We start from the raw sequence: 41,781 nt of genomic DNA, 5'->3' as shown, positions 1-41,781 counted from the left end.
GGGAGGCCCGTGGCGGCGCCGCCACGGGCCTCCCGGCCGCCCCGTGCGTACGTGGGCGCGGGGCGCACGCGTTCTGCGACGATCCACCGGTCGATCGTCGCGTGGACTGACGGACCATGCGCACGTACCCGATGCGTGTGCAACGAACGACACCCCACGAGTCCATCGACTCGTGGGGTGTCGCAGAACGGGTGTGGCGCGTGCGACGCGCCCGGGCGTCAGGCGGCGTCGAGTGGTTCGCGCACGGCCTCGCGACCGGCGCTGGCGCGCGTGGCGAGCACGACCGCCGTGGTGGCTCCGACGAGCAGCCCGGCGAGCACCATGTGCGTGCCCACCAGCCCGACGGGCAGGCCGGTGCGGGCCTGGGTCAGACCGACGGCGATCTGCAGGAACTCGACGACGAGCAGCAACAGCGCCCACTTGCTCGAGATCCGGAGCCGGACGGCGCCGACGACGAGCACGAGGGTGAGCGCGAACAGGGCGTACGCGGGCCAGGCGTGCACGTGCTCCATCACCGCGGGGTCGAAGCCCGTGCGGTGCAGCATGCCGCCGTCGACGGCCTCGTCGGCACCGGCGTGCGGGCCGCTGCCGGTCGTCAGGATGCCGACGAGCACGGTGACCACGACGGCGGCGACCGTGCCGCGGACGACGCCGGTGTACCAGCCGGGAACGAGGCGGTGGCTGGTGCGCGGGCCGTGCATCGTCCGGTAGACCAGGGCCGCGGTGACCGAGGTCAGGGCGGCGGACACGACGAAGTGCAGCCCGACGACGAACGGGTTGAGGTTCGTGAGCACGCTGAGCCCGCCGATGACGGCCTGGACCGGGATCGCGACGCCCTGAGCGAACGCGAGCCAGAACAGTTCGGGGCGCGTGCGGAGCATCCGGACGACCGCCAGGAACATCGCGATCGCCACGATGACGAGCACGAAGGTGAGCAGTCGGTTGCCGAACTCGATGATCCCGTGGATGCCCATCTCGGGCGTGGAGACGAGCGAATCGGCCGTGCACTTGGGCCAGGTGGGGCATCCGAGGCCCGACGCGGTCAGGCGGACGAGGCCGCCGGTGCCGATCAACACGACCTCGACCACGAACGAGGCCCACGCCAGCGCGATGACCCGGCGGTCGACGACCCGGGGGAGCGACCACCACCGTGCGGTCCGGAGATCCTGGTCGACGGGGGGTCCGACGCGAGTCACGAGGGTGGTGCCTTCCTGTTGTTCCGTGCAGTGAACCTGTAGGATTCGAGGGTTCAGCAGCAGTCAAGTCTAGGCAGGCGCCGGCTCCGAATGGGCCGAGATCGCCGATCGATCCAGGGACTGCGTGGAACCATTGTCGTTGCGAGGGAGCAGCACCGTGTCCGCCTGTCGGCGGTCTGCGGTGGAATGGCGTCCAGACGCCACGGGTTCACACCTGAAGACGCTGCCCCGCGAGAAGGAAACGAGGAGACCATGTCCGACGTGCTCATCGACCGTCCCGAGCTCGAAGGGCTCGGGCAATACGAGTTCGGCTGGTCCGACTCCGACTCGGCCGGAGCCTCGGCCCGCCGTGGGGTCTCGGACGAGGTCGTCACCGACATCTCGAACCTCAAGCACGAGCCCGAGTGGATGCTCAAGAACCGGCTCAAGGGCCTGCAGCTCTTCGGCCGCAAGCCGATGCCGACGTGGGGTGCCGACCTGACGGGCATCGACTTCGACAACATCAAGTACTTCGTGCGCTCGACCGAGAAGCAGGCGCAGTCGTGGGAGGACCTCCCCGAGGACATCCGCGCGACCTACGAGAAGCTCGGCATCCCCGAGGCCGAGCGCCAGCGCCTCGTCGCCGGTGTCGCCGCGCAGTACGAGTCCGAGGTCGTGTACCACCAGATCCGCGAGGACCTGGAGCAGCAGGGTGTCATCTTCATGGACACCGACACCGCACTCCGCGAGCACCCCGAGCTCTTCCAGGAGTACTTCGGCACCGTGATCCCGGCCGGCGACAACAAGTTCGCCGCGCTGAACACGGCCGTGTGGTCCGGCGGCTCGTTCGTCTACGTCCCCAAGGGCGTCCACGTCGAGATCCCGCTCCAGGCCTACTTCCGGATCAACACCGAGAACATGGGTCAGTTCGAGCGGACGCTGATCATCGCGGACGAGGACTCCTACGTCCACTACATCGAGGGCTGCACCGCCCCGATCTACAAGTCGGACTCGCTGCACTCGGCCGTCGTCGAGATCATCGTGAAGAAGAACGCCCGCGTTCGGTACACGACGATCCAGAACTGGTCGAACAACGTCTACAACCTCGTGACCAAGCGTGCGATCGCGCACGAGGGCGCCACGATGGAGTGGATCGACGGCAACATCGGCTCCAAGGTGACGATGAAGTACCCGTCGATCTACCTCGCCGGTGAGCACGCCAAGGGCGAGACCCTGTCCGTCGCGTTCGCCGGCCCCGGCCAGCACCAGGACGCCGGCGCGAAGATGATCCACATGGCGCCGTACACGACGTCGTCGATCGTCTCGAAGTCGATCGCCCGTGGCGGCGGTCGTGCGGGCTACCGCGGCGAGGTCCGGGTCGACCCGGCGGCGCACCACGCAGCGAACACCGTGCGGTGTGACGCGCTGCTCGTCGACACGATCAGCCGGAGCGACACGTACCCGGCGATCGACATCCGCGTCGACGACGTCCAGCTCGGGCACGAGGCCACGGTCTCGCGCGTGAGCGAGGAGCAGCTCTTCTACCTGATGTCCCGCGGCATGGCCGAGGACGAAGCGATGGCGATGATCGTCCGTGGCTTCATCGAGCCGATCGCCCGCGAGCTCCCGATGGAGTACGCGCTCGAACTCAACAAGCTCATCGAGATGAGCATGGAAGGATCCGTCGGCTAGATGTCCAGCACCACCCCTCCCCACATCGACCAGCCGATCGAGCCCGCGGCACCCGCCCAGGGTGCCGAACAGCACGGCGCCGGAGCCCACTCCGACGGCGGCTGGGACGCCCCGGACAAGAAGATCCCGGTCCAGACCCGCTCCGAGCGGTTCCAGTCCGGCGACCTCGAGGCGTTCCCGACCGTCACCGGCCGCGAGGTGAACTGGAAGTTCGCGCCCCTGGCGAAGCTCCAGCCGCTCCTCGACGGTGGTCTCGACGGATCCGCATACCGGTTCCTCGCCCGCCAGTCCGACGGTGCCGACGTCGAGTGGGGTCGCAGCGACGACCCCCGCGTCGGGACCGCCGGTCTGCCCGAGGACCGTGCAGCGGCCGCTGCGTGGACCGCGCGCGACGCCGTCCTCGCCGTCACCGTCAAGGCAACCGAGGCGCACGAGTTCATCACCATCACGCGTTCCGACTTCGGCACGCAGCCCCGAGCGGCGCACACGGTCATCACGGCCGAGCCGCACGCCCAGGGCATCGTCGTGCTCGACAACCGCGGCAGCGCACTGCTCAGCGAGAACATCGAGATCGTCGTGCAGGACGGCGCACGCCTGACCGTCGTCAGCCTGCAGGACTGGGACGACGACGCGGTGCACGTCTCGACGCACTTCGCCGAGGTCGGCCGCGACGCCTTCCTGAAGCACGTCGTGGTCTCGCTCGGCGGCGACGTCATCCGGGTCAACCCCTCGACGCACCTCGGTGCGCAGGGCGCCGACACCGAGATGTACGGCGTGTACTTCGCCGACGCCGGTCAGTACATCGAGCAGCAGGTCTACGTGAACCACGACGCGCCGAACACGCGCGGTCGGGTCAACTACAAGGGCGCGCTGCAGGGCAAGGGCGCGCACACCGTGTGGATCGGTGACGTGCTCATCGGTCGCGCCGGTGACGGCACCGACTCGTACGAGCAGAACCGCAACCTCGTGCTGACCGACGGCACCCGTGCCGACAGCATCCCGAACCTCGAGATCGAGACGGGCAACATCGAGGGCGCCGGCCACGCGAGTGCGACCGGTCGCTTCGACGACGAGCAGCTGTTCTACCTGCAGGCCCGCGGCATCCCCGAGGAAGAAGCGCGTCGTCTCGTCGTGCTCGGCTTCCTGGTCGAGGTCATCCAGAAGATCGGTGCGCCCGAGCTCGAGGAACGACTCATCGCCGCGGTCGAGCAGGAGCTCGCCGAGGGCCGCTCGGTGATCGTCGCGCCGGCGGAGGCCGACGCCTGATGCCCACGAAGGTCTGCGCGGAGTCCGAGATCGCGGTGGACAGCCCCATGCGCGCCGTCGTCGACGGCACCGCGGTGGCCATCGTGAAGGACTCGTCCGGCACCGTGCACGCCATCGGTGACACCTGCACCCACGGGGACATCTCGCTGGCCGAGGGGTTCATCGAGGGCGACACGCTCGAGTGCTGGGCCCACGGCTCCCGCTTCTCGCTCGCCACGGGGAAGCCGCAGAACTTCCCGGCGTACGAGCCCGTCCCGGTGTTCCGGGTCGAGGTGCGCGAGGGCGACGTCTACGTCGACGTGCACGACCCCGTCCCCGTCGACTGACACCGCCTCCCGGCCCCCACACTTTCCGCGGCCCGTCCGCGACACGACAGAAAACCGAAGGAACCCACGCAATGTCCACTCTGGAAATCCGCGACCTCCAGGTCTCGATCGACACCGATCAGGGCACCAAGGAGATCCTCAAGGGTGTCGACCTCACGATCAACGAGGGCGAGATCCACGCGATCATGGGGCCGAACGGCTCCGGCAAGTCCACGCTGGCGTACACGATCGCCGGGCACCCCCGGTACAACGTCGTCGGTGGCTCGATCACCCTCGACGGCGAGGACGTCCTCGCGATGAGCGTCGACGAGCGCGCCCGTGCCGGCATGTTCCTGGCGATGCAGTACCCGGTCGAGATCCCCGGCGTGACGGTGTCGAACTTCCTCCGCACCGCCAAGACGGCGATCGACGGCGAGGCCCCGGCCCTGCGCGGCTGGATCAAGGAGCTCCGCCAGTCGATGGCCGACCTCAAGATGGACTCGTCGTTCGCCGAGCGCAACGTCAACGAGGGCTTCTCCGGTGGCGAGAAGAAGCGTCACGAGATCATGCAGCTCGAGCTCCTCAAGCCCCGCTTCGCCGTGCTCGACGAGACCGACTCCGGCCTCGACGTCGACGCGCTGAAGATCGTGTCCGAGGGCGTGAACCGCGCCAAGGCCGCGACCGGCCTGGGCGTGCTGCTCATCACGCACTACACGCGCATCCTCCGCTACATCAAGCCGGACTTCGTGCACGTGTTCGTCGCGGGCAAGGTCGCCGAGCAGGGTGGCCCGGAGCTCGCCGACCGCCTCGAGAACGAGGGCTACGACCGCTACGTGCAGGCCGCGGCGGCGTCCGCCGCAGAGGCGCAGGCCTGATGATCGCGGCACTCGCCCCGGAGAAGTTCGACGAGGTCGTCGAGGGCCTGAAGGAGGTCCAGGACCCGGAGCTCGGCGTCAACATCGTCGACCTCGGCCTGATCTACGACCTGGCCTGGGACGACGAGGCCTCGGCGCTCGTGATCAGCATGACGCTGACGAGTGCCGGCTGCCCGCTGACCGACGTCATCGAGGGTGACACCGCGAACGCCCTCGACGGCATCGTGGACGCCTTCCGCATCAACTGGGTCTGGATGCCGCCGTGGGGTCCGGAGCGGATCACCGACGACGGGCGCGAGATGATGCGCGCGCTCGGGTTCGCGATCTAGTCGCGACCACACCGCAGACGGGAGGCCCGGTGCCAGCTGGCACCGGGCCTCCCGTCTGTCCGTGGTCGCGACACGCGCGGGGCGCGCCGCCGATCGGTCGCGACCGCCCGCTCACGTTCGTCGAGTGGTCACGTTCTGTCGGCCGACCGAGCTCCGGGCGACGGAAGGTGACCACTCGACGTCCGGCTGGCGGGGAGTCGTGACCGCACTGGCAGCCCGTCACCCCGCCGCCTGCGGACGCAGAACGGCCCCGCACCGATCGGTGCGGGGCCGTTGTCGTGCGCAGCGTCAGCGGCGGCCGAGCGCCTTCCACGCGAGCGGCACGATGCCCGCGGCGATGAGCGCCTTCGCGATCCCACCGACGATGAACGGGTACAGGCCGGCGGCGAGCACCGACTGCAGGTCGTTCGGTGCGCCGAGCTGCCCGAGCACGACCGCCAGGTACGGCAGGCCGGTCACGAACGGGATGGCACTCGCGAGCAGCATCGCGACGGCTGCGCGCCCGAAGTGCCGGTCCCAGTTGCGGCGGGCCAGCCAACCGACGACGCCCGCGGCGGGGATGAACCCGATGACGTAGCCGAAGCTCGGCACGGCCAGGGCCTGCAGGCCGCCGGTCATGTCGGCGAAGAACGGCGCACCCGCGAGGCCGGCGACGGCGTAGACGAGCAGCGAGAGCATGCCGCGGCGGGCACCCAGGGTCGCGCCGACGAGGACGACGGCGAGCGTCTGCCCGGTGATCGGGACCGGCCACATCGGGACCTCGAGCTGTGCCATCGCAGCGGTGAACAGGGCTCCGCCGGCGACGAGGGCGGCGTTCGTGGCCAGCCCGTGCGTCCGCAGACGGTCGGCGAGGACTGCGCGGGGAGCGAACCCGGTGGCGTTCGTCATGGATTCTCCTAGAATGGACTGCTGGTCCCGTTCGGAACCATCGGTCCCGTCAGCGTAGCGGTGCACCTCACGCACACGTCGTTGTGCAAACCCACCAACTGATTGGACGTCCACTGTGCTTGCCGTGCACGAACTCGAGATCCGCGTCGGAGCTCGTCTCCTCATGGAAGACGTGTCCTTCCGTGTCGAGAAGGGCGAGAAGATCGGACTCGTCGGCCGCAACGGCGCGGGGAAGACGACGATGACCAAGGCCCTCGCGGGCGAGACGCAGCCGAACGGCGGCACGATCGATCGCGGTGGTGAGATCGGCTACCTGCCGCAGGACCCCCGCTCCGGCGACCCGGAGGAGACCGCGCGCAAGCGCATCCTCGACGCCCGCGGGCTCGGTGAGCTCGTGGAGGGCATCCGCCTCGCCACGCTCGACATGGCGAGCGAGGACACCGCCGTCGCCGAGAAGGCGATGCGCCGGTACAGCCGGCTCGACGACCAGTTCAACGCGCTCGGCGGCTACGCGGCCGAGGCCGAGGCGGCGTCGATCGCATCGAACCTCAAGCTGCCGGACCGCATCCTCGACCAGCAGCTCAAGACCCTGTCCGGTGGTCAGCGTCGTCGCATCGAGCTCGCGCGCATCCTGTTCTCGGATGCCGAGACGATGATCCTCGACGAGCCCACGAACCACCTCGACGCCGACTCGGTCGTGTGGCTCCGCGAGCACCTGAAGACCTACCCCGGCGGCGTCATCATCATCTCCCACGACGTCGAGCTCGTGGAAGAGGTCGTCAACCGCGTGTTCTACCTCGACGCCAACCGCCAGACCATCGACATCTACAACATGGGCTGGAAGCTCTACCAGCGGCAGCGCGTCGCCGACGAGGAGCGTCGCCGCAAGGAGCGCGCCGGCGCCGAGAAGAAGGCCGCGACGTTGAAGGACCAGGCCGCTCGGTTCGGTGCGAAGGCCTCGAAGGCCGCCGCGGCGCACCAGATGGTCGCGCGTGCCGACAAGCTGCTCGCTGGTCTCGAGGACGAGCGCGTCGCCGACCGGGTCGCCAAGATCCGCTTCCCCACGCCGGCCCCGTGCGGCCGCACGCCGCTCATGGCCGAAGGGCTGTCGAAGTCCTACGGGTCGCTCGAGATCTTCGCAGGTGTCGACCTGGCGATCGACCGCGGTTCGCGCGTCGTCATCCTCGGGTTCAACGGTGCCGGCAAGACGACGCTGCTCCGGATCCTGGCGGGCGCCGACCTGCCCGACACCGGTGAGATCCAGCCCGGCCACGGTCTGCGCATCGGGTACTACGCGCAGGAGCACGAGAACATCGACATCAACCGCACCGTGATCGAGAACATGGTGTCGGCGTCGACCGACCTCAACGAGACCGAGGCCCGTCGCGTGCTCGGTTCGTTCCTGTTCACCGGGGACGACGGCTACAAGAAGGCCGGGGTCCTGTCCGGTGGTGAGAAGACGCGTCTGTCGCTCGCGATGATCGTCGTCTCGGGCGCGAACGTGCTGCTGCTCGACGAACCGACGAACAACCTGGACCCGGCGTCGCGCGAGGAGATCCTCAACGCCCTCGCCGGGTTCGAGGGCGCCGTCGTCCTGGTGTCGCACGACGCCGGTGCCGTCGAGGCGCTCAACCCCGAGCGCGTGCTGCTCCTGCCGGACGGTACCGAGGACCACTGGAACAAGGACTACGCGGAGCTCATCGAGCTCGCCTGACGCCGGTCGGCCGGCAGGGCAGCCGGGCGGCCAGGCGGAGCCTGTCCGCACGGTGCCGGGTTCGCCGTCCGGTGCGGCGTTGTGGGCTGGGTGCGCGCTTGCAGTGGGGCACGGTGCGCGGAAGCGCGCACGGGGTCACGAGGTGCGCACGGTGCGCCGACGCGCGCACACAAGCGCGCGCGTCAGCGGCGGGACGCGATCAGGTCGTCCTCGATCTCGGCGTCGGTCTTCGGCTTGGCGTCCTTGCGGCGCTGCCGCTCCTGGGCGCGCTCGCGTTCCTCCGGGTCGTCCTGGTTGAGGTTCCGGTACTCCTGCACCATCACGTACGCCAGGAACCCGAAGCCGCCGGCCGCGAACAGGAACCACTGGATGAAGTAGCTCAGGTGCAGGCCGGTGTCGGCGGTGGGACGCTCCCAGCCGAGCGGGCGTGCCTCGGTCGGGGCGGGGGACTCGGAGGCGAGCTCGCCGTACGCACCCGTCCAGATCGGGGTGTCGACCTTCTTCGCGACGTCGGCCAGTGTCACCGACTGCACCTGGTCCGTGTGCGCGGGGTCGGTACGGCCGGGGATCCGGGGCTCGCTCTGCTGCAGCCGGACGATCGCCGTGACCTCGCCCGACGGGGGAGCGGGCACGTGGTCGGGGGCGTCCTGCGCGTTGCCGGTGGGGACCCAGCCGCGGTCGACGATGAACGCCCGGCCGTCGTCGGTGACCAGGGGGGTGAGGACCTCGAAGCCGGGCTGGCCGTTGTGCACGCGGTTGCGGACGAGCAGCTGCGCGTCGATGTCGTAGCGGCCGGTCACGGAGACGCGGAGCCACTCCTGCTCGTCCTGCCAACTCGACGCCGTCGGCAGCGCCTGGTCGAGGGGGACCGGGGTGTGGTCGTAGTTCTGGGCGACCTGCTCGTTCTGGCGCACCGCTTCGTTGCGGCGGTCCCACTGCCACATGCCGAACAGGGCGCAGACGATCGCGAAGGCCACGGCGATCGCGAAGTACCCGAGCCAGCGGCGACTGCGGACGAAGTGCCAACCGACGAAGGGCTCGTCCGGGTCCTGGGTGGGGCGTTCGCCGTCCGGCACGGAGCGACGGGCGTGGTCGGCGGCGCGCTGCAGCTTGGCAGCGTGCTTCCGGCCGTACCGGGAGTGCGGGTCGAAGTCGTCGGTCATCGACCGGTGCCGGTGGAGCGCACCCCGACGTCGTTCTTCGGCGACGAGGCCGGATCGCGTTCGTCGTCGAGCCGGTCGACGTCCTCGTGCATGCCGGTGACGCGCACCGGGAAGGTGCGGGACCGCAGGTAGTCGGCGAGGAAGTCGCGGTGCTCCTCGCACGCGGCCCAGATCTTCACGCGGTCGGCGGAGTGGATCCGGGGGTTGCGCCAGTTCACCCGCCACGCTGCCGTGTTGGAGCAGCCGGCTCGGGAGCAGACGGGGGTCGAGCCCGGTTCGGTGTGCAGGTCGAAGGTCGCGCCCATCAGCGGGGTCCCCACATCTTCGAGCGGTCGCCGTTGCGCTGCCACTCGTCCTGCGCGTGCTGGGCCTGCTGCCGGAGGCGGTCCTGCTCGTCGCGGTAGGCCTGGGCCCGGTCCTCTTCCTGCTGCTCGCGGAGGCCGGGGTCGACCGCGTCGTAGAGCTGCATCCCACCCGCGGGCGAGATCATGTCGCTCTCGGTCCGGCTGCCGGCGTTCGCGACGATCACGGCGACCCAGGGGATCACGGCGGCGAGGACGATCGGCACGACGGCGATCCAGGAGTGCCAGATGGAGTAGACGAGCACGGCCACGACGAAGAGGACGACGCGGATCGCCATCTGCCACACGTAGCGGGACAGGCGGTGCGCCCGGTCCAGCTCCGGCGAATCCGGGAGCGTGGTGATGCTGGTGTGCGTGCTCTTCATACAGATGGTCTCCGTCTACCCGTGGTCCAGCCTAAGCCTCCGGGGCCGATCGTGGGTGCGCCGCGCGCGAACGGGCTGCGGTGCTGGCTCCGCTACGCTCGTCCGGGCGTGTCCGCCGACCCGTCGGCACGACACGACCGCACACCACCACCGAACGGAGCGACCATGAGCACCCCCCGTACCGTCCTGATCACCGGCGGCAACCGCGGCATCGGCCACGCCCTCGCCGAGCGTTTCGTCGCCGCCGGGCACCGCGTCGCGGTCACGTCGCGCAGCGGACAGGGCGGACCCGAAGGGGCCCTCACCGTGCAGGCCGACATCACCGACACGGCCTCGGTGGACGCCGCCTTCACGCAGGTCGAGGCCGAGCTCGGACCGATCGAGGTGCTCGTGGCCAACGCCGGCATCACGAACGACCAGCTGCTGCTCCGCATGTCCGAGGACGACTTCACGAGCGTCGTCGACACCAACCTGACCGGCACGTTCCGGGTCGTGAAGCGCGCCACCAAGGGCATGATGAAGGCGAAGTTCGGCCGCATCGTGCTCATGTCGAGCGTCGTCGGCGCCTACGGCCAGATCGGCCAGGTCAACTACGCGTCGTCGAAGGCCGCCCTGGTCGGCATGGCCCGGTCGATCACCCGTGAGCTCGGCTCGCGCGGCATCACCGCCAACGTCGTCGCGCCCGGGTTCATCCAGACCGACATGACGGCCGCGCTGTCCGACGAGCTGCAGGCCGAGTTCAAGAAGGCGATCCCGGCGGCCCGCTACGGCACGGTCGACGACGTCGCCGACGCCACGCTGTTCCTGGCGAGCGACGGGGCCGGCTACGTCTCCGGCGCGATCATCCCGGTCGACGGCGGCCTCGGCATGGGCCACTAGCCAGCCCGCCCGGCGCCCCCGGCTCGGCCTGCCAGGCCCGAGTCTCGGGCTGAGCGACACTGCTCGGGCCGCGCGGGCCGAGCAGTGTCGCCGTGCGCGAGGCTCGGCTGCGAGGAGCGGCGGAGCGTCAGCCGCGCAGGCCGAGCGTCGCGAGCACAGCGGACAGGTCGCGGTCCACGACGGCGACGTCCGCCTGCTCCCGCACGCGCGGCTTCGCGTCGAACGCCACCGACAGGGCGGCGACGCGCATCATCTCGAGGTCGTTCGCCCCGTCGCCGATCGCGACGGTGCGGACCGCGTCCACGCCGTCGGCCTCGGCCCACTCGCGCAGGGCGACGGCCTTGGCGTGCGCGTCCACGACGTCGCCGAGCACACGTCCGGTCAGCACGCCGTCGGCCACCTCGAGTCGGTTCGCCCGGCAGTGGTCGAGACCGAGCTGCTCGGCGAACGGGTCGAGGACCTCGTGGAAGCCGCCGGACACGACACCGACGGTCCCACCGGCGGCGTGCACGCCGCGGACGAGTTGGTCGGCACCCCGCGTCACGCGGACCGCCTGCTGTGCGCGTCGGAAGACGTCGACCGGGAGGCCCGCAAGGGTCGCGACACGCTCCCGGAGGCTCTCGGCGAAGTCGATCTCCCCGCGCATGGCGCGCTCCGTGATCGCCGCGACCTGTGGCCGGGTCCCGGCGGTGTCAGCGAGGAGTTCGATCACCTCGTCCTCGAGGAGGGTGGAATCGGCATCGAGGACGACGAGGAAGCGGGGCACGGACCAACGGTACCGACAGACGGAGGCACGGCCCGCGTCCGTGACGCGAGCCGTGCCTCCTGTCCGTCCGTTCGTCGGTGTCGACGCGACCGGCCGACGCTACGCGTCGACGCGGACGCCCTTGCCGACCACGGTGATGCCCGACTCGGTCACGGTGAAGCCGCGGGCCTCGTCGGCCTCACGGTCGATGCCGACCTGCGCTCCTGGCGCGATGACGACGTCCTTGTCCAGGATCGCCCGGTTCACGACCGAACCGGCGCCGATCGTCGCCCGCTCGAAGACGATCGAGTCGAGGACCTTCGCGCCGGAGTCGATCCCGCACCACGGGCCGATCATGCTGCGTTCGACCTGTGCGCCCGACACCAGGCAGCCGAGCGACACGAGCGAGTCGACCGTCGAACCGGTGTTGCCGTTGGCGTCCCGCACGAACTTCGCCGGCGGCAGGTTCGTCTGCTGGTTGAAGATCGGCCAGTCCTGGTTGTACAGGTTGAAGACCGGCACCGGGGCGATGAGGTCCATGTGCGCGTCGAAGAACGAGTCGATCGTCCCCACGTCGCGCCAGTAGTACTTGTCACGGTCGGTGGACCCGGGGACCTCGTTGCGCTGCAGGTCGTAGACCCCGGCGTCGCCGCGGTCCACGAAGTCGGGGACGATGTCGCCGCCCATGTCGTGCGCGGACGACTCGACCTGGCCGTCGCGGAGCACCGCGTCGACGAGGGCGTCCGCGTTGAACACGTAGTTGCCCATCGAGGCGAGGACCTCGCCGGGGGAGTCAGCGAGCCCGACCGGGTTCTTCGGCTTCTCGAGGAAGGCGTCGATCTTCGTCGGGTCGTCGGCGTCCACCTGGATGACGCCGAACTGGTCGGCGAGCTCGATGGGCTGACGGATCGCCGCGACGGTGGCGCTGCGACCCGAGGCGATGTGCGCCTCGACCATCTGGTGGAAGTCCATCCGGTACACGTGATCGGCGCCGACCACGACGACGATGTCGGGACGCTCGTCGCGGAGCAGGTTGAGCGACTGCAGGATCGCGTCGGCCGAACCGGCGAACCAGCGCTTGCCGAGTCGCTGCTGCGCGGGGACCGACGCCACGTAGGACCCGAGCAGGCCCTCCATGCGCCAGGTCTCGGCGACGTGCCGGTCGAGACTGTGCGACTTGTACTGGGTGAGGACGACGATCTTCTGCAGACCGGAGTTCACCAGGTTCGACAGCGCGAAGTCGATGAGACGGAAGTTCCCGCCGAACGGGACTGCGGGCTTCGCCCGGTCGGCCGTGAGTGGCATGAGCCGTTTCCCCTCGCCGCCAGCGAGCACGATGCCGAAGACCTTCTTTGGTGCCATGCCGCTCACAGTAGGCGTCAGCACTGGGAACCGGTTACGTTGATCCAGTGCGAGTCGATCTGCTGACCAGGGAGTATCCGCCGGAGGTCTACGGCGGTGCGGGTGTCCACGTGTCCGAACTCACCGCTGCGCTGCGGTCGGGGACGGACACCGACGTCCGTGTCCGGGCGTTCGGGGCCTTCCGCGACGAAGCCGACGTCTGGGGGTACCGCACGCCGGCCGGCCTCGAGCAGGCGAACGGCGCGCTGCAGGCGCTCGGTACCGACGTGGCCATCGCCGCCGACGTCGAGGGCGCCGACCTCGTGCACTCGCACACCTGGTACGCGAACTCGGCGGGCCGGATCGCGCAGTTGACCTACGGGATCCCCCACGTCGTCACGGCGCACAGCCTCGAGCCGCTCCGCCCGTGGAAGGCCGAGCAGCTCGGCGGCGGCTACCGCCTGTCGAGCTGGATGGAGCGCGAGGCGTTCGAGAACGCCGACGGCGTCATCGCGGTGTCGAAGGCCATGCGCGCCGACATCCTGCGCTCGTACCCGTCGATCGACCCGGCGAAGGTGCACGTCGTCTACAACGGCATCGACATCGACGCCTGGAAGCCGCAGGTCGACGAGGACGCCGTCCGCGCCCTCGGCATCGACCCGTCGCGCCCCAGCGTCGTCTTCGTCGGTCGCATCACCCGGCAGAAGGGCCTGCCCTACCTGCTCCGTGCCGTGGCGTCGCTCCCCGAGGACGTCCAGATCGTGCTGTGCGCCGGTGCCCCGGACACCCCGGAGATCCTCGCCGAGGTCACCGGGCTGGTCGAGGGCCTGCGCGAGCAGCGCGAGGGCGTCGTCTGGATCGACCGGATGCTCGCGCACGAGGAGATCGTGAACGTGCTGTCCTCGGGCACCGTGTTCGTGTGCCCGTCGATCTACGAACCGCTCGGCATCGTGAACCTCGAGGCCATGGCGTGCGGCATCCCCGTCGTCGGCACCGGCACCGGGGGCATCCCCGAGGTCGTCGCGGACGGCTTCACCGGTCGCATCGTGCCGATCGACCAGGCGCAGGACGGCACGGGCACCCCGACCGACCCCGACAAGTACGTGGCGGACCTGGCCGCGACCCTCAACGAGGTACTCGCCGACGAGGGGCTCGCGAAGCTCATGGGCCGCGCCGGACGCCTGCGCGTCGAGTCCGAGTTCACCTGGGACGCGATCGCCACGAGGACACGGCAGGTCTACGACGAGGTGCTCGGCCGGAACCCGTAGGCTGGTCGCATGCCCTCGGTCGTGCGCTTGTCAGACGTCTCCGTGGTCCGCAACGGGGCCACCATCCTCGACTCGATCTCGTGGGGGGTGCAGGACGACGAACGCTGGGTCGTGCTCGGCGCGAACGGCGCCGGCAAGACCACGCTGCTGCAGGTCGCCGGTGCCCAGACGTTCCCGACCTCGGGTGACGTCGAGGTGCTCGGCACCGAGCTGGGCGGCGCCGACCTGTTCGAGCTCCGCCCGCGCATCGGCTTCGCGTCGACCGCCCTGGCCCGTCGCATCCCGGTGACCGAGAAGGTCATCGACGTCGTGCTGACGGCCGCGTACTCGGTCACGGGTCGCTGGAACGAGGAGTACGAGGAGCTCGACGTCCGCCGTGCCCAGCGCGTGCTCGAGGAGTGGGGCCTGGGGTCGTTCACCGACCGCACCTTCGGCGAGCTGAGCGACGGCGAGCAGAAGCGCGTCCAGATCGCCCGTGCCGTCATGACCGACCCGGAGATCCTGTTCCTGGACGAACCGGCCGCCTCGCTCGACCTCGGTGCCCGTGAGAGCCTCGTCCGCACCCTCGGCGGCTACGCCCAGAGCGCCGACTCGCCGGCCATCGTGATCGTCACCCACCACGTCGAGGAGATCCCCGCCGGGTTCACCCACGCGCTGGTGCTCGCCGACGGCCACGTGCAGGCCGCCGGGCCCATCGACGAGGTCCTGACCGACCAGACCCTGACCGAAGCGTTCGGCATCGCGCTGTCCGTCACGAAGGACGCCGGTCGGTACACGGCGCGCGCGTCCTAGCGCTGCGATCGCGCCGTCCGTCTGGTAACGTTGACGGCTGGCGCAAGCCGATGACTTCCCGCGCATCTCGCGCAATCCCACCACCGCTACCGCTATCGAGGAAACTCCATGAAGACCGACACCCACCCCGAGTACCGCGCCATCGTCTTCCGTGACCTGGCCTCCGGTGAGACCTTCCTGACGCGTTCGACCGCGAACAGCGACAAGACGATCGAGCTCGACGGTGCCACCTACCCGGTGATCGACGTCGAGATCTCGTCCGCTTCGCACCCGTTCTACACGGGCAAGCAGCGCATCCTCGACTCGGCCGGTCGCGTCGAGAAGTTCAACCAGCGCTTCAAGGGCTTCTCCAAGTAGTCCTTCGGCAACAGCAGAACGGGCGGTCCTCCTTCGGGAGGACCGCCCGTTCTGCGTCGTGCGGCCGGTGCGCGGGTCAGGCGCCGTTGCGGTGCGGCCAGCGACCGTCGGCGGTGAAGGACGGGTCGCGCTTCTTGCGCATGTACTCCTGGAACGAGGTCGCCTGCTCGGCGCACCACCCGACCTGCTTGCGGTGGAGTTCCTCTGCCGAGATGCCGAGCTCGTCCTGGTACTTGGCGGCGATGGCCTGGGCGACCCGACCTGCGGCGATGGCGTCGGCGCCGGCGTCGTGTGCGTCGTCGAGGGTGACGCCGTACAGCTCGGACGCCGCCTCGAGCGTGCGCTTGCCCTTCCGGAAGGTGTCGAGGGCCTTGTCGATCACGAGCGGATCGACGACGTTGCCGATGACGGGGGAGGCGAACCCGTGCCGCTTTGCCTCGCGGTCGAGGACCGTCAGGTCGTACGGGGCGTTGTAGATCACCAGCGGGATGCCGCGGGCGAACACCGCCTCGATCGCGGCGATGATCTCGGCGACGACCTCGGCCGCGGGACGCCCTTCGGCCTGGGCACGCTCGGTGGTGTAGCCGTGCACGGCCGCGGCGCCCTCGGGGATCGCGATGCCCGGGTCGGCGATCCACGCACCCTCGGCGATGGAGGCACCCGTCATGTCGATGAGGCCGACGTGCGCCGTGACGATCCGCGCCGTCTCGACGTCGACACCGGTGGTCTCGAGGTCGAAGACGCCGAGGGCGTGCCACCAGGGGCGTCCGGAGAGGTCCTGCGCCGGGGCGGGCGTGTCGAGCTGTGCTGTCGGATCCAGCTGTGCTGTGGGGAACGTCACGCGGTCAGGCTAACGGGACGCACCGACACGACCGGTGCTACCCGACCGGCGCGCCGACGTGCAGCCAGTAGAACGACTGCGTCCCGAGGGTCAGCGTGACGGTGCCGTCCTCGTCGAACGCGGGGAACGAACCGCCGCCGAACAGGTCGTAGAGCGGCCGACCGGCGAACTCGGGAGCCGACACGGTGACCGACGTCGGGTTCGTGGCGAACGAGAACACGCACAGCACGTCCTCCGCCGACGGCCCGAACTGCTGGCCGGATCCCTCCCACGAGCGCACGAACGCGAGCACCGACTCGTTCGAGGTCTCCTGCACGTGCAGGGCCCCGAGCCCGAACACCGGGTGGGCCTTCCGCACGTGGATGACGTTGCGCACCCAGTGCAGCAGGGAGCGGGACTGGGCGAGCTGCGCCTCGACGTTGACCTGCGCGTAGTTGTACACGAGCGACTGCACCACGGGCAGGTAGAGCTTGCCCGGATCTGCCGTGGAGAACCCGGCGTTGCGGTCGGGGGTCCACTGCATCGGCGTGCGGGACGAGTCGCGGTCGGGCAGCCAGATGTTGTCGCCCATCCCGATCTCGTCGCCGTAGTACAGGAACGGCGAGCCCGGCAGCGAGAACAGCAGCGCGTGGATGAGTTCGAGTTCGGCACGCGAGTTGTCGAGCAGGGGAGCGAGCCGGCGCCGGATGCCGATGTTCGAGCGCATCCGGGGGTCGTAGCCGTACCAGCCGTACATGGCCTGCCGGTACTCCTCGCTGACCATCTCGAGCGTGAGCTCGTCGTGGTTGCGGAGGAACACGCCCCAGGCCGCAGCGGACGGCACGTCGAGCGTCTCCGACAGGATCGCCGACAGCTCCTTGGCGTGCTGGGCACGGAGCGAGTAGAAGATGCGGGGCATCACCGGGAAGTCGAACGCCATGTGGCACTCGGGCTCCTCGTCGGTGCCGAAGAAGGCGGCGGTCTCGCGCGGCCACTGGTTCGCCTCGGCGAGCAGGACACGGCCGGGGTACTCGTCGTCCACCATCGCGCGCATCTTCTTGATGAACTCATGGGTCTCCGGTTCGCCCTCGCCGTTGCCCTCTTCGGACTCGAACAGGTACGGGATCGCGTCGAGCCGCAGACCGTCGACACCGAGGTCGAGCCAGTGCCGCACGACGTCGTACACGGCCTCGACCACGGCGGGGTTCTCGAAGTTCAGGTCGGGCTGGTGCGAGAAGAACCGGTGGAAGAAGAACTGCCGCCGGACCGGGTCGAACGTCCAGTTCGACTCCTCGGTGTCGACGAAGATCACCCGGATGTTCGGGTACTCCTCGTCGGTGTCCCGCCAGACGTAGAAGTCACCGAAGGGGCCGTCGGGGTCCTCGCGGGACTGCTGGAACCACTCGTGCTGGTCGCTGGTGTGGTTGATCACCATGTCGATGACGATGCGCATGTTGCGCTCGTGCGACTTCGTGACGAGCTCGCGGAAGTCGTCGAGCGTGCCGAACTCCGGCAGGATCGCCTTGTAGTCGGCGATGTCGTACCCGCCGTCGCGCATCGGCGACTGGAAGAACGGCGGCAGCCACAGGGCGTCGACGCCGAGCCACTGCAGGTAGTCGAGCTTGCCGATCACGCCCTGCAGGTCACCGATCCCGTCGCCGTTCGAATCGACGAACGAGCGGATCATGCACTCGTAGAAGACCGAGCGCTTGTACCACTGCGGGTCGAGCGTCAGGCCGGGCAGCTGGATCGGGGCTGTGAAGGTCACCGTGCTCCTCGTCGTCATCGACGGGCCCGTCGACGGCCCGCCCCGGACACGATAGGCGCGCGATGCTGCGGGTGTCCGGGGTTTCGTGCGGTTGTCTTCGTAGACTGGCACCGATGCAACCGCCCGTGCTCTCCCCGTACCAGTCGCTCATGGCCGCCACTCCGGTGGTCCACCGGTCCGTGCAGGTCGACGGCCGAACCACGCACTACTGGGAGTACGGGCCGTCCGACGCGACGCAGACCGTCCTGGCGGTGCACGGGTTCCGCGGCGACCACCACGGCCTCGAGACGATCGCCGCGCACCTGCAGGACGTCCGCGTGATCGTGCCCGACCTGCCCGGCTTCGGCGTGTCCGACCCGTTGCCGGTGTCGGACATCGAGTCGTACGTCGGCTGGCTGCGCGCGTTCCACGAGGCGCTCGGGCTCGGCCGCGACGCCGTCGTCCTCGGCCACTCGTTCGGGTCGATCGTGGTGTCCGCCACCGTGGCCGCCGGGCTCGACACCCGGCTGCTCGTCCTCGTGAACCCGATCGCCGCGCCGGCGCTGCAGGGGCCCCGTGCGGTGGGCACCGGGATCGCGATCGGCTACTACAAGGCCGGCGCGGTGCTGCCGAAGCCGATCGGGCTCGGGATCCTGCGGAACGCCGCCATCGTGCGGGTGATGAGCATCGCGATGCTCAAGTCGCACGACCGCGGGATGCGCCGCTGGGTGCACGACCAGCACGACCGGTACTTCTCGGCCTTCGCGAACCGCACGAGCGTGCTCGAGGCGTTCCGGACCTCGGTCACCCACGACGTGTCCGAATACGCGGACCGCATCGACGTGCCGGTGCTGATGATCGCCGCGGAGCACGACGACATCACGGCCGTCCCCGAGCAGCGCGCCCTGGCCGCCCGCCTCCGCGATGCCGAACTCGTGGTCATCCCCGGGGTCGGGCACCTGGTGCACTACGAGACACCGGCACCGGCCGCTGCGGCGGTGCTGCGCCGGATGGCGGACACGGCCGCGCGCCCTGGACGGGGCCGCGGCACCAAGGCAGGCCGATCGTCGGGCGCGGGACGGGCCTCCCGGACGAGCGCGACGAAGGCCAGCGCGACCGAGGAGGCCGACGCGTGACGCGCCTGTGGATCGGCATCGACTGCCGCTACGTCCGGATCGGCCGCCACGACGGCATCAGCCGGTTCACCGCCGGGGTCGCCTGGAACCTGCCCGACCGGCACGACGCCGTGCTGCTCGTCCACGACGAGCGCCAGCTCGAGTCCCTGCCGCGCGACCTGCCGTGGGAGCTGCTGCCGGCGCCCACCGACGCGGGGGAGCCGCTCGTCGCCCGGCGGGTGAACCGGCTCGGCCTCGACGCCGTGTTCTCGCCGATGCAGACGATGGGTTCGCGGGGGCGCGACTACGCACTCGTGCTCACCCTGCACGACCTGATCTACTACCGGAACCGGACGCCTCCGCGCGAGTTCTCGTGGCCGCTCCGGCTCGGGTGGCGCGCGTTCCACCTGTCGTGGGTGCCGCAGCGCGTCCTGCTGAACGGTGCCGACGCGGTGGTCACGGTGTCCGCGACCACCGCGGGGCTCATCGCCGAGCACCGGCTGACGAAGCGTCCGGTGACGGTGGCGTACAACGCTGCCGACCCGGCGACTCCGCGTGCGGCGGGTGCGCCGCGGAAGCGCTCGCTCGTCTACATGGGCTCGTTCATGCCGTACAAGAACGTGGAGACGCTGGCGGCCGCGCTACCCCTCCTCGGAGCGGACTGGACCCTGCACTGCATGTCGCGGGTGTCCGACGCCGACCGCGCACGGATCGAGGGGCTCGCGCCGGCTGGCTCGATCGTGTTCCACGACGGTTCGACCGACGAGGAGTACCTGTCGGTGCTCCGATCCGCGACGGCCCTGGCGACGGCATCGTACGACGAGGGTTTCGGCATCCCGCTGGTCGAGGCGATGGGCGTCGGGACCCCGGTCGTGGTGAGCGACATCCCGATCTTCCGCGAGATCGGGGGCGATGCGGCCGAGTACTTCGACCCGGCGTCGCCGTCGGCGGTGGCGGCTGCGGTGCGGCGGCTCGAGGAGCGGTGGGACGAGGCCTCGGCGCAGTCGGTCGAGCGGGCCGCGCGGTTCCGGTGGCAGGACTCGGCGGAGCAGGTCGTGCGGGCGGTCGAGCGGGCCGTGGCCGACCGGCGCGCGCGGTAGCGGGGGCGCGGGGGCGGGGCGCGGGGGCGGAGCGCGCGCACGCGGTTTGCGACAGACCACGCGTCGATCGACTCGTGGATTGACGCAGAACGCGCACGGGTCGTGCTACTTCGCCGCGACCACCTCGACGCTCGCCCCGGGGAACACTTTGTGCGTCTCCTCGGTCACCCGCGCCACGATCGGCGGGACGGCGGCCCCTCGCCCCGGGGTCTCGACGACGATCGACTGGTCGGCGGCGCGGTCCGACGGGGTGCCACCGCGTTCCCACGAGCAGCGGACGGCCGTGACCCCGCCGATGTGGTCGAGCGTGTCCGCCAGCACCAGGCGCTTCGCGCTCACCGTGCGCGAGTCGGAGACGCCCACCTCGAGGGCGCCGAGGTCGGCGATCGCGACGACCCGGACGCCGTTGCCACCGGCCGAGTCGGTCGCGCGGCTCAGCGTCTCGACCAGGTCGGTGCGCGCGGCAGGGTCGAGCGACGGGTCGGCCGTGATCGTCGCGGTGGCGTCGTAGCTCGCGAAGCCGGTCTTCTCGGCCGGGTGGTGGCGGACCTCGGTCACGCCCGGCACGTCGGCGAGCCGGTCGTCGAGGCGGTCGAGTGCCAGGTCCGGCCGGGGGAACACGCCGCCGATGCCGGTCTGCACGCTGCCGATGATGGTTCCGAGCACGAGGGCGATCACCCCGGCGACCACGACGGTGCTGCCGCCGATGACGAGCCAGGTGCGTGCCCGTTGCCCCATCGTGCGGGTCTGCACGCTGGCGGTCTCGAGGCCGAAGGCACGGTCGAGGTCGTCGTCCTGCTGGTCAGTGGCTTGCCAGCCACCCGGGTCGGTTCCGTCGGTCACCATGTCGCCCCCTGGTTCGGGTGCGTCGGAGCCTAGTCGCAGGACGGCCGCGCCGCCCGCGCACTGTGGTGCGGGAGCCGCTCGGCGCCCCGTCCGCGCAGGGCGCTCCTCAGCCCCGGCGTTCCAGCGGGTTCTGGTAGTCGAACGCGTACCGCCCGGGCCCGTCCGAGACGTCGTCGATCGGGTCGTCGAAGCGGACGAGCTCCGCGTGGAAGCGTTCGGGGTCCCAGCGGAACGAGTGGATCGAGCCGTTGCGGATCGGGGTGGCGTGCCGGTCGGCGGTGCCGGGCGCCGCCTCGTTGACCACGCTCCGGATCACCGCGCCGTGGGTGGCGACGACCACGACCCCGCCGTCGAAGCGCACCGCGATCTCACCGAGCGTCTCCGTGATGCGGGCGAGCAGCGCGGACCGGGATTCGCGGCCAGGGATGTCGTCGTGCGGGTACTCCGCCGTGACCTCGGTGTCGGTGAGCCCCTCGGCTTCGCCGTAGGAGCGTTCGGCCAGCCCGGCGTACGTCACGGGTGCCGCGAGCCCGAGCCGGTCGGCGATGATCGCCCCGGTCTCGGCGGCGCGGGACAGCGGCGAGGCGACGACGGCGTCGAACTGTCGGCGGGTGAGGAGTTCGGCGGCCTCGGTGGCCTGTCGCCGTCCGGTGTCGTTGAGCGGGATGTCGGTGGAACCCTGGATGCGGCGCTGCGCGTTCCAGTCGGTCTCACCGTGCCGGACCAGGTACAGGAGCGTCGTCACCCGTCGATCATCCCAGACGCCGCGGGACCGAGCCGCTCGGCCAGGTGTACCAGCGTCTCGGTCGTCCCGCCATCGAGCTTCACGGCGGCACGGCGGTCGCTGCGGGTCGCACCGCGGTTCACGATGACCACCGGGTTCTTGCGGCGGGCAGCGTGGTCGACGAGCCGCACGCCGGAGTTCACCGTCAGCGACGACCCCACCACGAGCAGCGCCTCGGCGTCGGCGACGATCGACACCGCCTCGTGGAACTTCTCGGTGGGCACGAACTCGCCGAAGAAGACGACGTCGGGCTTGAGCATCCCGCCGCACACCGAGCAGTCCGGCACCACGAAGCGCTCGACGTCGGTGATCTCGACGTCGCCGTCGGGTTGGAGCTGCACCGAACCGGGCTCGTCGATCCACGGGTTGGCATGGTCGATGGTCGTGGCGAGGTCGGCGCGGGAGAACACCTGCCCGCACGTCAGGCAGAGGGCGCGGTCCATCGACCCGTGGATCTCGACCACGCGGCGGGACCCGGCGCGCAGGTGCAGGCCGTCGACGTTCTGCGTGATGACGCCGGTGACGACACCGGCGTCCTCGAGGGCGGCGAGCGCCCGGTGCCCCTCGTTCGGTCGGGCCGCGGCGAAGCTCCGCCAGCCGAGGTGCGAGCCGGCCCAGTACCGCTGCCGTTTGGCGGCGTCGGCGCGGAACTCCTGGAAGGTCATCGGCTTGCGCACGACCCGCCCGGCGCCGCGGTAGTCGGGGATGCCGGAGTCGGTGCTCAGGCCGGCGCCGGAGAGCACGGCAACGCGCTTGCCGGCGAGCACCTCGAGCACGCGGTCGAGGTCCGCCGCGGTCGGCAGACCGGTCGGCTGACCGGTCGGCGCCCCGGTGGGCGGTCCGGTCGTCGACGCAGCATCATCCAGCACCCTGTTCACGGTACCCTCAACAGCCGACCGTCCCGGTCGCTTCCCAGCCGCCACGCCAGCCGCGACACCGGCCGGCACGCCAGCCGCGACACCGGCCGGCACGCCAGCCGCGACACCGGCCGGCACGCCAGCCGCGACACCGGCCAGCACGCAAGCCACGACACCGACCGGCGCCCACGAACGACCCCGAAACGAGCCCCGTGCACCCCGTCCGCATCGACTCCCTCGACGACCCCCGCCTCGACGACTTCGCCCGTCTGACCGACGTGGCACTCCGCCGGGTGAGCGAACCGGAGGGCGGCCTGTACATCGCCGAGTCGAACACGGTCATCGAGCGCGCGGTCCGTGCCGGGCACACCCCGCGGAGCATCCTGGTGCAGGAGAAGTGGCTCGACAGCGTGCTGCCCCTGGTCGCCGACCACGATGGTCCGGTCTTCGTGGGCCCGGACGCCCTGCTGGAGGAGCTCACCGGTTTCCGCATGCACCGTGGCGCGATCGCCGCCGTGCAGCGCCCCGAGCTGCCGACGGTCGCCGACGTGGTGCGGGACGCGAAGCTCGTCGTCGTGCTCGAGGACATCGTCGACCACACGAACGTCGGTGCCGTCTTCCGCAGCGTCGCCGGCCTGGGCGCGGACGCGGTCCTCGTGAGCCCGCGCTGCGCCGACCCGCTGTACCGCCGGAGCGTCCGGGTGAGCATGGGCACGGTCCTGCAGATCCCGTGGACCCGCATCGGCGAGTGGCCGGCGGCGGGCGAGGAACTGCGCGCGCAGGGCTTCCACCTCGCCGCGATGGCGCTCACCGACGAGTCGGTCGACCTCGCCGAGTTCACCCGGGACGTCCCCGGCAAGGTCGCGCTCGTCATGGGCACCGAGGGGCAGGGGCTGACGCCCGCCGCGATCGCGTCGGCCGACACCACGGTGCGGATCCCGATGGCGCACGGTGTCGACTCGCTGAACATCGCCGCGGCGAGCGCCGTCGGGCTGTGGGCGGTCACCCAGGCCCAGCGGCTCGCCTCCTAGCCACGCCACGGGCGGACCGGGAGGCCCGGCTCGCCTCAGCGCTGCAGCATCCGTCCGGCGCGGATCACCAGGGCACGGTCGGTGCCTGGTTCGCCGACCAGGCACACGCCGACGGGGGCTCCGTCGACGGTGAGTGCCGGTGCGCTGACCGCCGGTGTGCCGCCGACGCTCGCGAGGCTCGTCATCGCCGTCGTCGCGGTCCGGGTGCGTTCGAGTGCCGCCGTGTCGGCGGCGAGGAGCGGTGCCGGCCCGGGGACCGTCGGGAACAGCAGGGTCCGGCCGGCGAGGGCCGTGCGGATCGTCGCCCGGACGTCGTCGAGTCGTGCGACGGCGTCGGCGGTGGCTGCGGGGTCGTTCGCCCGGGCGGCGGCGAACCGGTCGCCGACGACGGTGCTCAGGGCGCCGGGGTGGGCGTCGATCCAGGCACCGTGGGCGGCGACGGCCTCGGCGGCCTGCACGAGGCGCAGCAGTTCGCGCAGGTCGTCGAGGGGCGGGATCCCGAGGTCGGCGAGCTGCACGGTGCCGATCGGTCGGCCGTGCCCTGCGACGAACGCGGTGAAGGCCTCGGCGACGGCCGGCTCGACGAGGTCCAGGAGCTCGGCGGGGACGAGGAGCTCCGGCTCCGCAGGAGCGTCCGGATCCGACGGCACCGTGGCGTCGAGCGCCGCGAGCAGGACGTCGGCGCTCCGGGTGAGCCACCCCACCGTGTCGAACGACGGTGCGAGGGGGAGCAGCCCTTTGCGGGAGACCGTGCCGTGGGTCGTCCGGAGGCCCCAGAGTCCCTGGTACGAGGCGGGGACCCGCACCGATCCCGCGGTGTCCGTGCCGATCCCGATCTCGGCCGTGCCGAGACGGACGGCCGATGCGGATCCGCTGGACGAGCCTCCTGGCAGTCGGGTCGGGACCGCCCCGTTGGGTGGGGTGCCGTGGTGTTCGTTGCGTCCCGTCAGGTTGTAGGCGAACTCGTCGGTGCGCGCGATGCCGCGGACCGCGGCGCCGGCGTCGAGGAGCGCCGCGACGGCCGCTGCCGGCGTCGCCTGGACGGGGGACTCGCGCAGGTACGTCGGGTTGCCGCCGCCGACGGGCTGGCCGGGGACGGCGTACAGGTCCTTCACCGCGACGGTGAGCCCGTCGAGCGGTCCGGACGCGGTGGGGGCGACGAGCGGGTCGCCGACGGCGCGCCAGACGGTGGTGTCGAAGGCCTTCGGGCGGCCGGTGACGTGGGCTGCCTCGATGCGCCAGCGCGGCGCGGCGTCGCCGTGGTCGCTGTCGCTGTCGCGTCGCCACAGCTGCGTCTGGAGGCCCTGCCCGCCCGCCGCGAACTCGGACACCGACACGACGAGGGCGAGTCCCTCGGCCAGGGGGCGGACCTCGACGCGCGACAGCGACCGGGCCAGGACACCACCCCGTGCACCGCGGAACGCGCTGATCGCGTCGTGCCCGACGAGCAGGCCGCGGTCGTCACCGCGCATCGTGCCGGGGGCGTCGACGAACGCGGCGTCGAGCGCGTCGAGGTCGTTCGCGGCGAGGGCGGCCTCGTACGCGTCGAGCGCGTCGAGCAAGCCCTCCGGTGCCGCGGTGCTCGTCTCGTGCGTGCTCGTCTCGTGCGGGCTCATCGTGCGGGCTCCTCGAAGTCGGCCTTGCGGATGCGGGCGTGCGCGCCGGTGACCAGGTCGACCACCTGCGAGATGTTGAAGTCCGTCGCCGCCGACAGGTAGGCGTACGCCAGGTGCGGCTCCATGCCCCAGCGGGCACCGAGGATCGCGACCGCGTGCCGGACACAGGCGCGGACGGCCTCGTCGAGGTCCGGGTCCATGCCCGTCGGCACGAGGAACTCGTGGGTCTCGACGAGCGGCCAGACCAGGTCGCCGAACTGCTGCGCGGCCTCGGCGGCGGGTGTCACGTCGAACCGGACGGTCGCGCGGAGCGACGCCTCCATCGCGGTGAGCGCGACCTCGCCGTCCCCCTGCGCGAAGTGCGGGTCACCGACGTACGCGAGCGCGCCGGGGACCAGGACCGGCAGGTGCAGCTGCGCGCCGACCTGCAGCAGGTTCACGTCGACGTTGCCGCCGTGCCGGCCCGGCGGCACCGAGTGCAGCCGCTCGCCGGGGGTGGCGACGCCCATGATCCCGAGGAAGGGGGCGAGCGGGAAGTGCGCGAAGCGGTCGCGGGCGCCGGTCAGGGGGATGCGGCCCCGCTGACCCACGGCCGTGTCGACCACGTCGGCGAAGACGCTGACCGTGGTGCCGTCGACCGGGTACTCGCCGTGCAGGGCGCCGCGGCCGTGCCGGTTCGACACGACGCCGTAGTGCACCCGTGGCAGTGTCTCGAGCACCGTCATGGTCAGGACGTCGCCCGGCTCGGCGCCCGCGATGGCGATCGGACCGGAGACGACGTGCGGGCCGTCGGTGGCAGGGTCCCGGTGGCCGCTCCTGGCGATCGCGACGGCGTCGTCCAGGACGTGCTCCCCGGCGACGCCGTGCGACGCGAAGTACGCGCGGGGGTCACTGCCCTGGTCGGGCAGGATCCCCTCGTGGCTGACGGTGTCGATCGTGACGTCCTCACCGGACGCGATCGTGATGACCGGGCGGTCGTCGGCGTTCGGCAGCCGACCCCACAGGACCGTGTCCGGGTCGACGGGCAGGTAGCGGTCGGACCGGATCGGGCCGGCGCCGGGCTGCAGGGTCGGGATCGCGGGGGTGTGTGTGGTCATCATCGGTCGGCCTTCCGTTCGACGAGGTGGGCGACGTCGGCGAGGTGGGCGGTCATCGCGTCACGGGCGCCGTCCTCGTCGTGCCGTCGGATGCAGTCGAGGATCCGTTCGTGCCAGAAGAACGACGAGCGGCGACCTTCGCTGGTGCTGTGCGACCGGGCACGGACGTCCTGCACCCACCCGCTGCTGAGCTCGCACAGGGACACCAGCAACGGGTTGCCGGAGGTGCGCGCGACCTGCACGTGGAAGGCGACGTCCTGTGCCAGCGACTCCTCGGGACTGAGTCCCGCGTGCGTGGCGGCGAGGATGCGTTCGAGGGCGAGCAGGTCCGCTTCGCCGGCACGGACGGCGGCGAGACCGGCGACCCGGGGTTCGACCACCGTGCGGAACTCGGCGACGTGCTCGGCCCGCCGTGCCAGGTCGTCGCCGTGCGCTGCGCCCGTCTGCTGTTCGAGCAGGGCGGTCGCCTCCTCGGAGCGCGGCAGCACGACGGTGCCACGGCCGGGTGTCCGGGAGACGAGTCTGCGGCGCTCGAGCTCCTGCATGGCCTCACGCACCGTGGTGCGGGACACGGCGAGGTCCTCGGCCAGGGTCCGTTCCGGCGGGAGCTTGTCGCCGGGTGCCAGGTCCTCGAGCACCAGGCGGGCCAGGTGCGCGGCGGTCGCGGCGCTCAGGGTGCGGCCTCTCTGCATGGACAGGAGCCTACGGTCATTGGTCCGCTTGGTTCATTGGTACGACCAACTTTTACACGCTCGTCACACGTGGCGTCCGAGTCGGAAACACGGCGGGCGAAGGGTGGTCACGTCCGATCCATCCGATCCGAGGAAGACCCCACCATGGACCTGATCCTGCGCACGGCCCGCCTGACCGACGGCCGCCTGGTCGACGTCCACGTCGCCGACGGCACGATCGTCCGGGTCGCCGAAGCGGGCACAGAGGTCGCCGAAGCGGGCACGGAGGTCGAGCCGACCGAGGCGGCGGGCGTCGTGGACTGTGCCGGTCGCGTCGTGATCCCGGGGCTCATCGAAGCGCACCTGCACGTCGACAAGGCACTGCTCGACCGTGAACGACCGAACCCCGACGGCACCCTCGCCGGCGCGATCGCGGTGACGGGGGAGCTCAAACGCGGCTTCACCCACGACTCCGTCCGCGACCGCGCCCGGACCCTGCTCGACCAGGCGATCGCCAACGGCACCACACTCGTCCGGGCGCACCCCGACGTCGACCCCGTCGTCGGACTGACCGGCGTCGAGGTGCTCCTCGCCCTGCGCGACGAGTACCGCGACGCCCTGGACCTGCAGATCGTCGCGTTCCCGCAGGAGGGGATCGCGAAGGCGCCGGGCACGCTCGCCCTGCTCCGCCAGGCGCTCGCCGCCGGGGCCGACGTGATCGGTGGCTGCACCTACAACGAGGCGACCCTGGCCGCATGCCACGAGCACGTCGAGACCGTCCTCGACCTCGTCGAGGAGTTCGACGTGCCGGCCGACCTGCACGCCGACTTCGCCGACGACACGTCCGACCCGCGGTTCGCCCTCGCCGGGCACATCGCCGACCGTGTCGCCGCTCGCGGGCTGCGCGACCGGGTCGCCCTCGGACACGTGACCTCGCTCGCCAGTCTGCCCCCGGTCTCGCGCAGCGCCGTGCTCGCGAAACTCGCAGCAGCGGGTGTCGCGGTGGTGCCGCTGCCCGCCACGGACCTGCACCTCGGCGGTCGCTCGGACGACCGAGACGTCCGCCGAGGGGTCGTCCCGGTGCGCGAGCTCTGGGACGCCGGCGTCACGAGCGCCTACTCGTCGAACAACGTCCGCAACGCGTTCACGCCGTTCGGCAACGCGGACCTGCTCGACATCGGGTTGCTGCTCGCGCAGGTGGGACACCTGTCCGGCCCGGCCGACCTCGGGCGTGTGCTCGAGATGGCCACGTCGTCCGCAGCCCGCGTCGTCGGGGTCGCCGACACCCACGGCATCCGGCCCGGAGCCGCCGCCGACCTCGTCGTCCTGTCGACGACCGACCCCGCGGGCGTCCTGCTCGACCGCCCCGACCGGAACCTCGTGTTCAAGCGCGGCCGCGTCGTCGCGGAGACCACCAGGACCACCCGACTCACCACCGGGTCCACCACTCGATCGAAGGAGCTCACCCATGCGTGAACGGATCCCGCACGAGATCGTCGCCTCGGTCCTCGCCGGCACCACGGCGTTCATCGGCGGCAACGCGCTGCACCTGCCCACCTGGGCGATCTTCATCAGCTGGGCGGGGATGTTCCTGCTCGGGACGAAGCCCACGCTCCGGAACGCCACCCGGCTCTGGGCGGCGATGCCGATCGGGTCCGCCTTCGGCCTCGTGATCGTGCTGCTCGACCAGCGGTTCGGCACGGTGCTCGGCGAGGGGCAGGCCGCGCAGAACACCGTGCTCGCGCTGCTGATCCTGGTCGTCAACTGCGCGCTGATGTACACGGGTCGGACGCGGCTGTTCGGGCTCGTGCCCGGCATGTTCCTCGGGTTCGCGTCCTTCTTCGCCACGTGCTTCGGCGGCTTCGGGTTCGATCCGGGCAACGCGTGGGCGGCATGGGCGTCGGTCGTCGTGATGAACGCGCTCGGTCCGGTGTTCGCGTACCTGTCCCGGCGGCTGACGTTCGCGCGGCCGACCCAGCCCGGCGCGACGACGGACACGCCCACGACGACCCCCGCCGTCGAGCAGCCGGTCGCAGCCAGGGTCTAGGCACCGACCGGTACGCTCGGTTCCCGTGTCACGAGTCGTCCGTCGCCCCCGCTCCGCCGTCCGGAGGCCCGCGACGATCTCCGTCGTCGCGGTCCTGGTGCTCGTCGCCGGCTACCTCGTGGCCGCCGCGGTCGTGCCGTTCGGTCCGGCGAGCGCCGCGACCACCACGTACTCGGCCCCGACGTCGAGCGTGCCGGCGCTGAGCTTCCCGGGCTACGGCGCCACCGCGGTCGAGGCCACCGACTTCCCGGAGAGCCTGCGCACCAGCGGTGACACGAAGCCCCGGTCCATCGCGAGCATCACCAAGATCGTCACGGCGCTCGTGGTCCTCGACGAGAAGCCGATGGCGGCGGGGGAGTCCGGGCCCGCGATCACCTTCACGCCGAAGATGGAGTCGCTCTACGCCAAGTACGCGGCGATGAACGGTGAGGTCGCGCCGATGCCCGCCGGCCTGAAGCTCACCGAGCACCAGGCGTTCCAGGTGATGCTCATGAAGTCGGCGAACAACTACGCCGGCGCCCTCGCCATCTGGGCGTTCGGGTCGATCGCCGAGTACGAGCAGGCGGCGACGAAGTGGCTCGAGGAGCACGACCTCGACGACACCACGATCCACGAGCCGACCGGTCTCGACCCGCAGAACACCTCGACCGCGACCGACCTGGTCGACCTCGGGCAGCTCGCGCTCGCGAACCCGGTGGTCAAGGAGATCGTCGGCACCAAGGACGTCACGATCCCGACGGTCGGTGAGATCGAGAACTCGAACAAGCTGCTCGGCCTGGACGGCATCGAGGGCATCAAGACCGGCACCCTCGACGAGGCCGGCGCCTGCCTGCTGTTCGCGGCGACCTACGAGCGCGGCGGCCGCGACGTCACCGTCATCGGCGTGATGCTCGGCGGGGTCGACCACGACTCGCTCGACGTCGACGTGCAACGGCTGCTCCGGTCCGTCGCGGACAACTTCCAGGTCGTGCCCCTGACCCACGCCGGCCAGACCTTCGGCACGTTCTCCACCCCCTGGCAGGACGAGGCCGACGCCGTCACCGCGAAGGCGGCCGAGGTCCTGGTCTGGGGCAAGACGAAGGTCCGGGCGAAGGCGCACCTCGACGAGGTCACCCTCGGGACGAAGGGCGAGCGGGTCGGGAAGGTCCGCTTCACGGTCACGAACCACGACCCGGTGTCGGTGCCGCTCGTGCTCGAGCGGACGATCGACGACCCCGGCGTCTGGTGGCGCTGGACGAACCCGTTCCAGGGCTGACGGCGCTCGCGCGCTGACGCGCACCACCCGGAGTCCGTACTGTCGGACGGGTGACGACGACGAAGACGTTCCCCCGGACCACCCCCTCCGCCCTCGACATCGACGCCCGCGGTGTGCTCGCGTTCGTCGACGCCCTCGAGTCGACCCCCGGTGTCGAGCCGCACAGCCTGATGCTGCTCCGCCACGGCCAGGTCGTCGCCGAGGGGTGGTGGCAGCCGTACGCAGCCGACCGGGTGCACCTGCTCTACTCGCTCAGCAAGAGCTTCACCGCAGCGGCGGTCGGCATCGCGGTGCGCGAGGGACTGATCGACCTCGACGCGACCGCGCTGTCGTACTTCCCCGAACTCGACGACGAGATCACGGACGAACGCAGCCGTCGCATCCGGGTCCGGCACCTGCTCGCGATGGCGAGCGGGCACCGCGAGGACGCCATCGACCGGGCCCGTGAGGCCGACCGCATGGACGTCGTGCGTGGCTTCCTGCTCCTGCCGCCGGACGAGGAGCCCGGCTCGCTCTTCACCTACAACCAGCCGTGCACGTACACGCTCGCCGCGATCGTCCGGCGGGTCAGCGGCGGTTCGCTGGTCGACTACCTGCGTCCCCGTCTGCTCGACCCGCTCGGCATCGACGACCTCGCCTGGCGCCGCGACGAGTCCGGCGGCGAGCTCGGCTTCAGCGGCTGCTACACCACGACGTCGGCGGTCGCCGCGCTCGGGCAGCTGTACCTGCAGCGCGGCGTCTGGGAGGGCGAGCGGATCCTCGACGAGGACTGGGTCGCGGCCGCCACGCGCAAGCAGATCGACAACCTCGACGAGGAGAACCCGGACTGGTCGCAGGGCTACGGCTTCCAGTTCTGGATGGCCCGCCACGGCTTCCGCGGCGACGGCGCCTACGGCCAGTTCTGCGTCGTCCTGCCGGAGCACGACGTCGTCCTCGCGATCACCGGACAGAGCCTCGACATGCAGGCGGTCCTCGACGCGGCCTGGCAACACCTGCTGCCCGCCGTCGACCGTCCGTCCGACACGGGTTCGGACACCGCCCTGGAGGCCCGGCTCGCCTCCCTGGGGCTGCCCGCGGTGAGTGGCGCCGCGGTCCTCGAGCACGTGGCCGGTCGTGCACTCCGCGTGCTGCCCGGTGCGGCGCTCGACGCCGTGGGCTTCGACCGCGGGGCCCATGGGATCCGGCTGACCGTGTCGGCCGACGGAGCGTCGGCGTCGGTGCCGGTCGGCGAGGGGGAGTGGGCCGTCGAGGGTGCCCTCGCAGCGAGCGCCGCGACCCAGCCGGACGGCGCCGTGCTCGTCGGGCTCCGTTTCGTGGAGACGCCGCACCTGCTGTGGCTCCGTGTCGACCTCGCTGCCGGCACGGTCGGCACGACGTGGGAGACCGAACCGCTGCACGACGGCGCGCTGACGCTGCACCGGCCCGCCGACTGACCTGCGCCGACCACAGGGTGCACGACCCGGTTCGCGCCCCCGTGCCGTCATCGCGCCCTGGGGAGTCGGGGCGCGATGACCGTGGTGGGGCGCGGTCGGGGAGGTGTCCGGACTCGGATGGCCCTCGTTCCGCTACGGGGTGTCGGACTTGTGCTCGACGACGTCCTGCAGCTCGGGGCGCTTGGCGGAGACACCGTCGCCCGACGAGGTGTGCTTGATGCGGCGGACGACCCACGGCACCAGGTACTCCTTCGCCCAGCCGAGGTCCTCGGCGCGGGCCTCGCGCCACGGCCGCGCCTCGAGCGGTTCGGGGTTGAACGGTTCCAGACCGTGCGGCACGCCGAGGGCGTCGAGCACCGCGGCGGCGATCGTGGCGTGCCCCGTGGGGGAGTGGTGCAGCCGGTCCGGTGCCCACATGCGCGGGTCGCGGAGCACCCGGAGCGCCCACATGTCCGCCACCAGTGCGCCGTGCTTCAGGGCGATCGCGTGCAGGTTCTCGTTGTAGATCGCCGTCTTGCCGCGCACCATGCCGAGCACCGGCGTCATGCCGACGTCGGGCCCGGTGAACAGCACCACGGTGGCGCCGTCGCTCCGCAGCCTGGACACCATGGCGTCCACCCGCTCGGCGAGTTCGTCCGGATCGGAGCCCGGCCGGATGATGTCGTTGCCCCCGGCGGACACCGTGACCAGGTCCGGACGGAGCGCGAGCGCCGGTTCCACCTGCTCGTCGATGATCTGCTGCAGCAGCCGCCCGCGGATCGCCAGGTTGGCGTACGCGAAGTCGTCGGACCCGTGGGCGAGCACCTCGGCGACCCGGTCCGCCCAGCCCCGGTTGCCCCCGGGGACGGTGGGGTCGGGGTCGCCGATCCCCTCGGTGAACGAGTCACCGATCGCGACGTACCTGGACCACGGATGACGATCTGACACGCTCCGGACCATAGTCTCGTGCCATGACGAAGGCCAACACGGGCGCAGCCGCCGGCGCGGACGCCGGCACGGACGCAGCCACCTGGACCGTGCCGGACGGCCTGCTCGACCGCATCGCCGAACGCGCCCCCGGGTACGACGCCGCGAACGCGTTCTGCGCCGAGGACCTCGAGGAACTCCGCGCCGCGGGCTACCTGCGCATCGGGGTGCCGGTGGCGCAGGGTGGCTCCGGTCTCGGCCTCCGCGCCACGGTCGGTGTCCAGCGGACCCTCGCCCAGGCCGCGCCGGCGACGGCACTCGGCCTCGGGATGCACCAGGTGTGGGTGCAGGCGGCGCGCGCCGTGACTGCACGAGGTGCGTCGTTCCTCCAGGCCGTCACCGACCACGCGTCGGACGACCACCTGCTGGCGTTCGGGGTGAGCGAACCCGGCAACGACGCCGTCCTGTTCGACTCGTCGACGACGGCGGAGCCGGACGGCGACGGCGGCTACCGCTTCACCGGCACCAAGGTCTTCACCTCGCTCGCACCGGCATGGGACGTCCTGAGCGTGTTCGGCAAGGACACCTCCGGCCCGGAACCGCGGCTGGTGCACGGCTTCGTGCTCCGGTCCGACGGCGACGTCGAGCACCTGGACGACTGGGACACCCTCGGCATGCGGGCCACGCAGAGCCGCACGACGAAGCTGCACGGCGTGCACGTCCCCGCCGACCGCATCGTCCGGTCGCTGCCGGTCGGGCCGAACCAGGACCCGCTCGTGTTCGGGGTCTTCGCGGCGTTCGAGCTGCTCATCGCCTCGGTGTACGTCGGGATCGCCGAACGTGCGATCACGCTGGCGGTGTCCGCCGTCGGACGTCGCATCGCGGCTGACGGCTCGCTCCGGTCGCAGGACCCGGACGTCCGGCGTGCGATCGCGGACCTGCGCGGTACCGTCGACGCGATCACCCTGCAGGTCGACGCGCTCGCCCGATCGGTGGACGAACAGGACGACCTCGGTGCCCGGTGGTTCCCGCTGCTCGTCGGCACGAAGGCGCGGGCGGTGGACACCGCGCAGCACGTTGTGGACGAGGCGATGCGTATCGTCGGGGGCTCGGCGTTCCGGTCCTCGAGCGAACTCGCCCGCCTGGCGCGCGACGTCCGGGCCGGCCAGTACCACCCGTCGTCGCGGGACTCGGCGGCGCGGACGCTCGCGGCGTCGGTGCTCGGCCCGCCCGCCTGACGCGGTCGCGTGCGGCCTGGAGCGGTCGCGCGCCCGGCCCGGTGCGGTCGCGCGCCCGGCCGGTGCGGTGCGGTGCGACGGTCGCACGGTGCAGAGCGCGTGAGTCCGTGCGAGGTTGCCCGCCTCGTGCAGCCCTGTAGCGCCGCACGGAGCGATCAACCCGGCACGGATCGGCGACGGTAGCACGGTGCTCCGGGGCCAGGGCGACGGTCGCACGGTGCGGGACTTGTGAGCCCGTGCGAGGTTGCCCGCCTCGTGCAGCCCTGTAGCGCCGCACGGAGCGATCAACCTCGCACCGAGCGCCGAAGGCCGCACCGTCGGGCTGCCGACCGCACGACCGGATAGTTAGCATCCGGTACGATTGGCCTCCCGAGCGCAGAGGAGGCGGCCGACTCGTGCCGAGGACCGACACCACGAACCGGACCCCTCCCCGTCGACGGACACGCTCCCGGCGGCTCGCCGACGTGGTCCTCGCGCTCGACCCCGGGCTCGTGAAGACCGACGGTGCCCTCCGCACCCTGGTCGCGGTGCCCGCCGGCATGGCAGTGGGGTACGCCGTCGCGACCGCGTTCGGCCTGCCCGCGATCCTGGGCGTGATGATCGGCGCGATGCCCGCGTTCATCACGTGCCTGGTCATCGTCGACCCGAGCACCGGCCGGACGGCTGCCCGCACGGGAGCCGTCCTCGTGCCGTTCGTCGTCGCCCTGGCCGGCAGCATCGCCCTGCAGCCGTTCCGGCTCCTCGAGCTCGTGCTCATCGTCGTGCTGCTGTTCCTGCAGTTCGCCGCGGCCGCGTGGGGTGCGTGGGCCGCCGACGCCGCGATCGTCGGGTTCGCCGGGTACCTGTGCGGGCTGCTCCTCCCGCTGCCCGAGACGAGCGTCGTGCCGCTCGGCCTCGTCGTGGCCGCCTCGCTCGCCGCGACGGTCCTGGTCCGCTTGGTGCTCCGACCGGACGCGCACCGTACCCTGTTGCGCACCCGCCGTGGCTTCGTCGCCCGTGGCTCGGCCGTGCTCGAGGCCGCTGCCGCCGTCCTCGCCGCGGCGGACGACCCGTCCGCACGACGCCGCACCCTGCGCCGCCTCCGTCGCAGCCGCGACCGGTACCACGAGATCGCGTTGACGGTCGACGGGATGCTCGCCGCGAGCGGGGTGGACGCCGACACCACGGCGGAGGAACTCCACCGGCTCGTGTTCGACACGCACTTCGCCGTCGACGAGCTCGGGCGCGGTGCCGGTGCCCTCGTCGAGCACGGCGCGCCGTCGGACGTCCGGCACGCCGCGCTCCGTGCCGTCACGATCGTCCTGCGCCACGGCGGCGGGCACGGCGAGGACGCCGCGCAGACACTGCTCGCCCGCTACGGCATCACGGCGTCCGACGGCGACCCCGGCTCGCGCACGACGGCCGTCGTCCGTCGGATGGCCGCCGAGTTCACCGACCTGCAGGGCGCCGGGCTGCGGTGGCGCGAGCTCCGCGACGAACTGCCGCACCGCGGCGACGGCGTCGCGTTGGCAGCGCCCTTCGTCACGCCCGTCGTCCTCGCCGGCGGCCGCCCTGCCGGAGCCGTGCCGGTGCTCGCCGACACCGTCGCCGACGGCCCCTGGCGCCGCTGGCGACTCTCCGTCTCGCTGCGCACCGCGGTGCACGCCGCGATCGCCGTCGCGATCGTCGAGCCCCTCGCGCTGCTGCTCGACGGCCCGCGGTTCTACTGGGGCGTGATCGGCGTGATGATCGTCCTCGCCGGCACGAACACCACGCACGAGCGGGTCCGCAAGGGCCTGCACCGCGCCGTCGGCACGGTCGTCGGCGGCGCCGTCGGCATCGTCCTCGTGCACGTCGTCGGCACGGCGCACCCCTGGTTCACGCTCGTGCTCGTCTGCGTCCTGCTCGCGGTCGGCACGTACGGTTTCGGCGGCGTCTACTCGGTCTGGGTCGCGTGCCTGGTCGTCGTCCTGTGCCAGGTGTACGCGTTCTCCGGCAGCTTCACCGACTCACTCATCCCGATCCGCCTCGCCGAGAACCTGCTCGGCGCCGCGGTCGCCGTGCTCGTGAGCGCCGTCGTCCTCCCGATCGCCACCCGGTCCGTCATCCGACGGGCCGTGCGACGGCAGCTGACCGCGGTCCGGGCGTTCGTGCTCGCGCTGGTCGGGGTCGATGCGGACGCCGAGGCGGACGCGACCGACGATGCGGGCGCGAGCCGGGCCTCCCGGTCCGCCGACACGGCCACCGACGCCGCCGCACCCGACCTGCGCGCACGATCGCGCGCCGTCGACGCGGCCACCTACCAACTGGACGCCGTCCTGCGCCCGATGGTGCGGTTCCCGACGGGCGGACCCGCCCGCGCGGACGCCAGGACTCGAACGTCCCTGCAGGCGGCGGCGACGTTCGCGCGCGAGGCGGCCGGGAGGCTCGGCTCGCCCCCGCAGGACCCGCCCGCCGCCCTGGTCGGTGCCGCCCACCGCCTCGCCGCGTCGATCGCGGACCTGGCCGACGGCATCGTGGCCGGGCCCCGGTCCGCCGCGCCGGCGCCGGTCTGGGCGCGGGTCGGCGACCAACTCGACACGGCGGTGGGCGCGGCGGCGGGTGGTCCGGACCAGCAGACCGTCGAGGTCGCCGCGCACGCGCTGGGCCGCATCGACGAGGCGCTCGCGCTGCTGGCCGACCGGCACCGGGCGACCGTGCTCGGCGAGACCGCCACGCGTTCGGCGGCCACCGGCGCACGCTGAGCCTGGCGATGTCGGTGGTCCCTGGCATCATCTCGGTGTGAGCAAGCAGGACGGAAGCAACCGGCTCGTCTCCGACGCACCGGTGGACGACGTCTCGGCGACCGTGCTGCACGTCGACATGGACGCCTTCTTCGCGTCCGTCGAACTGCTCGACCGACCCGACCTGGTGGGTCTGCCGGTCATCGTCGGCCACGACTCCGACCGCTCCGTGGTCACCGCTGCCACCTACGAAGCCCGTCGGTACGGCGTGAACTCCGCCATGCCGATGGCCATCGCGAAGCGCCGCTGCCCGAACGCGATCATCGTCGAGCCGCACTTCGAGAAGTACCGCGACCAGTCCGCCGCGGTGATGGCGGTCTTCGACCGGTTCACGCCGCGGGTCGAACGGCTCGGCATCGACGAAGCGTTCCTCGACGTCGCCGGCGCGCTCCGGCTGTACGGCACGCCGTGGGAGATCGGCCGGGCCATCCGGCGCACGGTCCACGCCGAGACGGGCCTGCACTGCTCGGTCGGTGCCGCGTCGACCAAGTTCGTGGCGAAGCTCGCATCGAGCCGGTCCAAGCCGGACGGGCTGCTCGTCGTGCCCGCGGCCGACACCATCGCGTTCCTGCACCCGCAGCCGGTCTCGGCGCTGTGGGGCGTCGGCGGCAAGACGCAGGAGACCCTCGAGCGCCGCGGCATCCGCACCGTCGGCGACCTGGCGAACACGCCCCTCGGGTCACTCGTGTCCGCGCTCGGGCCGGCCGGTGGCCAGCGCCTGCACGACCTGTCCTGGGGGCGCGACCCACGCGTCGTCGACACCGGCGTGGGCGAGAAGTCCATCGGGCACGAGGTCACCTTCGGTCACGACCTGACCGAGCGGGACGACGTTGCGCGCGAGCTCCTGCGCCTCGCCGACAAGGTCGCCGTCCGCCTGCGCCACGCCGACGTGCAGGCCCGCACCGTCGCGCTCAAGGTCCGCTACACCGACTTCACCACGCTCACCCGGTCGCGCACCCTCGCCGAGCCCACCGACGTCGCCAAGCGGCTGCACCGCGAAGCCGTCGAGCTGTACGACGTGCTGCACCGACCGGGCAACCGGATCCGGCTCATCGGGGTCCGCGGTGAGAACCTCGTGCCGGCCGCCGCGAGCAACGCGCTCTGGGACGACGACGCGCCGTGGCGCGAGACCGAGACCACGGTCGACGCGGTCGCCGCGCGCTTCGGCGCAGGCGTGCTGCGACCGGCATCCCTGGTCCGCCGGACTCCCGACGGCCACGTCCCGCACGCCAGGCAGGACTGATGGTGGCGGTAGAATCAGGTCCAGTGAGCGCAGCGGAGTACGAACAGCAGCAGCCCGCCACGCTGTGGGCCGAGTCGGGGGACGATCACACGTCGTCGACGTCTTCGTCGTCGGTGTCCGCGCAGTCATCGGCGCACGCCGACGCCGTCGCACGGGACGAAGCCGACGCAGCCGCACTGGCCGAGGCAGCCGGCAACTCGGCCGTCCAGCACCTGTCGCCGGCGTTCCCGGACCGAGCCGCGTGGGGCACCGCGTCGAAGCTCCGGGCGTGGCAGGTCGAAGCCCTCACGAAGTACTTCGAGTCCGAGCCGCGTGACTTCCTGACGGCCGCGACACCCGGCGCCGGCAAGACGACGTTCGCGCTCCGACTGGCCACCGAGCTGCTGGCGCGCGGGGCCGTCGACCGCATCGTGGTCGTCGCCCCCACCGAGCACCTGAAGCGGCAGTGGGCGGACTCCGCCGACCGCGTGGGCATCCGCATCGACCCGATGTTCAAGAACGGCGACGGCATGTTCGGCCGGCACTACCAGGGCGTCGCGATCACGTACGCCCAGGTCGGCATGAACCCCGAGGTGCACAAGAAGATCACCGAGGGCGGGCGCACCCTGGTCGTCCTCGACGAGGTCCACCACGGCGGCGACGCACTCACCTGGGGCGACGGCATCAGGGAAGCCTTCTCCGGTGCCACCCGACGGCTCTCGCTGTCCGGCACGCCGTTCCGGTCCGACACCGCGCCGATCCCGTTCGTCCAGTACGCCCCCGACGAGCAGGGCATCCGCACTTCGATCTCCGACTACAACTACGGCTACGGCCGGGCGCTCAAGGACGGCGTCGTCCGGCCGGTGCTGTTCATGGCCTACGCCGGCCAGATGCGCTGGAAGACCCGGATGGGCGACGAGATGTCGGCTTCCCTGGGCGAACAGGTCACGAAGGACATCACCGCGCAGGCCTGGCGCACCGCGCTGTCGCCCGAGGGTGAGTGGATGCCGGCCGTGCTGTCCGCCGCCGACAAGCGCCTGACCGAGGTGCGCCGTGGCGTGCCCGACGCCGGCGGTCTGGTCATCGCGACGGACACCACCACGGCCCGCGCCTACGCCCGGATCCTGCAGCAGATCACGGGGGAGCGGCCGACGGTCGTCCTGTCCGACGAAGCCGCCGGGTCCAGCCGGATCAGCGCGTTCGCCGACGACACCTCGCGGTGGATGGTCGCCGTGCGCATGGTGTCCGAGGGCGTCGACGTCCCACGGCTCTGCGTCGGCGTGTACGCCACGAGCGCGAGCACCCCGCTGTTCTTCGCCCAGGTGATCGGCCGCTTCGTGCGTGCTCGGCGCCGTGGCGAGACCGCCTCGGTGTTCCTGCCGAGCGTGCCCGGACTGATGGCACTGGCGGCGACGCTCGAGCTCGAACGCGACCACGCCCTCGACCGTCCGAAGGACGCCGACGACGGCATGTACAACCCCGAAGACGCGATGGTGGCCGAGGCCAACAAGGAAGACCGCGCGTCCGAGAGCCTGCTCGAGGTCCAGCCGTTCGAGGCGCTCGACTCGCAGGCGTCGTTCGACCGCGTCCTCTACGACGGCGGCGAGTTCGGCACCGGCGGCGAGGTCGGGTCGCTCGAGGAACTCGACTTCATCGGCATCCCGGGGCTCCTCGAACCCGACCAGGTGCGCGACCTGCTCCGGGCGCGCCAGGCGACCCAGGCGAAGCGCTCCAAGGGCCGGGCGGTCAAGGACGGCCAGCCGAAGGCCGCCGAGCCCGAGAACCGCCCGATGTACATGACCATCAAGGAGCAGCGGACCGAGCTCGCGCGACTCGTGTCGATCTGGTCCCGGCACTCCAACGAGCCGCACGGCTCCATCCACGCCGAACTCCGGCGCATCAGCGGTGGGCCGGCCGTGGCACAGGCGAGCATCGAGCAGATCCAGAAGCGCATCGACGTCCTGCGCTCCCGCATCGGCGGGCGCCGGTGACGGGTCCGGTCCGGGCGGTCTGCCCGTGATCGAGTCCGTCGACGACCGCACCTGGTACGTCAAGCGCGACGCGGAGTCCTCCCCAGAGGCGATCATCGACCGGTTCGGCGGTGGGTACCGGTTGCGACGGTTCTCGCTGACCGAGTCCCGACGCACCGCGCACGGGGTCTACATGGGTCTCGACCTCGCCGAGACGGCCTGGTGGCGACTCCGAGAGCGCTGATTCGCTCAGGAAGTGCGGCGTTCATGACGTTGACGGCCCGTATCCGGTAGACCGGAGGAATGGCAGACTCGATCCCTCACGTCCTCGTCCTCGGCGGCGGCTCCGCTGGCTACAGCACCGTCAAGCAGCTGCAGAAGCACGCCGCGACCGTGCCCATGCGCATCACGCTCGTGGACCAGAACACCTACTACACGTACCTGCCGTTCCTGCCCGAGGTCGCCGGCGGCCACATCGCCCCGAAGGACGTGACCGTCGAGCTGCGCCGTGCGCTCCGCAAGACGCGCGTCATCCAGGGCAAGGTCACCGGCATCTCGTCGAAGGACAAGACCGTCTCGATCGCGACCGCCGGTGGCGACGACCGCACGCTCGGCTACGACCAGCTCGTCGTCGCGCTCGGCTCGGTCACCCGCACCTTCCCGACCCCCGGGCTCGAGGAGTACGGCGTCGGCTTCAAGAGTGTGGAAGAGGCCGCCTACGTGCGCGCCAAGCTCCTCGACAACATCGCCAAGGCCGCTGCCACCCGTGACGAGGACGAGCGTCGTCGTCTGCTGACCAGCGTCTTCGTCGGCGGTGGCTACACCGGCGTCGAGGCGATCGGCGAGCTGTTCGACGTCTCGCAGGCCGCCATCAAGACCTACCCGTCGCTCGCGGGCGAGCAGCCCCGCTGGATCCTCATCGACGCGCTCGACCGTGTCGCGCCCGAGGTCGGCCCGGAGCTGTCCAAGTGGACGCTCGAGTCGCTCCGCGCCCGCGGCATCGACGTGCGCCTGAAGACCACCATGCCGAGCGCCGAGGGCGGCATCGTCAAGCTCTCCGACGGCGACGAGATCCCGACCGGGCTGCTCGTCTGGACCGCTGGCGTGAAGCCGAACCCGCTGCTCGACGCCTCCGACCTGCCCCGCGGACCGAAGGGGCACCTCGCCGCCAACGCGAAGCTCCAGGTCGAGGCCGAGGACACGCACGAAGTCGTCCCGGGTGTCTGGGGTCTCGGCGACGTCGCACAGGTGCCCGACCTGACCGCCGACAAGCAGCCGGCGTTCTACCCGCCGAACGCGCAGAACGCCGTCCGTCAGGCCGTCGTCGCGGCGGACAACGTCGTCGCGACGATCACCGGCAAGCCCCTCGAGGAGTACCGCCACCCCTCGATCGGCACGGTCGCCTCGTACGGTGTCGCGAAGGGTGCCGCGAACATCAAGGGCATCAAGATGACGAACCTGCTCGCCTGGCTCGCCCACCGCGCGTACCACGTGTACGCGATGCCGACGCTGAACCGCAAGGCGCGCATCGTCATCGGCTGGGTCACCGGTGCCGTCTCGGGCCGCGACGCGACCTCGCTCATCAAGGAGACGGACCCGCGCCGCAACTTCGTCGAGGCGTCGAAGTCCTAGACGCGACCACCTGACGGACGGGAGGCCCGGTGCCAGCTGTGGACTGGTCCCCGGTTCTTGGACTGATTAGTCGGTTCGAGATCCGGGGATGGTTCGTGTGGGTGGTACCGCGTCGT

At 71.4% G+C, this 41,781-nt stretch carries 39 protein-coding genes; 23 read left to right on the top strand and 16 right to left on the bottom strand.

All coding sequences use genetic code 11. The features are described from left to right. Positions 1 to 218: 218 nt before the first annotated feature. Positions 219 to 1,196, bottom strand: coding sequence for a COX15/CtaA family protein (locus tag ITJ69_RS18625; RefSeq protein WP_111083967.1), 978 nt, complete (start codon positions 1,194 to 1,196; stop codon positions 219 to 221). A gap of 252 nt (positions 1,197 to 1,448) precedes the next feature. On the opposite strand from ITJ69_RS18625, the gene sufB reads away from it, so the two are divergent. The 5 genes from sufB (at position 1,449) to ITJ69_RS18600 (ending at position 5,642) form a co-directional block, all read left to right on the top strand. Continuing rightward, a complete protein-coding gene (gene sufB, locus ITJ69_RS18620) occupies positions 1,449 to 2,867 on the top strand; it encodes a Fe-S cluster assembly protein SufB (RefSeq protein ID WP_111083968.1) in 1,419 nt (472 codons plus the stop codon). Further along, a complete protein-coding gene (gene sufD / locus ITJ69_RS18615) occupies positions 2,868 to 4,133 on the top strand; it encodes a Fe-S cluster assembly protein SufD (protein ID WP_216833920.1) in 1,266 nt (421 codons plus the stop codon). It abuts the gene before it with no gap. Next, positions 4,133 to 4,459 carry a non-heme iron oxygenase ferredoxin subunit gene (locus tag ITJ69_RS18610; protein ID WP_111083970.1) on the top strand — a complete coding sequence of 109 codons (327 nt, stop codon included), beginning with the start codon at positions 4,133 to 4,135 and terminating at the stop codon, positions 4,457 to 4,459. Before sufD ends, ITJ69_RS18610 begins: the two co-directional genes overlap by 1 nt. Before the next feature lie 71 nt (positions 4,460 to 4,530). Beyond that, positions 4,531 to 5,313, top strand: coding sequence for a Fe-S cluster assembly ATPase SufC (sufC, locus tag ITJ69_RS18605; RefSeq protein ID WP_111083971.1), 783 nt, complete (start codon positions 4,531 to 4,533; stop codon positions 5,311 to 5,313). Next, the gene (locus ITJ69_RS18600; protein WP_111083972.1) at positions 5,313 to 5,642 is read left to right on the top strand and encodes a metal-sulfur cluster assembly factor; all 330 of its coding nucleotides are present in this window, start codon (positions 5,313 to 5,315) and stop codon (positions 5,640 to 5,642) included. The genes sufC and ITJ69_RS18600 overlap by 1 nt, the downstream gene beginning before the upstream one ends. Before the next feature lie 288 nt (positions 5,643 to 5,930). Here the strand turns inward: ITJ69_RS18600 and ITJ69_RS18595 are convergent, their stop codons facing one another. Continuing rightward, positions 5,931 to 6,530, bottom strand: coding sequence for a biotin transporter BioY (locus ITJ69_RS18595; RefSeq protein ID WP_123294377.1), 600 nt, complete (start codon positions 6,528 to 6,530; stop codon positions 5,931 to 5,933). Positions 6,531 to 6,645: 115 nt separating this feature from the next. Between ITJ69_RS18595 and ITJ69_RS18590 the strand changes: the two genes are divergently transcribed. Further along, complete coding sequence (locus tag ITJ69_RS18590) at positions 6,646 to 8,244, top strand: ABC-F family ATP-binding cassette domain-containing protein (RefSeq protein WP_123294378.1); 1,599 nt, start codon at positions 6,646 to 6,648, stop codon at positions 8,242 to 8,244. A 182-nt stretch (positions 8,245 to 8,426) separates the two neighbouring features. Here ITJ69_RS18590 and ITJ69_RS18585 read toward each other — a convergent pair whose 3' ends face one another. Genes ITJ69_RS18585 through ITJ69_RS18575 form a run of 3 tightly spaced genes read right to left on the bottom strand, consistent with a single transcriptional unit; the run spans position 8,427 to position 10,134 of the window. After that, the gene (locus ITJ69_RS18585; RefSeq protein ID WP_194673633.1) at positions 8,427 to 9,407 is read right to left on the bottom strand and encodes an SURF1 family protein; all 981 of its coding nucleotides are present in this window, start codon (positions 9,405 to 9,407) and stop codon (positions 8,427 to 8,429) included. Continuing rightward, on the bottom strand, positions 9,404 to 9,712 hold the full coding sequence (locus tag ITJ69_RS18580; protein WP_374114431.1) for a hypothetical protein: 309 nt from the start codon (positions 9,710 to 9,712) through the stop codon (positions 9,404 to 9,406). The genes ITJ69_RS18585 and ITJ69_RS18580 overlap by 4 nt, the downstream gene beginning before the upstream one ends. Beyond that, positions 9,712 to 10,134 carry a DUF3099 domain-containing protein gene (locus ITJ69_RS18575; RefSeq protein WP_194673632.1) on the bottom strand — a complete coding sequence of 141 codons (423 nt, stop codon included), beginning with the start codon at positions 10,132 to 10,134 and terminating at the stop codon, positions 9,712 to 9,714. Before ITJ69_RS18575 ends, ITJ69_RS18580 begins: the two co-directional genes overlap by 1 nt. 165 nt (positions 10,135 to 10,299) lie before the next feature. On the opposite strand from ITJ69_RS18575, the gene fabG reads away from it, so the two are divergent. After that, positions 10,300 to 11,013: a 3-oxoacyl-ACP reductase FabG gene (fabG, locus tag ITJ69_RS18570; RefSeq protein ID WP_027465673.1), complete on the top strand. Its 714-nt coding sequence runs from the start codon at positions 10,300 to 10,302 to the stop codon at positions 11,011 to 11,013. Positions 11,014 to 11,140: 127 nt separating this feature from the next. Here fabG and serB read toward each other — a convergent pair whose 3' ends face one another. Beyond that, complete coding sequence (gene serB, locus ITJ69_RS18565; protein WP_111083977.1) at positions 11,141 to 11,779, bottom strand: phosphoserine phosphatase SerB; 639 nt, start codon at positions 11,777 to 11,779, stop codon at positions 11,141 to 11,143. A 99-nt stretch (positions 11,780 to 11,878) separates the two neighbouring features. After that, a complete protein-coding gene (gene glgC, locus ITJ69_RS18560) occupies positions 11,879 to 13,120 on the bottom strand; it encodes a glucose-1-phosphate adenylyltransferase (protein ID WP_123294454.1) in 1,242 nt (413 codons plus the stop codon). Between the two features lie 47 nt (positions 13,121 to 13,167). Here glgC and glgA point away from each other — a divergent pair, with 47 nt between their 5' ends. The 3 genes from glgA (at position 13,168) to ITJ69_RS18545 (ending at position 15,516) form a co-directional block, all read left to right on the top strand. Further along, positions 13,168 to 14,367, top strand: a complete 1,200-nt coding sequence (gene glgA / locus ITJ69_RS18555; RefSeq protein ID WP_123339671.1) for a glycogen synthase — start codon at positions 13,168 to 13,170, stop codon at positions 14,365 to 14,367. Positions 14,368 to 14,376: 9 nt separating this feature from the next. Beyond that, positions 14,377 to 15,159, top strand: coding sequence for an ABC transporter ATP-binding protein (locus ITJ69_RS18550; RefSeq protein WP_111083979.1), 783 nt, complete (start codon positions 14,377 to 14,379; stop codon positions 15,157 to 15,159). 108 nt (positions 15,160 to 15,267) lie between these two features. After that, on the top strand, positions 15,268 to 15,516 hold the full coding sequence (locus ITJ69_RS18545; protein WP_017887280.1) for a type B 50S ribosomal protein L31: 249 nt from the start codon (positions 15,268 to 15,270) through the stop codon (positions 15,514 to 15,516). Between the two features lie 76 nt (positions 15,517 to 15,592). Here the strand turns inward: ITJ69_RS18545 and ITJ69_RS18540 are convergent, their stop codons facing one another. Continuing rightward, complete coding sequence (locus ITJ69_RS18540; protein ID WP_159571295.1) at positions 15,593 to 16,336, bottom strand: 3'-5' exonuclease; 744 nt, start codon at positions 16,334 to 16,336, stop codon at positions 15,593 to 15,595. Positions 16,337 to 16,394: 58 nt separating this feature from the next. Continuing rightward, complete coding sequence (gene treS, locus ITJ69_RS18535; RefSeq protein ID WP_159571253.1) at positions 16,395 to 18,104, bottom strand: maltose alpha-D-glucosyltransferase; 1,710 nt, start codon at positions 18,102 to 18,104, stop codon at positions 16,395 to 16,397. A 113-nt stretch (positions 18,105 to 18,217) separates the two neighbouring features. On the opposite strand from treS, the gene ITJ69_RS18530 reads away from it, so the two are divergent. Further along, on the top strand, positions 18,218 to 19,219 hold the full coding sequence (locus ITJ69_RS18530) for an alpha/beta fold hydrolase (RefSeq protein ID WP_194673631.1): 1,002 nt from the start codon (positions 18,218 to 18,220) through the stop codon (positions 19,217 to 19,219). A gap of 5 nt (positions 19,220 to 19,224) precedes the next feature. Continuing rightward, positions 19,225 to 20,298 carry a glycosyltransferase gene (locus ITJ69_RS18525; protein WP_194673635.1) on the top strand — a complete coding sequence of 358 codons (1,074 nt, stop codon included), beginning with the start codon at positions 19,225 to 19,227 and terminating at the stop codon, positions 20,296 to 20,298. Positions 20,299 to 20,403: 105 nt separating this feature from the next. Here ITJ69_RS18525 and ITJ69_RS18520 read toward each other — a convergent pair whose 3' ends face one another. The 3 genes from ITJ69_RS18520 to ITJ69_RS18510 all read right to left on the bottom strand — a co-directional run bounded on the left by ITJ69_RS18520 (position 20,404) and on the right by ITJ69_RS18510 (position 22,731). Further along, positions 20,404 to 21,144: a hypothetical protein gene (locus tag ITJ69_RS18520; RefSeq protein ID WP_194673630.1), complete on the bottom strand. Its 741-nt coding sequence runs from the start codon at positions 21,142 to 21,144 to the stop codon at positions 20,404 to 20,406. A gap of 106 nt (positions 21,145 to 21,250) precedes the next feature. Next, positions 21,251 to 21,889, bottom strand: coding sequence for a histidine phosphatase family protein (locus ITJ69_RS18515; protein ID WP_194673629.1), 639 nt, complete (start codon positions 21,887 to 21,889; stop codon positions 21,251 to 21,253). Continuing rightward, positions 21,886 to 22,731: a Sir2 family NAD-dependent protein deacetylase gene (locus ITJ69_RS18510; RefSeq protein ID WP_228506135.1), complete on the bottom strand. Its 846-nt coding sequence runs from the start codon at positions 22,729 to 22,731 to the stop codon at positions 21,886 to 21,888. The genes ITJ69_RS18515 and ITJ69_RS18510 overlap by 4 nt, the downstream gene beginning before the upstream one ends. Before the next feature lie 266 nt (positions 22,732 to 22,997). Here ITJ69_RS18510 and ITJ69_RS18505 point away from each other — a divergent pair, with 266 nt between their 5' ends. Then, positions 22,998 to 23,816, top strand: a complete 819-nt coding sequence (locus tag ITJ69_RS18505) for a TrmH family RNA methyltransferase (RefSeq protein ID WP_131847417.1) — start codon at positions 22,998 to 23,000, stop codon at positions 23,814 to 23,816. Between the two features lie 35 nt (positions 23,817 to 23,851). Here ITJ69_RS18505 and ITJ69_RS18500 read toward each other — a convergent pair whose 3' ends face one another. From ITJ69_RS18500 to ITJ69_RS18490, 3 genes are read right to left on the bottom strand one after another with little or no spacing between them, the layout of a single operon-like run. Then, complete coding sequence (locus tag ITJ69_RS18500; protein ID WP_194673627.1) at positions 23,852 to 25,432, bottom strand: AtzH-like domain-containing protein; 1,581 nt, start codon at positions 25,430 to 25,432, stop codon at positions 23,852 to 23,854. Further along, a complete protein-coding gene (locus ITJ69_RS18495; protein WP_228506123.1) occupies positions 25,429 to 26,532 on the bottom strand; it encodes an acetamidase/formamidase family protein in 1,104 nt (367 codons plus the stop codon). Before ITJ69_RS18495 ends, ITJ69_RS18500 begins: the two co-directional genes overlap by 4 nt. After that, entirely contained in the window at positions 26,529 to 27,221 is a 693-nt protein-coding gene (locus ITJ69_RS18490; RefSeq protein WP_194673625.1) for a FadR/GntR family transcriptional regulator, read from the bottom strand. The genes ITJ69_RS18495 and ITJ69_RS18490 overlap by 4 nt, the downstream gene beginning before the upstream one ends. A gap of 144 nt (positions 27,222 to 27,365) precedes the next feature. Here ITJ69_RS18490 and ITJ69_RS18485 point away from each other — a divergent pair, with 144 nt between their 5' ends. Genes ITJ69_RS18485 through ITJ69_RS18470 form a run of 4 tightly spaced genes read left to right on the top strand, consistent with a single transcriptional unit; the run spans position 27,366 to position 31,935 of the window. Further along, positions 27,366 to 28,676 (top strand): amidohydrolase family protein, encoded by a 1,311-nt coding sequence (locus ITJ69_RS18485; protein ID WP_194673624.1) that lies wholly within the window; start codon positions 27,366 to 27,368, stop codon positions 28,674 to 28,676. Beyond that, positions 28,669 to 29,247 carry a DUF1097 domain-containing protein gene (locus tag ITJ69_RS18480; RefSeq protein ID WP_228506121.1) on the top strand — a complete coding sequence of 193 codons (579 nt, stop codon included), beginning with the start codon at positions 28,669 to 28,671 and terminating at the stop codon, positions 29,245 to 29,247. Before ITJ69_RS18485 ends, ITJ69_RS18480 begins: the two co-directional genes overlap by 8 nt. 25 nt (positions 29,248 to 29,272) lie before the next feature. Next, entirely contained in the window at positions 29,273 to 30,502 is a 1,230-nt protein-coding gene (locus tag ITJ69_RS18475) for a D-alanyl-D-alanine carboxypeptidase family protein (RefSeq protein ID WP_194673623.1), read from the top strand. A 50-nt stretch (positions 30,503 to 30,552) separates the two neighbouring features. Then, complete coding sequence (locus ITJ69_RS18470) at positions 30,553 to 31,935, top strand: serine hydrolase domain-containing protein (RefSeq protein ID WP_194673622.1); 1,383 nt, start codon at positions 30,553 to 30,555, stop codon at positions 31,933 to 31,935. Between the two features lie 132 nt (positions 31,936 to 32,067). Here ITJ69_RS18470 and ITJ69_RS18465 read toward each other — a convergent pair whose 3' ends face one another. Continuing rightward, complete coding sequence (locus ITJ69_RS18465; protein ID WP_111084173.1) at positions 32,068 to 32,862, bottom strand: SGNH/GDSL hydrolase family protein; 795 nt, start codon at positions 32,860 to 32,862, stop codon at positions 32,068 to 32,070. A 23-nt stretch (positions 32,863 to 32,885) separates the two neighbouring features. Here ITJ69_RS18465 and ITJ69_RS18460 point away from each other — a divergent pair, with 23 nt between their 5' ends. From ITJ69_RS18460 to ITJ69_RS18435, 6 genes are all read left to right on the top strand, one after another. Further along, entirely contained in the window at positions 32,886 to 34,079 is a 1,194-nt protein-coding gene (locus ITJ69_RS18460; protein WP_194673621.1) for an acyl-CoA dehydrogenase family protein, read from the top strand. Positions 34,080 to 34,474: 395 nt separating this feature from the next. After that, positions 34,475 to 36,802 carry an FUSC family protein gene (locus ITJ69_RS21050; RefSeq protein ID WP_194673620.1) on the top strand — a complete coding sequence of 776 codons (2,328 nt, stop codon included), beginning with the start codon at positions 34,475 to 34,477 and terminating at the stop codon, positions 36,800 to 36,802. A gap of 37 nt (positions 36,803 to 36,839) precedes the next feature. Further along, positions 36,840 to 38,084: a DNA polymerase IV gene (gene dinB / locus ITJ69_RS18450; protein ID WP_111083991.1), complete on the top strand. Its 1,245-nt coding sequence runs from the start codon at positions 36,840 to 36,842 to the stop codon at positions 38,082 to 38,084. Between the two features lie 176 nt (positions 38,085 to 38,260). Continuing rightward, positions 38,261 to 40,054, top strand: coding sequence for a DEAD/DEAH box helicase (locus ITJ69_RS18445; protein ID WP_194673634.1), 1,794 nt, complete (start codon positions 38,261 to 38,263; stop codon positions 40,052 to 40,054). A gap of 25 nt (positions 40,055 to 40,079) precedes the next feature. Further along, positions 40,080 to 40,277, top strand: a complete 198-nt coding sequence (locus tag ITJ69_RS18440) for a hypothetical protein (protein WP_123294394.1) — start codon at positions 40,080 to 40,082, stop codon at positions 40,275 to 40,277. Between the two features lie 59 nt (positions 40,278 to 40,336). After that, on the top strand, positions 40,337 to 41,665 hold the full coding sequence (locus ITJ69_RS18435; protein ID WP_111083993.1) for an NAD(P)/FAD-dependent oxidoreductase: 1,329 nt from the start codon (positions 40,337 to 40,339) through the stop codon (positions 41,663 to 41,665). Positions 41,666 to 41,781: the final 116 nt, after the last annotated feature.

Origin of the sequence: Curtobacterium sp. VKM Ac-2887 (genome assembly GCF_015350935.1) — a bacterium.
In the GTDB taxonomy this organism is placed as follows: Bacteria; Actinomycetota; Actinomycetes; order Actinomycetales; family Microbacteriaceae; genus Curtobacterium.
Note: the sequence above shows the minus strand (reverse complement) of the source record. Positions and strands in the feature narration are given on the sequence as shown.

Excerpts from the sequence above, each read along its gene's own strand:
- ITJ69_RS18585 (WP_194673633.1), bottom strand. The coding sequence starts at position 9,407 with ATGACCGACGACTTCGACCCGCACTCCCGGTACGGCCGGAAGCACGCT.
- ITJ69_RS18495 (WP_228506123.1), bottom strand. The coding sequence starts at position 26,532 with ATGATGACCACACACACCCCCGCGATCCCGACCCTGCAGCCCGGCGCC.
- glgC (WP_123294454.1), bottom strand. The coding sequence starts at position 13,120 with ATGGCACCAAAGAAGGTCTTCGGCATCGTGCTCGCTGGCGGCGAGGGG.
- ITJ69_RS18460 (WP_194673621.1), top strand. The coding sequence starts at position 32,886 with ATGACGAAGGCCAACACGGGCGCAGCCGCCGGCGCGGACGCCGGCACG.
- ITJ69_RS18575 (WP_194673632.1), bottom strand. The coding sequence starts at position 10,134 with ATGAAGAGCACGCACACCAGCATCACCACGCTCCCGGATTCGCCGGAG.
- sufC (WP_111083971.1), top strand. The coding sequence starts at position 4,531 with ATGTCCACTCTGGAAATCCGCGACCTCCAGGTCTCGATCGACACCGAT.
- ITJ69_RS18545 (WP_017887280.1), top strand. The coding sequence starts at position 15,268 with ATGAAGACCGACACCCACCCCGAGTACCGCGCCATCGTCTTCCGTGAC.
- ITJ69_RS18520 (WP_194673630.1), bottom strand. The coding sequence starts at position 21,144 with ATGGTGACCGACGGAACCGACCCGGGTGGCTGGCAAGCCACTGACCAG.
- ITJ69_RS18500 (WP_194673627.1), bottom strand. The coding sequence starts at position 25,432 with ATGAGCCCGCACGAGACGAGCACGCACGAGACGAGCACCGCGGCACCG.
- ITJ69_RS18580 (WP_374114431.1), bottom strand. The coding sequence starts at position 9,712 with ATGGGCGCGACCTTCGACCTGCACACCGAACCGGGCTCGACCCCCGTC.
- sufD (WP_216833920.1), top strand. The coding sequence starts at position 2,868 with ATGTCCAGCACCACCCCTCCCCACATCGACCAGCCGATCGAGCCCGCG.
- ITJ69_RS18610 (WP_111083970.1), top strand. The coding sequence starts at position 4,133 with ATGCCCACGAAGGTCTGCGCGGAGTCCGAGATCGCGGTGGACAGCCCC.
- ITJ69_RS18600 (WP_111083972.1), top strand. The coding sequence starts at position 5,313 with ATGATCGCGGCACTCGCCCCGGAGAAGTTCGACGAGGTCGTCGAGGGC.
- ITJ69_RS18435 (WP_111083993.1), top strand. The coding sequence starts at position 40,337 with ATGGCAGACTCGATCCCTCACGTCCTCGTCCTCGGCGGCGGCTCCGCT.
- ITJ69_RS18530 (WP_194673631.1), top strand. The coding sequence starts at position 18,218 with ATGCAACCGCCCGTGCTCTCCCCGTACCAGTCGCTCATGGCCGCCACT.
- sufB (WP_111083968.1), top strand. The coding sequence starts at position 1,449 with ATGTCCGACGTGCTCATCGACCGTCCCGAGCTCGAAGGGCTCGGGCAA.
- ITJ69_RS18490 (WP_194673625.1), bottom strand. The coding sequence starts at position 27,221 with ATGCAGAGAGGCCGCACCCTGAGCGCCGCGACCGCCGCGCACCTGGCC.
- ITJ69_RS18485 (WP_194673624.1), top strand. The coding sequence starts at position 27,366 with ATGGACCTGATCCTGCGCACGGCCCGCCTGACCGACGGCCGCCTGGTC.
- ITJ69_RS18595 (WP_123294377.1), bottom strand. The coding sequence starts at position 6,530 with ATGACGAACGCCACCGGGTTCGCTCCCCGCGCAGTCCTCGCCGACCGT.
- ITJ69_RS18480 (WP_228506121.1), top strand. The coding sequence starts at position 28,669 with ATGCGTGAACGGATCCCGCACGAGATCGTCGCCTCGGTCCTCGCCGGC.
- fabG (WP_027465673.1), top strand. The coding sequence starts at position 10,300 with ATGAGCACCCCCCGTACCGTCCTGATCACCGGCGGCAACCGCGGCATC.
- ITJ69_RS18550 (WP_111083979.1), top strand. The coding sequence starts at position 14,377 with ATGCCCTCGGTCGTGCGCTTGTCAGACGTCTCCGTGGTCCGCAACGGG.